The 56257-nt window shown below is 61.2% G+C and carries 51 protein-coding genes, 1 tRNA gene and 1 pseudogene (1 of these 53 running past the window's edge); 26 read left to right on the top strand and 27 right to left on the bottom strand.

The genetic code is table 11. From position 1 onward, the window contains the following. From AC1D1J_RS01375 to AC1D1J_RS01320, 12 genes and pseudogenes are all read right to left on the bottom strand, one after another. On the bottom strand, positions 1 to 59 hold the 5' portion of the coding sequence (locus AC1D1J_RS01375) for an enoyl-CoA hydratase/isomerase family protein (protein WP_477693682.1). It extends 1057 nt beyond the left edge of the window; 59 of the gene's 1116 nt are visible here — the first part of the coding sequence; it begins with the start codon at positions 57 to 59; its stop codon lies off the left edge, out of view. Next, the gene (locus AC1D1J_RS01370) at positions 56 to 931 is read right to left on the bottom strand and encodes a DMT family transporter (RefSeq protein ID WP_477667342.1); all 876 of its coding nucleotides are present in this window, start codon (positions 929 to 931) and stop codon (positions 56 to 58) included. Before AC1D1J_RS01370 ends, AC1D1J_RS01375 begins: the two co-directional genes overlap by 4 nt. Before the next feature lie 221 nt (positions 932 to 1152). Next, positions 1153 to 2979 carry a translational GTPase TypA gene (gene typA / locus AC1D1J_RS01365; protein WP_457282768.1) on the bottom strand — a complete coding sequence of 609 codons (1827 nt, stop codon included), beginning with the start codon at positions 2977 to 2979 and terminating at the stop codon, positions 1153 to 1155. A 34-nt stretch (positions 2980 to 3013) separates the two neighbouring features. Continuing rightward, a complete protein-coding gene (gene truB / locus AC1D1J_RS01360) occupies positions 3014 to 4069 on the bottom strand; it encodes a tRNA pseudouridine(55) synthase TruB (RefSeq protein WP_477693681.1) in 1056 nt (351 codons plus the stop codon). A gap of 90 nt (positions 4070 to 4159) precedes the next feature. Further along, positions 4160 to 4465: pseudogene (rbfA, locus tag AC1D1J_RS01355) on the bottom strand (30S ribosome-binding factor RbfA); the annotation flags it as partial. A gap of 30 nt (positions 4466 to 4495) precedes the next feature. Continuing rightward, positions 4496 to 7393 (bottom strand): translation initiation factor IF-2, encoded by a 2898-nt coding sequence (gene infB, locus AC1D1J_RS01350; RefSeq protein WP_477693680.1) that lies wholly within the window; start codon positions 7391 to 7393, stop codon positions 4496 to 4498. Positions 7394 to 7420: 27 nt separating this feature from the next. Continuing rightward, positions 7421 to 8947: a transcription termination factor NusA gene (nusA, locus tag AC1D1J_RS01345; RefSeq protein ID WP_457282764.1), complete on the bottom strand. Its 1527-nt coding sequence runs from the start codon at positions 8945 to 8947 to the stop codon at positions 7421 to 7423. A gap of 32 nt (positions 8948 to 8979) precedes the next feature. Then, positions 8980 to 9582 (bottom strand): ribosome maturation factor RimP, encoded by a 603-nt coding sequence (gene rimP, locus AC1D1J_RS01340; protein WP_477693679.1) that lies wholly within the window; start codon positions 9580 to 9582, stop codon positions 8980 to 8982. A 459-nt stretch (positions 9583 to 10041) separates the two neighbouring features. Beyond that, positions 10042 to 11685, bottom strand: a complete 1644-nt coding sequence (locus AC1D1J_RS01335; RefSeq protein WP_477693678.1) for an ABC transporter ATP-binding protein — start codon at positions 11683 to 11685, stop codon at positions 10042 to 10044. Next, the gene (locus AC1D1J_RS01330) at positions 11682 to 12749 is read right to left on the bottom strand and encodes an ABC transporter permease (RefSeq protein ID WP_477686376.1); all 1068 of its coding nucleotides are present in this window, start codon (positions 12747 to 12749) and stop codon (positions 11682 to 11684) included. The genes AC1D1J_RS01335 and AC1D1J_RS01330 overlap by 4 nt, the downstream gene beginning before the upstream one ends. Positions 12750 to 12751: 2 nt before the next feature. Beyond that, complete coding sequence (locus AC1D1J_RS01325) at positions 12752 to 13786, bottom strand: microcin C ABC transporter permease YejB (RefSeq protein WP_477686377.1); 1035 nt, start codon at positions 13784 to 13786, stop codon at positions 12752 to 12754. A gap of 7 nt (positions 13787 to 13793) precedes the next feature. After that, the gene (locus AC1D1J_RS01320) at positions 13794 to 15620 is read right to left on the bottom strand and encodes an extracellular solute-binding protein (RefSeq protein ID WP_477686378.1); all 1827 of its coding nucleotides are present in this window, start codon (positions 15618 to 15620) and stop codon (positions 13794 to 13796) included. Between the two features lie 96 nt (positions 15621 to 15716). Between AC1D1J_RS01320 and fabI the strand changes: the two genes are divergently transcribed. Beyond that, positions 15717 to 16526: an enoyl-ACP reductase FabI gene (gene fabI / locus AC1D1J_RS01315; protein ID WP_477686379.1), complete on the top strand. Its 810-nt coding sequence runs from the start codon at positions 15717 to 15719 to the stop codon at positions 16524 to 16526. Positions 16527 to 16827: 301 nt separating this feature from the next. Here fabI and AC1D1J_RS01310 read toward each other — a convergent pair whose 3' ends face one another. Then, entirely contained in the window at positions 16828 to 17568 is a 741-nt protein-coding gene (locus AC1D1J_RS01310; RefSeq protein ID WP_477686380.1) for a GNAT family N-acetyltransferase, read from the bottom strand. A 144-nt stretch (positions 17569 to 17712) separates the two neighbouring features. Then, a complete protein-coding gene (locus tag AC1D1J_RS01305) occupies positions 17713 to 18060 on the bottom strand; it encodes a GFA family protein (RefSeq protein ID WP_477686617.1) in 348 nt (115 codons plus the stop codon). 162 nt (positions 18061 to 18222) lie between these two features. Here AC1D1J_RS01305 and AC1D1J_RS01300 point away from each other — a divergent pair, with 162 nt between their 5' ends. Beyond that, positions 18223 to 19152: a DNA ligase gene (locus AC1D1J_RS01300; RefSeq protein ID WP_477686381.1), complete on the top strand. Its 930-nt coding sequence runs from the start codon at positions 18223 to 18225 to the stop codon at positions 19150 to 19152. 148 nt (positions 19153 to 19300) lie between these two features. Here the strand turns inward: AC1D1J_RS01300 and AC1D1J_RS01295 are convergent, their stop codons facing one another. Together AC1D1J_RS01295 and AC1D1J_RS01290 are read right to left on the bottom strand one after the other, a co-directional pair. Continuing rightward, positions 19301 to 19726, bottom strand: coding sequence for a DUF3592 domain-containing protein (locus AC1D1J_RS01295; RefSeq protein WP_477686382.1), 426 nt, complete (start codon positions 19724 to 19726; stop codon positions 19301 to 19303). Between the two features lie 60 nt (positions 19727 to 19786). Next, the gene (locus AC1D1J_RS01290; protein WP_457282753.1) at positions 19787 to 22075 is read right to left on the bottom strand and encodes an Orn/Lys/Arg family decarboxylase; all 2289 of its coding nucleotides are present in this window, start codon (positions 22073 to 22075) and stop codon (positions 19787 to 19789) included. A gap of 199 nt (positions 22076 to 22274) precedes the next feature. On the opposite strand from AC1D1J_RS01290, the gene AC1D1J_RS01285 reads away from it, so the two are divergent. The 4 genes from AC1D1J_RS01285 (at position 22275) to AC1D1J_RS01270 (ending at position 24186) form a co-directional block, all read left to right on the top strand. Then, complete coding sequence (locus AC1D1J_RS01285; protein WP_477693677.1) at positions 22275 to 22700, top strand: NfeD family protein; 426 nt, start codon at positions 22275 to 22277, stop codon at positions 22698 to 22700. A gap of 10 nt (positions 22701 to 22710) precedes the next feature. Beyond that, the gene (locus tag AC1D1J_RS01280; protein ID WP_477686385.1) at positions 22711 to 23628 is read left to right on the top strand and encodes an SPFH domain-containing protein; all 918 of its coding nucleotides are present in this window, start codon (positions 22711 to 22713) and stop codon (positions 23626 to 23628) included. A gap of 24 nt (positions 23629 to 23652) precedes the next feature. Continuing rightward, a complete protein-coding gene (locus AC1D1J_RS01275; RefSeq protein ID WP_477693676.1) occupies positions 23653 to 24027 on the top strand; it encodes a DUF2237 family protein in 375 nt (124 codons plus the stop codon). 69 nt (positions 24028 to 24096) lie between these two features. After that, positions 24097 to 24186 (top strand) — tRNA-Ser (locus AC1D1J_RS01270). Between the two features lie 170 nt (positions 24187 to 24356). Here the strand turns inward: AC1D1J_RS01270 and AC1D1J_RS01265 are convergent. From AC1D1J_RS01265 to AC1D1J_RS01250, 4 genes are all read right to left on the bottom strand, one after another. Then, entirely contained in the window at positions 24357 to 25487 is a 1131-nt protein-coding gene (locus AC1D1J_RS01265; protein WP_457282750.1) for a branched-chain amino acid ABC transporter substrate-binding protein, read from the bottom strand. 222 nt (positions 25488 to 25709) lie between these two features. After that, on the bottom strand, positions 25710 to 26060 hold the full coding sequence (locus AC1D1J_RS01260; protein ID WP_477693675.1) for a hypothetical protein: 351 nt from the start codon (positions 26058 to 26060) through the stop codon (positions 25710 to 25712). Beyond that, entirely contained in the window at positions 26057 to 26494 is a 438-nt protein-coding gene (locus tag AC1D1J_RS01255; RefSeq protein WP_477686388.1) for a DNA polymerase III subunit chi, read from the bottom strand. The genes AC1D1J_RS01260 and AC1D1J_RS01255 overlap by 4 nt, the downstream gene beginning before the upstream one ends. Then, positions 26491 to 28050 (bottom strand): leucyl aminopeptidase, encoded by a 1560-nt coding sequence (locus AC1D1J_RS01250; protein ID WP_477693674.1) that lies wholly within the window; start codon positions 28048 to 28050, stop codon positions 26491 to 26493. The genes AC1D1J_RS01255 and AC1D1J_RS01250 overlap by 4 nt, the downstream gene beginning before the upstream one ends. Positions 28051 to 28119: 69 nt before the next feature. Here AC1D1J_RS01250 and lptF point away from each other — a divergent pair, with 69 nt between their 5' ends. The 6 genes from lptF to AC1D1J_RS01220 all read left to right on the top strand — a co-directional run bounded on the left by lptF (position 28120) and on the right by AC1D1J_RS01220 (position 33382). After that, the gene (gene lptF, locus AC1D1J_RS01245; protein WP_477686390.1) at positions 28120 to 29244 is read left to right on the top strand and encodes an LPS export ABC transporter permease LptF; all 1125 of its coding nucleotides are present in this window, start codon (positions 28120 to 28122) and stop codon (positions 29242 to 29244) included. Next, the gene (lptG, locus tag AC1D1J_RS01240; RefSeq protein WP_477693673.1) at positions 29241 to 30383 is read left to right on the top strand and encodes an LPS export ABC transporter permease LptG; all 1143 of its coding nucleotides are present in this window, start codon (positions 29241 to 29243) and stop codon (positions 30381 to 30383) included. Before lptF ends, lptG begins: the two co-directional genes overlap by 4 nt. A 15-nt stretch (positions 30384 to 30398) precedes the next feature. Continuing rightward, positions 30399 to 30776: a sirohydrochlorin chelatase gene (locus AC1D1J_RS01235; protein WP_477686392.1), complete on the top strand. Its 378-nt coding sequence runs from the start codon at positions 30399 to 30401 to the stop codon at positions 30774 to 30776. A 90-nt stretch (positions 30777 to 30866) separates the two neighbouring features. Continuing rightward, a complete protein-coding gene (locus AC1D1J_RS01230) occupies positions 30867 to 31811 on the top strand; it encodes a CysB family HTH-type transcriptional regulator (protein WP_457282743.1) in 945 nt (314 codons plus the stop codon). Positions 31812 to 31922: 111 nt separating this feature from the next. Beyond that, on the top strand, positions 31923 to 33098 hold the full coding sequence (locus tag AC1D1J_RS01225) for a pyridoxal phosphate-dependent aminotransferase (protein WP_477693672.1): 1176 nt from the start codon (positions 31923 to 31925) through the stop codon (positions 33096 to 33098). Between the two features lie 125 nt (positions 33099 to 33223). Beyond that, the gene (locus tag AC1D1J_RS01220) at positions 33224 to 33382 is read left to right on the top strand and encodes a DUF3309 family protein (protein ID WP_457282741.1); all 159 of its coding nucleotides are present in this window, start codon (positions 33224 to 33226) and stop codon (positions 33380 to 33382) included. 86 nt (positions 33383 to 33468) lie between these two features. Here the strand turns inward: AC1D1J_RS01220 and hrpA are convergent, their stop codons facing one another. Together hrpA and AC1D1J_RS01210 are read right to left on the bottom strand one after the other, a co-directional pair. Beyond that, positions 33469 to 37368, bottom strand: coding sequence for an ATP-dependent RNA helicase HrpA (gene hrpA / locus AC1D1J_RS01215; protein ID WP_477693671.1), 3900 nt, complete (start codon positions 37366 to 37368; stop codon positions 33469 to 33471). A 119-nt stretch (positions 37369 to 37487) separates the two neighbouring features. Further along, positions 37488 to 38708: a GGDEF domain-containing protein gene (locus tag AC1D1J_RS01210; RefSeq protein WP_477693670.1), complete on the bottom strand. Its 1221-nt coding sequence runs from the start codon at positions 38706 to 38708 to the stop codon at positions 37488 to 37490. Positions 38709 to 38945: 237 nt separating this feature from the next. Here AC1D1J_RS01210 and argA point away from each other — a divergent pair, with 237 nt between their 5' ends. From argA to AC1D1J_RS01185, 5 genes are all read left to right on the top strand, one after another. Further along, positions 38946 to 40295, top strand: a complete 1350-nt coding sequence (argA, locus tag AC1D1J_RS01205) for an amino-acid N-acetyltransferase (RefSeq protein WP_477693669.1) — start codon at positions 38946 to 38948, stop codon at positions 40293 to 40295. 71 nt (positions 40296 to 40366) lie between these two features. Further along, on the top strand, positions 40367 to 40615 hold the full coding sequence (locus AC1D1J_RS01200) for a DUF1272 domain-containing protein (RefSeq protein ID WP_477671673.1): 249 nt from the start codon (positions 40367 to 40369) through the stop codon (positions 40613 to 40615). Further along, positions 40612 to 41244, top strand: a complete 633-nt coding sequence (locus tag AC1D1J_RS01195) for a LysE family translocator (protein ID WP_477686397.1) — start codon at positions 40612 to 40614, stop codon at positions 41242 to 41244. The genes AC1D1J_RS01200 and AC1D1J_RS01195 overlap by 4 nt, the downstream gene beginning before the upstream one ends. A 179-nt stretch (positions 41245 to 41423) precedes the next feature. Then, positions 41424 to 43130 (top strand): PAS domain-containing hybrid sensor histidine kinase/response regulator, encoded by a 1707-nt coding sequence (locus AC1D1J_RS01190; RefSeq protein WP_477693668.1) that lies wholly within the window; start codon positions 41424 to 41426, stop codon positions 43128 to 43130. After that, positions 43127 to 43606 (top strand): response regulator, encoded by a 480-nt coding sequence (locus AC1D1J_RS01185; RefSeq protein WP_477686399.1) that lies wholly within the window; start codon positions 43127 to 43129, stop codon positions 43604 to 43606. The genes AC1D1J_RS01190 and AC1D1J_RS01185 overlap by 4 nt, the downstream gene beginning before the upstream one ends. Positions 43607 to 43661: 55 nt before the next feature. Here AC1D1J_RS01185 and AC1D1J_RS01180 read toward each other — a convergent pair whose 3' ends face one another. Next, positions 43662 to 44573, bottom strand: coding sequence for a LysR family transcriptional regulator (locus AC1D1J_RS01180; protein ID WP_477693667.1), 912 nt, complete (start codon positions 44571 to 44573; stop codon positions 43662 to 43664). A 125-nt stretch (positions 44574 to 44698) separates the two neighbouring features. On the opposite strand from AC1D1J_RS01180, the gene gstA reads away from it, so the two are divergent. Then, positions 44699 to 45307 carry a glutathione transferase GstA gene (gstA, locus tag AC1D1J_RS01175; RefSeq protein ID WP_477693666.1) on the top strand — a complete coding sequence of 203 codons (609 nt, stop codon included), beginning with the start codon at positions 44699 to 44701 and terminating at the stop codon, positions 45305 to 45307. Beyond that, positions 45304 to 46401 carry an NAD(P)H-dependent flavin oxidoreductase gene (locus AC1D1J_RS01170; protein WP_477693665.1) on the top strand — a complete coding sequence of 366 codons (1098 nt, stop codon included), beginning with the start codon at positions 45304 to 45306 and terminating at the stop codon, positions 46399 to 46401. Before gstA ends, AC1D1J_RS01170 begins: the two co-directional genes overlap by 4 nt. Before the next feature lie 76 nt (positions 46402 to 46477). On the opposite strand, the gene AC1D1J_RS01165 is transcribed toward AC1D1J_RS01170, so the two are convergent. From AC1D1J_RS01165 to imuA, 3 genes are read right to left on the bottom strand one after another with little or no spacing between them, the layout of a single operon-like run. Further along, the gene (locus AC1D1J_RS01165; RefSeq protein WP_477693664.1) at positions 46478 to 49666 is read right to left on the bottom strand and encodes an error-prone DNA polymerase; all 3189 of its coding nucleotides are present in this window, start codon (positions 49664 to 49666) and stop codon (positions 46478 to 46480) included. A 7-nt stretch (positions 49667 to 49673) separates the two neighbouring features. Then, positions 49674 to 51122 carry a Y-family DNA polymerase gene (locus AC1D1J_RS01160; protein WP_477693663.1) on the bottom strand — a complete coding sequence of 483 codons (1449 nt, stop codon included), beginning with the start codon at positions 51120 to 51122 and terminating at the stop codon, positions 49674 to 49676. Next, positions 51082 to 51900 (bottom strand): translesion DNA synthesis-associated protein ImuA, encoded by an 819-nt coding sequence (gene imuA / locus AC1D1J_RS01155; protein ID WP_477693662.1) that lies wholly within the window; start codon positions 51898 to 51900, stop codon positions 51082 to 51084. The genes AC1D1J_RS01160 and imuA overlap by 41 nt, the downstream gene beginning before the upstream one ends. Positions 51901 to 52132: 232 nt before the next feature. On the opposite strand from imuA, the gene AC1D1J_RS01150 reads away from it, so the two are divergent. Further along, a complete protein-coding gene (locus AC1D1J_RS01150; protein ID WP_477693661.1) occupies positions 52133 to 52891 on the top strand; it encodes an SDR family oxidoreductase in 759 nt (252 codons plus the stop codon). Positions 52892 to 52910: 19 nt separating this feature from the next. Here AC1D1J_RS01150 and AC1D1J_RS01145 read toward each other — a convergent pair whose 3' ends face one another. Beyond that, a complete protein-coding gene (locus tag AC1D1J_RS01145; protein ID WP_477693660.1) occupies positions 52911 to 53417 on the bottom strand; it encodes a disulfide bond formation protein B in 507 nt (168 codons plus the stop codon). Positions 53418 to 53600: 183 nt separating this feature from the next. Here AC1D1J_RS01145 and AC1D1J_RS01140 point away from each other — a divergent pair, with 183 nt between their 5' ends. From AC1D1J_RS01140 to AC1D1J_RS01115, 6 genes are all read left to right on the top strand, one after another. Further along, positions 53601 to 53969, top strand: a complete 369-nt coding sequence (locus tag AC1D1J_RS01140) for a hypothetical protein (protein WP_477693659.1) — start codon at positions 53601 to 53603, stop codon at positions 53967 to 53969. A gap of 46 nt (positions 53970 to 54015) precedes the next feature. Further along, positions 54016 to 54342 carry a hypothetical protein gene (locus AC1D1J_RS01135; protein ID WP_477693658.1) on the top strand — a complete coding sequence of 109 codons (327 nt, stop codon included), beginning with the start codon at positions 54016 to 54018 and terminating at the stop codon, positions 54340 to 54342. A gap of 36 nt (positions 54343 to 54378) precedes the next feature. Beyond that, positions 54379 to 54795: a hypothetical protein gene (locus tag AC1D1J_RS01130; RefSeq protein ID WP_477693657.1), complete on the top strand. Its 417-nt coding sequence runs from the start codon at positions 54379 to 54381 to the stop codon at positions 54793 to 54795. A 238-nt stretch (positions 54796 to 55033) separates the two neighbouring features. Beyond that, the gene (locus tag AC1D1J_RS01125; RefSeq protein ID WP_477693656.1) at positions 55034 to 55387 is read left to right on the top strand and encodes a VOC family protein; all 354 of its coding nucleotides are present in this window, start codon (positions 55034 to 55036) and stop codon (positions 55385 to 55387) included. Between the two features lie 34 nt (positions 55388 to 55421). Continuing rightward, on the top strand, positions 55422 to 55832 hold the full coding sequence (locus AC1D1J_RS01120) for a VOC family protein (protein ID WP_477686410.1): 411 nt from the start codon (positions 55422 to 55424) through the stop codon (positions 55830 to 55832). A gap of 100 nt (positions 55833 to 55932) precedes the next feature. Continuing rightward, positions 55933 to 56163 carry a hypothetical protein gene (locus AC1D1J_RS01115; RefSeq protein ID WP_477686411.1) on the top strand — a complete coding sequence of 77 codons (231 nt, stop codon included), beginning with the start codon at positions 55933 to 55935 and terminating at the stop codon, positions 56161 to 56163. Positions 56164 to 56257 lie beyond the last annotated feature (94 nt).

The raw sequence follows: 56257 nt of genomic DNA, 5'->3' as shown, positions 1-56257 counted from the left end.
ATGAGCCCGGCACTGCCGCGCCGCTCGACCAGCACATCGTTTCTGCTAACGGTATTCATGCCCGCTGCCTCCATCCAACCAGTTCATTGACCACCAGCGCACCTATCACCAGCGCGCCGCCGGTCAGCACACTCGCGCCAGGTACTTCACCCGCGCCAAACCAGGCCAGCAAAATACCAAAAATCACTTCCAGCAGCGCCAGCAGGGCGACTTCCGGCGCCTTGAGAACGCCGGCACACATCACCGACAGCACGCACGGGATGGCCAACTGAACCAGACCCAGCAAGGCCAGCAGGCCGACGTCATGTGGCGTGGCGGAAAACGGGAACGACAAGGGCAAGGTAGCCAACGATGAGATCACCGCCCCCACCAGCACGGCAGGCACCAGGTCGATGTTCTTGCCGTGGGCACGGCTGTGCTGCACCACGGTCCAGTTGCTGGCGCTCGCCAGCGGCACCATCAGGGCGACCAGCGTTCCGCCCAGGTGGCTGGAAAGGTCCATCTGCCCGCCGTACATCCACGCAATACCGGCGCCCGCCATGGCAATGGCCAGCCAGGTGCGACCGGGAATGCGGTGGCCGATAAACGCGCGCGCCAGCAAAGCCGTGATGAAAGGGCTGACCGCCATCGTCACCAGCACATTGGCCACCGTGGTGAGCGTCAGCGCCACCATGAAAGCCGTGAACATCACGCTCCAGCAGAAACCGGAAATCCAGAGCGCCGAGCCACCGTTGCGGATTTTGGTGAACACCGCCCTGCCCTGCCACAGCGGCAAGATCACCAGCAAAGAGACCACTGTGAAAAAGCTGCGCCAGAACGTGACTTCAAAACTGCGCGCCGACTCCAGATGGCGCGTGACCACACCCGCAATCGACCACATCATGGTCACGAAAATCATCAGGAAGACGGCTTTGGAATGCGTGAGTTTCATAGGCTTGTAATCAATTCAGGCGGCTATGCGAACACAAAAAAGTTAAAAAGGCCGCTGGAGCTTGCACACACAGCGGCCTGGTTTCAAGCGATCCACCCCGCTGCCCGGCGAGTCCCTGTCTCATACCAGCAGGGGCCGCGGAACCGGCTTTGCCGGGCCGCAGGCGCAGCGGCCCCCTCGGGGGGCAGCGCATTACACGAAGTGAAAAGCGTGGGGGCTCTTCAAGACCTGCCTGCGCGCTTGCGATCGCTTTCTTTGAGGTGGCGCTTGCGCAGGCGAACCGACTTGGGCGTGATTTCAACCAGCTCATCGTCCTCGATGAACTCAACGCCGTATTCGAGCGTGAGTTCGATAGGCGGCGTGATCTTGATCGCGTCTTCCTTGCCGCTGACGCGGAAATTGGTCAGCTGCTTGGTACGTGTAGCGTTCACCACCAGGTCGTTGTCACGGCTGTGGATGCCGACGATCATGCCTTCATACACCGGGTCATTGGCGCGCACAAACATGCGGCCGCGGTCGTCCAGCTTGCCCAGGGCGTAGGTGAAAATCTCACCGTCGTCCATGGAAATCAGCACACCGTTTTTACGGCCGCCGATTTCGCCCTTGTGCGCTTCGTAGCTGTCGAAGATGTTGGAGATCAGGCCGGAACCACGCGTCAGGTTCAGGAACTCGTTGGTAAAGCCGATCAGGCCACGCGCCGGGATGCGGTACTCAAGGCGCACGCGGCCTCTGCCGTCCGGCTCCATGTTCACCAGCTCGCCCTTGCGCTCGCCCAGTGCCTGCATCACGCCGCCCTGGTGCTGGTCTTCGATGTCGGCCGTGACCAGCTCGATAGGCTCATGCTTTTCACCGTTGACATCCTTCATCACGACGCGCGGCTTGGACACCGCCATTTCGAAGCCTTCGCGGCGCATGTTTTCCAGCAGGATGGTCAGGTGCAGTTCGCCGCGGCCCATGACTTCAAAGATGCCTTCTTCGTCGGTTTCGCTGACGCGCAGGGCCACGTTGTGCTGCAGTTCTTTTTGCAGGCGGTCCCAGATCTGGCGGCTGGTGACGTACTTGCCTTCGCGGCCAGCCAGTGGGCTGGTGTTGACGCAGAAGTTCATGGTCAGGGTCGGTTCATCGACCTTGAGCATGGGCAGCGGTGCCGGGTTGGTCGGATCGGTGATCGTCACGCCGATACCGATGTCGGTCAGGCCGTTGATCAGCACGATCTCGCCCGGGCCGGCTTCCGTGGCCTGCACGCGTTCGAGGCCCTGGAAAGTCAGTACCTGGTTGACACGGCCCTTGACTGCCTTGCCGTCCGGGCCTTCCATGACCACCACATCCATCATGGGCCTGATCGTTCCCTGGCTGATACGGCCGACGCCGATGCGGCCGACGAAGGTCGAGAAGTCGAGAGCGGAAATCTGCAGCTGCAGCGGCGCAGCGGGGTCGCCCTTTTGCGCAGGCACGTGCTTGAGGATGGTGTTGAAGAGCGCCGACATGTCGGGGCCCCACTGCTCGTTCGGCGGGCCTTCTTCGAGTGACGACCAGCCGTTGATGCCGGAGGCATACACCACGGGGAAATCGAGCTGCTCGTCGGTGGCGCCCAGCTTGTCGAACAGGTCGAAAGCGGCGTTGATGACCTTGTCGGGATTGGCACCCGGCTTGTCGACCTTGTTGACCACCACGATGGGCTTGAGACCGAGTGCCAGGGCTTTCTTCGTCACGAAACGCGTCTGGGGCATGGGGCCTTCCTGCGCGTCGATCAGCAGCACCACGCCGTCGACCATGGACAGCGCGCGTTCCACTTCACCGCCGAAGTCAGCGTGGCCCGGGGTGTCGACGATGTTGATGTGCGTGCCTTCCCAGGTCACGGCGCAGTTCTTGGCCAGGATGGTGATGCCGCGTTCTTTTTCGATGGCGTTGTTGTCCATCACGGTGTCGACCACTTTTTCGTGCTCGGCAAAGGTGCCGGACTGACGCAGCAGCTGGTCAACCATGGTGGTTTTGCCATGGTCAACGTGGGCGATGATGGCGATATTGCGGATTTGGTTATGGCTCATGGTTGGCTTTCAGGAAGACTCGAAACAGTACGGGTTAATGTTGGAAAGAAGAAGCCGCAACGCCTGTAGGCGCAGCAGCGAAATCGGGTGTGGAGCGTTCGGCCGGCACGGTGGCCTTGGAGGCGGCTTGCAAAATGTCCTGTATTTCAATCGGGCTCAGCAAACGCTGCGGAATCAATTCGTCGGCCGTGACATGGGCCGAGCCCAGGAACGCCGGCGGCTCGGTGCCATAGACCTGCACCAGCGGCGCATCGGCGCCCCACTGCCCGGGTTCACCCCGGCGGCGCAAACCACTTAAAAACCGCCCTGCATTGTCGGCGTCCAATGTGACAGACGGGTACGCCGACACCAGCGACTGCGCCGGCAGCAGACAGGCTTCGCGCTCGGGCTCGGTCATGGCTTCCAGGGCAGGCAAGGTCACGCACTGCCGCGCCGTGTAGCCGCCGGTCTCCAGCCGCCTGAGCGAACCCAGATGCGCGCCGCAGCCAATGGCTTCGCCAATGTCTTCACCGAGCGTGCGGATGTACGTGCCCTTGCTGCAGGTCACTATGATTTTGATAGCTGCTTGCGCCCGGTTGTCATGGGCTAGAGCCATATTCAGCTTGAAAATGGTGACGTGACGGGCTTCCCGCTCCACCTCTTGCCCCTTGCGGGCGTATTCGTACAACGCCTTGCCGTCTTTTTTGAGCGCCGAGTACATGGGCGGAACCTGTGCTTGCGGGCCGGTGAAACGCTCCGTCAGCGACTCCAACAAGGCCGGTGTGATCTCGGGTACGGGCCGGGTTTCAATGACGTCGCCTTCGGCATCGGCCGTGGTGGTTTTCTGGCCCAGCAGCAGCACCGCTTCATACGTCTTGTCAGCGTCGAGCTGGATCTGGCTGAACTTGGTGGCAGCGCCAAAACACAACGGCAACACGCCGGTAGCCAGCGGGTCCAGCGTGCCGGTGTGGCCGGCCTTGTCGGCGCGCAGCAGCCATTTGGCCTTCTGCAAGGCCTGATTGCTCGACAGGCCCAGCGGCTTGTCGAGCAGCAGCACGCCGTGCACGGGACGTCGCTGGATTTTCTGGCGATGAGAAGAGATTTGCGTCATAAATTCCGACAGGTTCAACGCACGGGCTGGCCCGGGCGCGTCGTTGGCACCGTTGTCCCTGAACCTGTCATCAAGGGGAACGGCGCGAACTCAGTCGTCTTGTGCGCGGGAAGAAACCGCCTTGGCAATCAAGGCGTTCATATCGGCCGCACGTTCGGTCGTGCGGTCAAAGTGAAAGTGCAGCGTCGGCACGGTGTGCGTCATCAGCCGCTTGAACAGGCCGTTGCGCAGGAAACCGGCGGCCTGGTTGAGCGCTTCTTCGCACTCTTTCGGGTCACCGACAAGCACACTGAAAAACACTTTCGCATGCGCATAGTCGGCCGTCACCTCGACGGCCTGCACGGTCACCATCCCGACCCGGGGGTCTTTGAGTTCGCGCGCGATCAGCTCCGTCAGACCCCCCCCCCCCCCCCCCCCCGACCGGGATCAGACTTCCAGTGTCCGCGCCACTTCCCTGATTTCAAAGAACTCCAGGATGTCGCCAACCTGGATGTCGTTGTAGTTCTTGATGTTCAAACCGCACTCGAAGCCTTCCTTGACTTCCTTGGCGTCGTCCTTGAAGCGCTTGAGCGAGTCGAGTTCGCCCGTGAAGACGACCACGTTTTCGCGCAGAAGGCGCAGGCGCGCGGTGCGGCGAACCACCCCGGCGGTGACCATACAGCCGGCGATCGAGCCGATCTTGCTGACCTTGAACACCTGGCGAATCTCGGCATTGCCGATGACTTCTTCCTTCTTGTCCGGCGTCAGCATGCCCGACATCGCGGCGCGAAGTTCGTCCACAGCGTCATAAATGATGTTGTAGTAGCGAATGTCCACGCCGTTGTTTTCGGCCTGCTTGCGGGCCTGGGCATCGGCACGGGTGTTGAACCCGATCACCACGGCCTTGGAGGCGATCGCCAGGTTGACGTCGGATTCGGAAATACCGCCGACACCGGAGTACACGAGCTGGACCTTGACCTCTTCGGTCGAAAGTTTCAGCAGCGACTGGGCCAGCGCTTCCTGCGAGCCTTGCACATCAGCCTTGATGATGATGGGCAGCATCTTGACTTCGCCGGCGCCGATGTCGGAGAACATGTTCTCCAGCTTGGCGGCCTGTTGCTTGGCCAGCTTGGTATTGCGGAACTTGCCGGCGCGGTAGGTAGAGATTTCACGGGCACGACGCTCGTCGAGCATGACCATGAATTCATCACCAGCCTGCGGCACTTCCGTCAAGCCCTGAATTTCCACTGGAATCGACGGGCCTGCCGTTTTGATCGGCTTGCCGTTTTCGTCCAGCATGGCGCGCACGCGGCCATAGGTTGAACCGGCCAGCACCACGTCGCCGGCTTTCAGGGTTCCCGCCTGAATCAGCACGGTCGCCACGGGGCCACGGCCCTTGTCGAGGCGGGCTTCGATCACCAGGCCCTTGGCCAGTGCATCCACCGGCGCCTTGAGTTCAAGCACTTCGGCCTGCAGCAGCACCTGTTCGAGCAAGGCATCGACACCGGCGCCGGTATGGGCAGAGACGCCGACAAAAGGAACGTCGCCGCCGAATTCTTCGGGAATCACTTCTTCGGTGACCAGCTCGCCCTTGACGCGCTCCATGTTGATACCAGGCTTGTCGATCTTGTTGATCGCCACCACGATGGGAACACCGGCCGCCTTGGCATGCTTGATGGCTTCCTTGGTCTGCGGCATCACGCCGTCATCGGCCGCCACCACCAGAATCACGATGTCGGTCGCCTGGGCGCCGCGGGCACGCATGGCGGTAAACGCCTCGTGGCCCGGGGTATCCAGGAAGGACACCATGCCGCGCGGGGTTTCCACATGGTAGGCACCGATGTGCTGGGTGATGCCGCCCGCTTCGCCGGAGGCCACTTTGGCGCGGCGGATGTAATCGAGCAGAGAGGTCTTGCCATGGTCAACGTGACCCATGACCGTCACAACCGGCGCGCGCGGCAACAACTCGGCCTGCTGGCCTTGCACGTCTTCGTCGGCAAAGGCTTCCGGGTCGTCCAGCGAAGCCGTCACAGCCTTGTGGCCCATTTCTTCCACCACAATCATGGCGGTGTCCTGGTCCAGCGGCTGGTTGATGGTGACCATCTGGCCAAGCTTCATCAGGTGCTTGATTACTTCCGATGACTTCACGCTCATCTTGTGCGCGAGTTCGGCCACGGTGATCGTTTCAGGCACGTGCACTTCAATGACCTTGAATTCGGTCGGCGCCACGAAGGTGGATTCCGGACGTGCTTCACGGTCATTGCGGCGGCCACGCGGGCCGCCACGGAAATTGCCACGGCCGGGCACAACGGGTGCGCCACGGCTTGGAATGCCCTTCTTCTTGGCGGCGTCGTCCTTCCATGTCGAAGACAGGTTCTCCGACTTGACTTCCTTCTTGCCAGCGGCACCAGGGGCGCCCGCAGTAGCCGGTGCACCCGGTTTGGCCGCGGCACCCGGCGCGCCGGCCGGCTTGTGCAGCGTGCCCTTGATGGCGGCTTTGGGGTCGACGTGGGGCACCAGAACGCGCTTGGGCGCGGACATCATGGCGCGAATGCCGGCAGCTTCGGCTTCGGCCTTGCGACGGCGGTCCTGGAGCTCTTGCGCCTTGGCGGCGTCGGCCTGGAATTCGGCGGTGGCTTTGGCCTTGGCAGTAGCAGCGGCAGCCGCGGCATCGGCAGCCTTCGTGGCCTGTACGGCCGCGGCGGTTTCAGCGGCCTTGGTGGCTTCAGCTGTTACTGGCGCGGCTTCCTTGGCTTTTCCGGCTGGCTTGGCTTTCTTGACCACAGCCTCGGCGGCTGCAGCAGCCGCCTGGGCGGTTTGCTCGGCGGCCAGGCGCTCCTGCTCGCGCGCAGCATCCTTGGCGTCCTGCTCTTCGCGAAGACGGCGTTTTTCAGCGAGCTCCTGCTCCTGGCGGCGCAGCAGTTCTGCGTGGCGGCTGGCTTCTTCTTCGCGGCGAATCAGTTCGGCATCGTCGATGACGGGAGGTGCCGGAGGGGCGGCCACTTCAGGCTGCACTTCTTCCGCAGGCTGGTCGGAGCCGTCGTCACGCTTGATAAAGGTACGTTTTTTACGCACTTCCACCTGGATGGTGCGTGCCTTGCCGGTGGCATCGGCCTGCTTGATCTCGCTGGTGGATTTTTTCACCAGGGTGATCTTCTTGCGCTCGGCCGTGACGGTGCCATGGCTGGCCTGCAGATAGCCGAGAAGCTTCTGCTTGTCCGCTTCGGACAAGGGGTCGCTGGCTTGCGCCTTGGCGACACCCGCGCTGGTCAATTGCTCGATCAGGGTGGCGGGAGATTTATTGAGTTCAGCTGCGAATTCAGCGACGGTAGTGGTACTGGACATATGTTTTTTTCCTGCTGGCCTCCATGATCATTGCTCTTGGGCCGCTGCAGGTGCAGGGGTGTCAGCGGCAGCGGGTTCATCGGTAAACCAATGGGCGCGTGCGGTCATGATCAGGGCTTTGGCTTCGTCCGAAGACTGGCCGGTGATATCGGTAAGTTCGTCCACGGCCAGATCGGCCAGGTCGTCGCGGGTATGGATGCCCGCTTCTGTCAGTTTGGCGATCAGCTCTGGCGTGAGGCCTTCGACGTCGCGCAGGTTCTGCGACACGCCTTCGGCATTTTCTTCCTTGGCGATTTCCATCGTCAAGAGCGCGTCTTTGGCGCGCGTACGCAGCTCATTGACGGTGTCTTCGTCGAAGGACTCGATCTCCAGCATTTCCTGCAGCGGCACATAAGCCACTTCTTCGAGACTGGTGAAGCCTTCGGAGATCAGGATGTCGGCGATTTCCTCGTCCACGTCGAGCTTTTCCATGAACAGCTTGCGGCTGGAATCGGTCTCGGTGGCCTGCTTTTGCGCAGACTCATCGGCCGTCATGATGTTGATCTTCCAGCCGGTCAGCTCGGCGGCAAGGCGCACGTTCTGGCCGCCGCGGCCGATCGAAATCGCCAGGTTTTCTTCGTCGACGACGACATCCATGGCGTGACGCTCTTCGTCGACCACGATGGACGACACGTTGGCCGGGGCCAGCGCGCCGATCACGAACTGGGCCGGGTCTTCGCTCCACAGCACGATGTCCACGCGCTCGCCGGCGAGCTCGTTGGTCACGCCGTTGACGCGGGTGCCGCGAACGCCGACGCAGGTGCCGATCGGGTCGACACGCTTGTCGTGCGACAGCACGGCGATCTTGGCGCGGGAGCCGGGGTCACGGGCGCAGGATTTGATCTCCAGCAGGCCTTGTTCGATTTCAGGGACTTCCTGGCGGAACAGCTCGATCATGTACTCGGGCGCCGTGCGCGAGAGGATGATGGGCGCGCCGCGCAGGGTCGTGTCAACTTCCATGATCATGGCGCGGACGCGGTCGCCGGAGCGCAGGTTTTCCTTCGGGATCATGTCGGAACGGCGCAGGCGGCCTTCCACACGGCCGGATTCGACAATGATGTCGCCCTTGTCCATGCGCTTGACGGTGCCGACAAAAATCTTGTCGCCGCGCGACATGAAGTCGTTGAGCAGCATTTCGCGCTCGGCGTCGCGGATTTTCTGCAGGATGACCTGCTTGGCCGCTTGCGCGCCAATGCGGCCGATCGGCAGGCTTTCCACCGGCTTTTCGATGTAGTCGCCTTCTTCGATGTCGGCGATTTCGTCGCGTGCGTCGCTGACCAGCTCTTCGGCTTCAGGGTTCTGCAGGCCGGCTTCGTCAGGCACCACCAGCCAGCGGCGGAAGGTTTCGTAATTGCCGCTGTCACGGTCGACGGCTACGCGGATGTCCACTTCGCCTTCGTAGACCTTCTTGGTGGCCGAGGCGAGCGCGAGCTCGACGGCGCCAAAAACGACGTCACGTTCCACATTCTTTTCACGCGAGATGGCATCAACCAACATCAACAGTTCGCGATTCATTTCACAAGCCTGCCTTTCTTCATTTCTTGAAATTAATTCTCTGCGGAGGGCTCGGCACCAGGCGTTATTTTGGGTTTACGCCCCTTGAAATCAACCACGGGCGCGAGGCGCGCCTGTTGAATCTCATCGAGGGTAAAACCCAACGCCTGCAGCGGTGCGGGAACCTTCTTCTTACTGACCTTCTGGCCGGGTTTGACGGCCGGCTCATCGCTCCACACGATCTGCCAGCCGCCAACGCCGTCCGCGGCCACGACACGCTCCAGCGTGCCGCGAAACTTCTTGCGGCTGGCCGCGACGGTTGAACCGGCGCTGGCAGCCACACCAATGGGAGCCTTGAGCGTGATGTCGATCAACTCACCGGCAAAACGCTCAAAATCTTTTTCGTTGCGCAAGGGCCTGTCGATGCCGGGAGAACTGACTTCCAGCCGCGCATATTCGGCGCCTTCGACTTCCAGGACAAACTGGAGCTGGCGGGTGACTTTTTCGCAGTCCTCGGCATTGATGAACTGTTCGGCACCCTTGACGTAAGGCATGTCGATCGTGACGCGCAGCAAACCACCGCCGGTGCGTTCGATCTCGACCAGCTCGTAGCCCAGCCCCGTCACAGTTTGCTCAATCGTCTCTTGCAATGCCATTCAGTCTCTTAAACCCGCTCTAAATCCGTATGTTCAAAAACAAACGCCCAAAAAAAATGGGCGGTGAAAACCCGCCCATTTGGTCGTGAAGCTCTTATTGTAACGTGCTGCGCCCTTTGATGCAAACAATTTCCATGCCTGACACGCTAGAGAACGCCTGAACCGTCGATGTAAATCCTTCTGATTACGACGTCCGCCCTGCTCATTGGAACCAGGCCTGATGAGCAGGCTAGGGCACATTTTTTCGGTTAACCATTCCGGCGTCTCCGCTAGAAAGACGCAGCGTGAAAACGGATGCATCGCTGCGTGAATGTCTAAATGACACCTTCTGCTCACGCTCCCCTGTAAAAGATTTATAAATCCATAAAAATCAATTAAATCATATAGATTTTTAATTTAGTTAAAGTAATTCATGAAGATTTTTTCTTGATCTCCGCGGTCCGTGGAGACGCACAATGTTCAAGCCGCAGTGACCAGAACCCGCGTATAGGGATGCTGAGGTGTATCCAGCACTTCGCTCAGTGAGCCTGACTCCAGCACATCGCCGTCCTTCATCACCATGACTTCATGGGCCATGGCACGGATCACGTCGACGTCGTGCGTGATCAGCAAATAACTCAGGCCACGCTCGCGCTGCAATCTTTGCAGCAGTCCCAGCACCTGTTTCTGGATAGTGACGTCCAGCGCGCTGGTGGGTTCGTCCAGCACCAGCAGGCTGGGGTTGACGATCAGCGCGCGCGCAATGGCCAGCCGCTGGCGCTGCCCGCCTGAAAATTCGTGCGGATAGCGCTGCAGCAAACCCGGAAACTGGGCCTCGGTCATACCGACATCGGCCAGCGCCTGCAGCGCCCGTTCCCGCCGCCCGGCTGGGGCCAGTTTGGACTCGTGCACCGTCAGGCCCTCCTCCACAATGGCTTCAACGGTCATGCGGGGTGACAGGGAAGAAAACGGGTCCTGGAACACGACCTGAACGGCGCGGCGGATGGCCTTGTTGCGTGCCGCATCCCGGCTCCAGGTCTGGCCGGCCGCCTGCAGCTGCCCTGAAAAAGGCAGCAAGCCCAGGCTGGCCAACGCCAGGGTGGATTTTCCGGATCCTGATTCACCGATCACGCCCAGCGTCCTGCCCGGGGGGATATGAAAACTGGCGTCTTTGACCGCCACAAATTCGGCTTTTTTAAACCACCCGCGTATGCCTGGAATGGAGACCGGATACGCCACGCGCAGGCTTTCCGCACGCATGGCTGGCCCCACGCCCGCTTCCGCACCAGCGTCGGCCGCCAGCCCGTCCCGCTGCGGCTTGCTGTCGATCAGCTTGCGCGTGTAAGGGTGCTGTGGCCGGGCAAAAACCTCCGCCACGGCACCCTGCTCCACGATGTGGCCGTTTTCCATCACCGCGACTCGGTCGGCAAACTTGCGCACGAGGTTCAGGTCGTGTGTGATCATCAGCACCGCCATGCCGTTGCGCTGCTGCAGCTCGCCCAGCAGGTCCAGGATCTGGCCGCGCAGGGTGACATCCAGCGCGGTGGTCGGCTCATCGGCCAGCAGCAGCCGGGGCTGGCAAGCCAGCGCCATCGCAATCATGGCCCGCTGCCGCTGGCCACCCGAAAGTTGATGCGGAAAGGAGTTGGCCCGCCTTTCAGGCTCGGTGATACCCGTATCTGCTAGCAATTTGATAGCTGCTTGCGCACATTCAGCGGGGGTCAGGCCCTGTTTTAGCTGAAGAACTTCGGCGATCTGGTTGCCCACACTGAACAGGGGGTTCAGTGCTGTCATGGGCTCCTGGAAGATCATGGCGATGTCACGGCCGCGAATCCCACGCAAGGACTGCTCCGGCAAGGACAGCAAATCCACGGGCGCCCTGGGCGGCGCACCGCTGGCGGCCCGGTCTGCCGCATCGATGCCGGTAAAAACAGCCTTGCCACCGACCACGGCGTTTTGCGCCAGCCGTAGCAGGCTCAGCGCCGTCACAGTCTTGCCCGAACCGGATTCGCCCACCAGCGCAAGCTTTTCGCCGGGTGCGATGGAAAAATCGATGCCGTGGACGACTTCCTTGCCGCCGAATGAGACCGTGAGGCCTTCGACCTTGAGCAAAGGCGCGGTCATGCATCCACCTTCCGGGGGTCCAGCGCATCGCGCAACGCATCGCCCATCAGGGTCAGCAGCAGCAAGGTGATCACCAGCACGGCAAACGTGGAAATGGATATCCACCAGGCGTCGATGTTGGCCTTGCCCTGGTTGAGCAATTCGCCCAGCGAGGGCGTTCCCGGCGGCACACCAAGGCCCAGAAAGTCGAGCGAGGTCAGCGCCAGGATGGCCGCACTCATGCGGAACGGCAAAAACGTCACCACCGGTGTCAGGCTGTTGGGCAGGATGTGGCGCCACATGATCTGCACATTGCCTACGCCCAGCGCCCGGGCCGCGCGCACATAGTCCATCTGCCGGTTGCGCAGGAATTCAGCCCGTACGTAATCCGACAAGCCCATCCAGCCGAAAAGGCTGAGCAGCAACAGCAGCAACGCCACACTGGGCGCAAACACGGCGCTGAAGATGATCAAAAGGTAGAGCTCTGGCATGGAGGCCCATATCTCAATAAGGCGCTGCATCGTCAAATCGGTCTTGCCACCTACATAGCCCTGGATGGCGCCGGTGATGACACCCACCACTACCCCGATCACGGTAAGGGCCAGTCCGAAAAGAACGCTCAACCGAAAACCGTAAATCAGCTGGGCCAGCAGATCGCGCCCACGGTCGTCGGTGCCAAAGAGGTTGTCTCGCGAGGGGGCGGAGGGATTGGGCGCCTTGGCAAAGTAGTTGATGGTGCGTGGGCCATACGGATTAGGCGGGTAGATAGCCCAGTTTCTGCCCTCGTTCAGCTTGTCGCGGATGAAAGGATCCAGGTAGTCGGTCGGGGTTTCAAAATCTCCCCCAAAAGTCTTTTCGGGATAGTCTTTCGCCAGCGGAAAGTAATACTGCCCGTTAAAGCTCACCACCAGCGGCTTGTCGTTGGACAGCACCTCAGCGAACAGGCTCAGAATTACCAGCACGGTAAATACCAGCAAGCTCCAGTAACCGAGCCGGTTGCGGCGAAAACGCCGCCAGGCCCGGCGCGAAGGCGACACCGACTGCGGCGCGACGGAGGGGGCAAGGGACGGTGCTGGACTGCTCATGCTCAATCGAATTTCACTCGGGGGTCAACCCACACATAACAAAGGTCGCTGACCAGCTTGGTCACCAGGCCGATCAGCGTGAAGAAGTAAAGGGTGCCCAGGACGACCGGATAGTCCCGCCGGATCACGCTTTCGTAGCTCAGCAGGCCCAGGCCGTCGAGGGAAAACAGGGTTTCAATGAGCAGGGAGCCGGTAAAAAAGGCGCCGATAAAAGCCGCAGGAAAGCCGGTGATGATGGGAATCAGTGCATTGCGAAACACATGCTTCCATAGCACCTGCCGTTCGCTCAGGCCTTTGGCCCGGGCCGTCAGCACGTATTGCTTGCGTATTTCCTCCAGGAAGGAATTCTTGGTGAGCGCGGCCGTCACCGCAAAGCTGCCCAGCACCATGGCAATCACCGGCAGGGTGATGTGCCAGAGATAGTCGACGATTTTTGCGCCCCAACTCAGGCTTTCCCAGTTGCTCGACGTCAGCCCGCGCAGCGGAAACCACTGCAATTGCCCGCCAAAGACCACCAGCAATGCAACGCCCAGCACAAAACCCGGAATGGCATAGCCCACCAAAACGATCAGCGTCGTGACAAAGTCAAACCGGCTGCCCGCCCTCACCGCCTTGGCCACGCCCAATGGCACGGCGATCAGGTAGCTGATGAAAAACGTCCACAGCCCCAGGCTGATGGAGACCGGCAGCTTCTCTTTCACCAGCTGCCAGACATCTTTGTGCTGGTAAAAGCTTTTGCCCAGGTCAAAGCGGGCAAATTGGCCCAGCATCTGGAAGAAGCGCTCGTGCACCGGTTTGTCAAAGCCGTAAAGCACCTTGATCTCTGCAATGCGCTGGGCGTCCACACCTTGCCGCCCACGGTAGCCAGCGCCAGACGTGGCGGCGCGTTCACCGCCCGAATCACGCCCCTGCAACTGGGCCACCATTTGCTCGACTGGCCCGCCCGGCACAAACTGCACCATCGCAAACGTGACCAGCAGGATACCGAGCAGGGTCGGGATCATCAGCAACAAGCGCTTGAGGATGTAGCTGGCCATCGTTCGCCTATTTGTTGCTTTCCGAGGCCCACCAGGTGCTCATGGCCCAGGTGTCTGCCTCGTAATACGGCGGAATGGTCGCCGGCAGCACAAGCGGACGCGGCCGGTAGCCGATGAGGAAAGCGTCACCGTAGTATTGCGGCACCGAGTAATAACCGTGGGTGAGCACCCTGTCCAGCGCGCGCACGGCTGCGCCCAGTTCGGGCCGGGTTTTGGCGGTGACCACTTTTTGCAGCAGTGCATCGACGGCCGGGTCGGCAATGCCCCAGATGTTGGACGAGCCCGGCGTTTTGGCCGCGGCAGAACCCCAACGGTCCAGCAATTCGCCGCCAGGGGCGGTGCTGCCGGGCAAGCGGGCCGTGGTGATGTCAAAGTCAAAGGCATCCATCTTCTGCTTGGACAGGGAGAAATCCACGACCCGGTAAGTCATGGTGATGCCGAGCTTTTCCAGCGCCTTTTGGAAAGGCCCGACGATGCGGATCAACCCCGGCTGGTCATTGAGAAACTCCATGACGAAGGCCTCGCCCTTGGCATTGCGCAGGGCGCCGTCGCGATAGGTCCAGCCGGCTTCTTTCAGCAGGGCCTGGGCCTGGCGCAGGTTTTCGCGCAGGCTTCCCGGCGGGGCGGTGCTGGGCGACACCGGAACTTCACCAAAAACCTCGGGCCGGAGTTTGCTGCGCAGCGGTTCCAGCAGGGCCAGCTCGTCGGGCTTGGGCGGGCCTTCGGCGTGGAATTCGCTGTTCGGGAAATAGCCGTTCACCCGTTTGTAGATGCCGTAAAACAGCTGGCGGTTCATCCACTCGAAATCCATCGCCAGGCCGATGGCCTTGCGCACCCGGATGTCCTGGAACTGCGGCCTGCGCAGGTTGAAGATGTAGCCCTGGAAATCACCGGGGTTCCTGTTTTCAAAGGCCCGCTTGACCAATTCGCCGGAAGTGAACTGCTTGCCGGTGTACTGCCTTGCCCAGTTGCGCGAGGTGAATTCGCGCAGGAAGTCGAATTCACCCGCCTTCAGGCCTTCAAACCTGGAGGTTTCGTCCAGGTAAATCTTGTAGGTGACACGGTCAAAATTGAAGAATCCCTTGCGTGTAGGCAGATCAACCGCCCAGTATTTCGGGTCGCGCACGTAGGTGATGTCGCGGCCCATGGCCAGCGAAGCCAGCTTGTATGGGCCAGAGCCAATGGGCGGTTCGGACACGATCTGGTCAAAGGGCTTGCGCTTGCCGTCAGCCACGCCCCAGTCGCGGCTGAAGACCGCCATGCCGCCCACCACCAGCGGCAGCTCGGGATTCGGCGTGGCAAAGTCAAAGCGCACCACCCGTTCGGAGACGGCCACGGCGTCCTTGACCTCGGCGTAAATGGTCTTGAACTGCGGCGCGGCTTCCTTGCTGATCAGCGTCTTGAAGGAATGCACCACGTCGGCGGCCAGCACCGGCTTGCCATTGTGGAACCGCGCTTTTTCGTTGAGGCGGAAGGTCGCCGAAAGCTTGTCCACCGCCACCTCGACATCTTCGGCCAGCAAGCCGTAGGCCGTGGTGGGCTCTTCAGAATTGCCCGTCAGCAGGCTTTCCAGCAGCAGGCCGCCGATGTTGTAGGGCGCGGTGCCGCGCAGGGTGAAGGGATTGAACTTGTCGAAGTTGGTCGGCCGCGTGGGCGGCACCATGCGGATTTCGCCGCCCTTGGGCGCATTCGGGTTGACGTAACTGAAGTTGCTGAAGCCCGGCGGGTATTTGATGTCGCCAAACTGGGCGTAAGCATGGGCGGCGTGCGACAGCGGCGCAAGGGCGGCCGCAAGCAACGCCACCAGCAACCGCCAAAAAGGAAAATCCCGCATGCGACAATTCTGCACTACTTAAGCTGGCAAGATTCCGGCGCGCAGACACTGCGCCCCTTGCCCTCTCTCCCGCCAACTACCTACTGGAGCACCTGCATGGCCACGAACACCGGATTCCTCACTGGCAAAAAACTGTTGATCACGGGGGTCCTCTCGAACCGGTCCATCGCCTACGGCATCGCCAAGGCCTGCCATGCCCAGGGCGCCGAGCTGGCTTTCGGCTATGTCGGCGAGCGCTTCAAGGACCGCATCACCGAGTTTGCCGCCGACTTTGACTCCAAGCTGATTTTTGACTGCGACGTGGGCGACGACGCGCAGATCGACAAGATGTTTGCCGACCTCTCCAAAACCTGGCCGACCTTCGACGGCTTTGTGCACAGCATCGGCTTTGCACCGCGCGAGGCGATCGCCGGCGACTTCCTGGAAGGCCTGTCGCGCGAGGGCTTCAGGATCGCCCACGACATCAGCGCCTATAGCTTCCCCGCCATGGCCAAGGCTGCCCTGCCCTACCTGAATAAAAACTCGGCCCTGCTCACGCTGACCTACCTGGGCGCCGTGCGCACCGTGCCCAACTACAACACCATGGGCCTGGCCAAAGCCAGCCTGGAAGCCTCGGTGCGCTACCTGGCCGAATCGCTGGGCCCCAAGGGCATGCGCGTCAACGGCATCAGCGCCGGCCCTATCAAAACCCTGGCTGCCAGCGGCATCAAGGGCTTCGGCAAAATTTTGAGCGTGGTGGCCGAAGCCTCGCCAATCCGCCGCAACGTGACGATTGAAGACGTCGGCAACGTCGCCGCCTTTTTGCTGAGCGACCTGGCCGCAGGCGTGAGCGCCGAGATCACCTACGTGGACGGCGGCTTCAGCCATGTGGTGGGAGGCATCGCCGAGCCGGCAGCTGAAGCCTGACAGCATCCTGCGCCCGGCTCGCATGCCGGGCGTTGCTGCCACGATGACGGCATTCGTTCGCTATAAAATAGATAGCTGCTTGCGCCCGCCCCTATTGGGCTGTAGGTCAAATGCACGCATCAAATAAGGCCTGCAGGCACTCTGCAGGCCCTCGTAAAGCCGGGTCAGGCAGCAAAACAGCCGGATTTGGCTGGGCCGGGCCTCGAAACAGTGCCAAAATAGGCTACAGGCCAATACTGACGAGCGCAAGCAGCTATAAAAATAATAGCGCCTTGCTGCACTTCGCGTCAAAGTTCAGGCGTCAACCCTGCGTCCAGTAGTCATAGCTCCAGACGGTTTGGAAACCCGCCCGCCGGTAAAGCGCCCGCGCAGCGGCATTGCCTTCTTCCACCTGCAGGAACGCGCGCTCAATGCCCCGCTGCATTGCCGCTTCGGCCATGGCGGCCAGTACCCGCCCTGCCAGCCCCTTGCCGCGGTGTGCCGGGTCGGTTCGCATCCCGTGGACGCTGGACCATCCGTGGCTGAAAGCCGCCGCGCCGGCGGCAATGGCCTTGCCGCCCTCGCGCACGCTGGCAAACACAGAGTCGCGCCCGCGGCCGAGCGACCTGACACGGCTGGCGCCGTCCACGGGGTCGAAACCCTCGGCCAGGAACAACGCGGCCCAGGCCTCGTCCGGCGTACCGGCAGTTTCAGCGAGTGCCTGCGCCGACACACCACGCATGGACTTGACCTGCGCCACTTCAACCAGCACCGGCTTGCCCGATGTGTAACCCCGCGCGCCCAGTTCGCGGCGCAAGGCATCAAAACAGGCCTCATTGGCCAGCCGGAAAACTGCCCGCATCCCGCGCGCGCGGTACAGCCCTTCGATGCTATCGATCACGCCGTCGGCGGGAGGCTGATGCAGCAGGGGCACGGCGCTTTTGGCCCGGCTGACCGTTCCGCTGTCAAAGGGCAGCAACCAGCCACCGATTTCGAGCTGGTCCTCGGGTGATACAGCCGCCACAGTGGCGCGCTCGATATGTTCAATGTCGGTGGAAGTCATGGTGTCGATAAAAGAATGCCGGGGCCGGCTGGCCCAAGGGAGTCAAACAGCAATGAGTACAGGCCGAAAATACCGGCCCTACGGGTACGGGCGAAGTGGCAGATTATTGCGTCCGTCCCAGGAGCTGGGGGTATCCAGGACGGGCTAGGAAGAACGCCCATCGAAATGCGTCACCTTGATGGTGTCCAGATCGATCCCCTCGAGGCAGCGGACGTTGATAGCTGCCATGCGATTGCCGGCAGGGTCCGTTCCTTCGCCATAGGGATGGATGCCACAGGTGGGGCAGAAACGGTGGCTGATCACATGCTTGTTGAACTGATAGTTGCTGGCATTTTCATCGGGTGTCAGCAAACGAAGCTGGTCATGCGGCACAAACCACAGCAGCGACCCTTTGCGCTGGCAGATGGAGCAGTTGCAGGCCAGGGCGCTGTTCGGCTGGCCGTCGACCTCAAACGCGACTTTTCCACAATGGCAACTCCCTCTGGAAGTCATTTTTTCTGTCATAAGTTGATTCCTCTCATGGCCATTGCAGCCTTCATGGTTGACGGGGTTGCGCGGGCAACACAGGCGCCATCAGAACGCTTGCGCCACGCAAATTTGAACTATAAACTGTACATTCATACAGTCATAAGTCAAGAAAAACAGGGAGGGCCCATGCGGCAGCACATCACCCGCTCCGGCGAGCGGGCCAACACGGTCTTTTTTCGCCTCAAAACGCTTCACTGGTTGTTGGCGGCCGCAGGCTTGCTGGCGCCAGCACTTCCTGCATTGTCGGCGTCCGCAGTTGCGCAGGCGCCACCGCTGATGCTCGCCAAGGTGTACCAACCCGGCGTCCCCCTTCAGGATTATTGGGTCAGTGAAAAATTCGACGGCGTGCGCGGCTACTGGGACGGAGAACAGCTGCTCACGCGCGGGGGTGAACGCATCGCCGCGCCGGCCTGGTTTACCGCAGGCTGGCCCAAAACACCCCTGGACGGCGAGCTGTGGGCTGGCCGCGGCCAGTTTGCCAGGGCGGTGTCTACCGTGCGCCAGCAAACCCCGGACGACGCTGCCTGGCGGGCCATACGCTTCATGGTGTTTGACCTGCCCGCGCAAGGCGGCCCGTTCAGCGAGCGCATCCCGGCCCTCAATGGCGTGGTGAGCCGCATCGACCAGCCCTGGGTGCAGGCCGTGGCGCAATCGAAGGTGGCAAGCCACGCCGCCTTGCAGGCGTTACTGGCCACCACCGTGAAGCGCGGCGGCGAAGGCCTGATGCTGCACCGCGGTACGTCTTTCTACAAAGGCGCACGCAACGACGACCTGCTCAAGGTCAAGACCCATGAAGACACCGAAGCCCGCGTGGTGGCGCATGTTCCCGGCAAGGGAAAGTACGCCGGCATGCTGGGCGCGCTGCTGGTGGAAATGCCCGGCGCTGACGGCAAGCCGGGGCGGCGCTTCAAGCTGGGAACCGGGCTCAGCGATGAACAGCGCCAGACTCCACCGCCTGTGGGCAGCACCGTCACCTACCGGTTTCGCGGGCTCAACGACAGCGGCCTTCCCCGGTTTGCCAGCTTCATGCGGGTACGGGAAGACCAGCTGCTTTAAAAGGTGGGCCCGCAAATCGGCGCACCGCCGGAGACCAACGTGAGCTGGCCTCGCGCCCGCTGCATGCAACAGGAAAATAGCCTGTAGTGCTTGTCAGTCTTGCGCCACCAGCTGCAAAAAGAATAGCAAACGCCCCGGGGAGGCGGTTTTATTTTTTCTGGCTCGCCAGCAGGCCCAGACCCGTGTAGCCCAGACTGGCAATGACGAAGAACCAGCCAACCCACTTGAGGAAGGACGATCCGCCGGCTTCCTGCGCGAACCCCACCTGGCTCGGGTCGCCGGGCATGTAGTAGATGTTTACCGGCCTGCCCGCCGCGAAATCCTTCAGCACGGCCTCAGGGAACGAGCGCTTGATCGTCATGGCTTGCCCGGTGTCGGTGCGGAATTTGAGTTCCGCCGTGTAGGTGGTGTGTCCCTTTTGGGAAAAGCTCTTGTATTCCTTGATCGGCTCGACCACGGCCGTCTTGCCGCTGGCCATGAGCAGCCGCAACTCGCTGTCCCCGCTGGCCTGCACGCGCAGGAACACTGCGCCGACGATGACGCCGAGCACCCCGAAGAGAATCGTCTTGAACATGCCGCCTCCCAGTAAATATGGGAGGGACTATAGCAAACGAAAGTACCTGTTTATTCCAGCCTAGCGTTTGACGCAGTCCGCGTAGTAGCGCGTCTTGCCCTTGGCATCCACCTGTTCCACAAGACCGTGGATGTCTGTTTCAAAGCCTGGGCACTGGGCGTTGAACTCGCGCGAGAACTTCAGGTAGTCCACGATTTTCCGGTTGAACACCTCACCCGGAATCAAAAGCGGAATGCCTGGCGGATACGGCGTAACCAGGCCCACGGTGATGCGGCCTTCCAGGTGGTCGATTTCAACCCGTTCCGTCGTGCGGTGGGCAATGTGGGCATAGGCGTCGCTGGGTTTCATGGCGGGTGCCAGGTCGCTCAGATAGACCTCTGTGGTCAGGCGAGCGATGTCGTACTTGGCGTACAGCGTGTGGATGTGCTGGCACAAATCGGCCAGGCCCATGCGCTCGTACTTGGGGTACTTTTGGCAGAACTCGGGCAGGATGCGCCACATCGGCTGGTTCTTGTCGTAGTCGTCCTTGAACTGCTGCAGCGCCGTCAGCAGCGTGTTCCAGCGGCCCTTGGTGATGCCGATGGTGAACATGATGAAGAAGCTGTAGAGGCCGGTTTTTTCGACAATCACGCCGTGTTCGGCCAGGAACTTGGTCACGATGCTGGCCGGGATGCCGGTTTTGGCGAACTTGCCGTTCAGGTCGAGGCCGGGCGTGACGATGGTGGACTTGATCGGGTCCAGCATGTTGAAGCCGGTGGCCATCTGGCCGAAGCCGTGCCAGTTGTTGGCGCCGTTTTTGGCCGTCTTGGCGCTGCGGGATTCACCCTTGATGATCCAGTCCTGCGACTCGCCGATGCCCTCTTCGACCAGCTTGTCCGGCCCCCAGACCTTGAACCACCAGTCGGTGCCGTATTCCTCGTCGATCTTGCGCATGGCGCGGCGGAAGTCCAGCGCTTCGGCAATGCTTTCCTCAACCAGTGCCGTGCCGCCGGGAGGCTCCATCATGGCGGCGGCCACGTCGCAGCTGGCGATGATGCTGTATTGCGGCGAGGTTGACGTGTGCATCAGATAGGCCTCGTTGAAGAGGTGCCTGTCGAGTTTGGTGTTCTGCGAATCCTGCACCAGCACGTGACTGGCCTGGCTGATGCCTGCCAACAGCTTATGGATGGACTGCGTGGCGTACACCACCGCATTTTTTGGCCGCACGCGGCTCTTGCCCATGGCGTGGTAGCTGCCGTAGAAGGGGTGGAAGGCGGCGTGCGGCAGCCAGGCCTCGTCAAAGTGCAGGTTGTCGATGTAGCCGTCCAGCATGCCCTTGATGGTTTCGGTGTTGTAGAGCACGCCGTCATAGGTGGACTGCGTCAGCGTCAGCACACGCGGCTTGACCTTGCTGCTGTCCACGCCCTTGAGCAGCGGGTTGGCGTCGATCTTGGCGCGGATGGCTTCCGGTTCAAACTCGCTCTGTGGAATCGGCCCGATGATGCCGAAATGGTTGCGCGTCGGCTTCAGGAACACCGGAATCGCACCCGTCATGATGATGGAATGCAGGATGGACTTGTGGCAGTTGCGGTCAACGACCACCACGTCACCGGGCGCCACTGTGTGGTGCCACACCATCTTGTTGCTGGTCGAGGTGCCGTTGGTCACGAAGAAGCAGTGGTCGGCATTGAAGATGCGCGCGGCGTTGCGCTCGCTGGCGCCAATGGCGCCATCGTGGTCCAGCAACTGGCCGAGCTCTTCCACCGCGTTGCAGACGTCGGCGCGCAGCATGTTCTCGCCAAAAAACTGGTGGAACATCTGGCCCACGGGACTTTTCAGGAAAGCAACACCGCCCGAATGGCCCGGGCAGTGCCATGAATAGGAACCGTCTTCGGCATAGTCGAGCAGTGCCTTGAAAAACGGCGGCTGCACGCCTTCCAGGTAGCTCTTGGCCTCCCGCAGGATGTGGCGCGCCACGAACTCGGGCGTGTCCTCGAACATGTGGATGAATCCGTGCAGTTCGCGCAGGATGTCATTGGGGATGTGGCGCGAGGTCTTGGTTTCGCCATAGACGTAAATCGGCACATCCAGGTTCTTGCGGCGTACTTCCTCAATAAAGGTGCGCAGGTTGAGCACGGCCGGGTCGAGGTCGGGGCCTGGTGAAAACTCTTCGTCATCAATCGACAAAATGAAGGCGCTGGCCCGGCTTTGCTGCTGGGCGAACTGCGAGAGGTCGCCATAACTGGTCACCCCCAGGACTTCGAAGCCCTCGGTTTCAATGGCTTGCGCCAGCGCACGGATACCCAGACCGGAGGTGTTCTCCGAGCGGAAGTCTTCGTCAATGATGACGATGGGAAAGCGGAATTTCATGGCTTGGGCTGGAGTTCATGGTCGCCCTGAACCTGTCGGAGGGCATGGGAAACGCTCAAAGGGCATAGACAGGTTGAGCCCGGGCGGTGAGAGGAAGCTTTTTCCAAGCAGCGAAGTGTAAGGACATATTGTTGCGCTACGCTTGTCTTGGGGTCTAATTGCCCCAAAATGTAGCGGATGACCGACAAAAGGAGGATGCATGAGTGAATCGACTATCTGGTGGCTGCTGGCGGGGGCCGCAGTGGCGGTGGAGCTGGCCACGGGAACGTTTTACCTGCTGATGGTGGCTTTGGGCATTGCAGCGGCGGCCATTGCCGCGCATATGGGCGCCTCGACGTCCATGCAGCTCATTGCAGCGGCCGTCGTGGGCTCGGCCACCGTGAGCATTTGCCACCTTGTTCGCAGCCGCGGGCCCAAGGAGCTGCCGGCAGGCACCAACCCGGACGTCAACATGGATGTCGGCGAAACCGTGCAGGTGGACGCCTGGCAAGCGGACGGCACGGCGCAGGTCCGCTACCGCGGCGCGCAATGGGCTGTGGTTCAGGCGGAAGGCGGAACGCCCTCCGCTGGAACCCACCGCATCCGGGAAGTCATTGGCAGCAAACTAATCGTAGAAAAAACCTGAGGGAGTCAGCATGTCGTCTTATGTAGCACTGATCATTTTTATCGTCGCGATGATCTTCGTCATCCGCGCCATCAAGGTCGTACCCCAGCAGAACGCCTGGGTGAAGGAGCGCCTGGGGAAATATGCGGGAACGTTGACCCCCGGCCTGAACTGGCTGATTCCCTTTGTCGATCGCGTCGCCTACAAGCACAGCCTGAAAGAAATCCCGCTCGACGTCCCCAGCCAGGTTTGTATTACCCGCGACAACACGCAGCTGCAGGTCGACGGCATCCTGTACTTCCAGGTGACCGACCCGATGCGGGCCAGCTACGGCTCATCCAACTACATCGTGGCTGTCACGCAGCTGGCGCAGACCTCCCTGCGTTCCGTGATCGGCAAGCTCGAACTCGACAAGACCTTTGAAGAACGCGACATCATCAATGCGCAGGTGGTTGCCGCCATTGACGAGGCCGCCCTAAACTGGGGTGTGAAGGTGCTGCGCTATGAGATCAAGGACTTGACGCCGCCCAAGGAAATCCTGCACGCCATGCAGTCGCAAATCACTGCCGAGCGGGAAAAACGCGCGCTGATCGCCGCCTCTGAAGGCCGCCGCCAGGAGCAGATCAATATTGCCACCGGTGAGCGCGAGGCATTCATTGCCCGCTCCGAAGGGGAAAAGCTGGCCGCCATCAACAACGCCCAGGGCGAAGCCGCCGCCATCATGGCTGTGGCCGATGCCAACGCCAAAGCCATTGAACTGGTGGCTGCCGCCATCCGCCAACCTGGCGGTGAACAAGCCGTGCAGCTCAAGGTCGCGCAACAGGCGGTAGAGGCCTACTCGAAGGTGGCGAAGGACGCCAAAACGACATTGGTCGTGCCCAGCAACATGACTGAAGTCGGTGCGCTCATCAGCTCGGCCATGAAAATGGTGCAGGCCAACAAGGCGTAACGACAGGTTTTCGCAGGCAAGACCATGAGCGCAAAAAACGTACTGGGCACGGATTTGGTGCCCTGCTCCTATGACCCGCTGACCGGCTACTTTCGCGACGGTTGCTGCAACACGGATGAGTCGGATGCAGGGTCCCACCTGATATGCGTTCGCGTCACGCGTGAATTTCTGGCTTTTTCCGCCAGCCGCGGCAACGATCTTTCCACGCCGCAGCCTGCGTACCGCTTTGCGGGCCTTCAGCCGAATGACCGCTGGTGCCTGTGTGCCAACCGGTGGCGTGAAGCGCTGGAGGCCGGCTTTGCGCCGCCTGTCGTGCTGGAGTCGACGCACAGCAAGGCGCTGGAATTCGTCTCCCTGGTCCAGCTGGAAAAGCACCGGTTCCAGGGCGCACTCCACTGAGCCTGTTGCGCGTCGGGTGCAATTTCTGACTCCGTCTGTTCGCAGCACTGCTATAATCGAAGGCTTCGCGGAAGGGTGGATGAGCGGTTTAAGTCACACGCCTGGAAAGCGTGCGTAGGGTTAAACCTACCGCGGGTTCGAATCCCGCCTCTTCCGCCAAACAGTCTCGTCGCCGTGAGTTTCCACACGGTGGCAAAAACTCCTAAAAGCCCAGCTTGCTGGGCTTTTTTGTGCCCACTCCACTTTTCGGCGCCTCACTTCCGGTCTTCCCGGGTTTTTCCGGGCAAAAAAAAGCCACCTTACGGTGGCTTTTTTCTTGCGGTGAACGATTAGTTCAGGGCAGACTTCTTGCCGTCTTTGTAGACGTACAGGGTGATGGCGGGGTTCTTCAGTTCGCCATTGGGTTCAAAAGCGATCGTGGTGGTCACGCCCTTGAAGTTGGTTTTAATCAGCTCAGGGGTGTAAACCTTTGGATCCCAGGATCCAGCGCGTTTCATGGCGTCGACCAGAACGAAGGTAGCGTCGTAGGTGTACGGGCTGTAGACCTGGAACTGCTTCGGATACTTGGCTTCGTAGCGCTTCATCCAGGCTTCGCCGCCTGGCATTTTGGCCAGCGATGCGCCGCCTTCAGCACAAACCACGTTGCCGATGGTCTTGGCGCCTGCGGTCAGCTTGGCAAGTTCTGCGGTGCAGATGCCGTCGCCGCCGAAGTACTTGACGTTACCCATGCCGAGTTGTTCCATCTGGCGCAGCATTGGGCCGCCTTGTGGGTCCATGCCTCCGAAGAAGATCGCGTCAGGTGCTTTGGCCTTGATGGCGGTCAGGATGGCCATGAAGTCGGTGGCCTTGTCGGTGGTGAACTGCTCGTCAACCACGGTCATGCCTTTTGCCAGGGCCGTTTTCTTGAACACTTCAGCAACGCCTTGGCCGTAAGCGGTACGGTCGTCAATGATGGCGACTTTCTTCAGCTTCAGCGTATCGGCAGCATAGAAAGCCAGGCCAGCGCCCAGGGCGTTGTCATTGGCAATGATGCGGTAGGTGGTTTTGTAGCCTGGCTTGGTCAGGTTGGGGTTGGTTGCAGCGCCCGTGACGTGGGGGATACCGCAATCGTTGTAGACCTTGGAGGCAGGAATGGTGGTTCCGGAATTCAGGTGGCCGACCACGCCGGCGACTTTGGAGTCGCACAGCTTTTGTGCAGCGGCCGTGCCCTGTTTTGGATCAGCGGCGTCATCTTCAGCAACAATTTCAAACTTGACCTTCTTGCCGCCGATGACCACGTTTTGTGCGTTCAGGTCTTCGATGGCCATGCGCACGCCGTTTTCATTGTCTTTGCCGTAATGGGCTTGCGAGCCGGACAGCGGCGCCACGTGACCGATCTTGATCACTGCGTCTTGGGCAGAGGCAAAACCCGCTACTGCAGCGAGAGCAGCCACTACTGTCAGTTTTAATTTCATTTGCATAAAAAACACTCCGATTAGGAAATTACCGTTAAAGGTTGAGAACAATTTTTTTACTCAACGGGGCCGAACATAACGCAATTTCCGGGCCCGCACCATAGCAACGTCCCTAGGTTAAATTCCGATAAGGGGGTTTACCCGGGGAGCAGATTGCCTTATGTGAACTTGTGTTTCAAGGGTTGGGCACAGCGAGAAAGCATCTGTGCAGACAGCCGCTCACGCGTCCTATGCGTCCGTGTTTGGCGGTGCCGCTTCGTGCTTCAAAGCCTGGCTCACAGATTGACGGACAACATCCTCAATTTCTTCGCGCAGACGTGGGACCAAGGTTTGCGTGTGCTCCAGGATGAGTTGCCCTACGACCTCCCGCAAACGCCGCTCAAGGACCAGGTTCACCCGCTGCAGCACGCGTTGCACCATCTGCTCCTGAAGCTCTGCAGAAGCGATGGGTGGGGCCACAGGCAAACCAGTCCTGGCCGTTTCTGGCGGCGCAGCCGGCATCGGCATTGGCGCAGGCATGGGCCGCACGACTTCCGTCAGCGTCGGCACAAACCGCGGCGGTGCGGGCGGACGGCTCATGCGCCCTCCCCGGCCGTCGCAAGGTCATGGCGTTTCATGGCATAGCCCCTGTCGGTGTAGTGCTTCCACCGGCTTCGCGCTGCAAGACGGTCATCGTCGGCCTGCGCCACGACTTCGATAAAACGTTCGAAGCGTTCAAAGTCGGCGGGGATGCCATGTCCCAGATTGACCAGCACGCCGTAATGCGGGCAAGCCTTGAGCGACTCGGCCAGCACCACCGGCGTTGCCGCCAATGTACTTTCGGGGGCGCCTGCACGGCAATGCGGCACAAATTCCGCAGGCGAAAAACTCCAGATCAACTGGTCCAGTTCCGCCAGCACCGCCGCGTCCCCCGTCACCACAACGCTGGCGCCGCTCAGGTAGGCCTTGCGAAGTAACCGGCAGCTATAGGCCAGCTTGTCCGGCACATTGAAGTGAAAGGCGATTTCGGTCATGCCCGGGTTTTGGATGCGGGTTTGCGCCTGGAGACTGTTTTGGCTTTTTTGCCCGATGCTTGAGCCGAAGTCCCTGCCCTGGCAGGCACCACCTGGTCCAGCAGGTAGTCCAGCAGCAGCGGCACCGGCCTGCCGGTCGCACCTTTGGCGGCTCCGCCTTTCCAGGCCGTACCGGCAATGTCCAGGTGCGCCCAGGGGAAACTGGCCGTAAACCGCTGCAGGAACTTGGCCGCGGTCACCGCACCTGCGGCACGTCCCGCCACATTGGCGACATCTGCAAAATTGGTCTTGAGCCCTTCCGCATACTCGTCATCCAGCGGCATCCTCCAGCACAGGTCCAGGGATGATTCGCCTGCCGCCGACAAGGCCCCTGCCAAGGTGTCATCGCTGGAGAAAAGCCCGCTGCGCACGCCGCCCAGGGCAATCACGCAGGCACCAGTCAGCGTCGCGATATCCACCACAGCCCGGGGTTTGAAGCGCTCAGCGTAGGTCAATGCGTCGCAGAGCACCAGCCGCCCTTCGGCGTCGGTGTTCAGAATCTCAATGGTCTGCCCGCTCATGCTGGTCACCACATCGCCGGGCTTGATGGCGCGGCTGCCCGGCATGTTTTCGCAGGCCGGAATCAGGCCTACCACATTGAGCGCCGGCCGCAGCTCTGCCAGCGCCCGGAAGGTGCCCAGAACGCTGGCGGCACCGCACATGTCGAACTTCATCTCGTCCATTTCGGCCGCGGGCTTGATGGAGATACCGCCCGTGTCAAAGGTGATGCCTTTGCCAACGAGCACGACAGGCGCCTCGGCCTTGGCCGCCCCCTCATAGCGCAGCACGATAAAGCGCAACGGCTCGGCCGAACCCTGCGCCACGGCCATGAAGGAGCCCATGCCGAGTTTGGCGACCTCTTTGGGCCCCAGCACTTCTACCTTGATGCCGCGCAGCTTGCCCAGTTCCCTGGCAGCGCCGGCAAGAAGCGTCGGTGTCGCGTGGTTGGCCGGGCGGTTCGCCCACTCCTTGGCAAATTCAATGCCCTTGATCAGCGCTGCGCCCTTGTCAATGCCGGGGCGCGCTATCTGGGCACTTGCGGCGTCATTCACGGCAACCACCACCCGCTGCAACCTGCCGGGGCCGGCTTTTGCGGTCTTGGCGGCTTTGGACTTGGTGGTAGCGTAGGTATAGGTGGCATCACCGCAAGCGACCACGGCCGCGCGCACGGCTTCAGCTCGCAGATGGCCCACGGCACCGAAGCAAATGGTCAGGTGCTGCACGTTCGCAGCCTTCAGGGCGCCCAGGCCGGCACTGACGGCGGTACGAACATTTTTGGCACTGGCATCCCCGACGCCCGCCAGTACGACCCGCCTGGCAGTGATGCCGGGAGCGCGGTACGTACTCAGGAGCTTGCCCGGCTTGGCCTCAAAGTCCCCCGACTTGATCGCCAGCGATGCGAGCACCGAAAGCGGGTCATTGCCGGAGCCCGGATTCTGGGGTACGAGAATCAGCAGCGCATCGGTTTTTTCGCTGCAAATACGGATGGGTGTCAGTGTTTTGAGTTCAAAGTCCATAATTCAGGGTCTGGTAAATAAACCAAAGTAAAACAAAAATAAAACGAAGCCAAGGCAGATATTCAGTCAATGTTATTCCAATCCACGATTCGCAAAGAGCTGGCGCGCAGTTTTGGGGCCACGCTGGTGGTCCTGGTCACCATCGTGATGACCATTGTTCTGATCCGCACCCTGGGCCAGGCATCGCGCGGTTTCATCAATCCGCAGGACGTCATGTTGTTCATGGCCTACTCGGCGCTGGGACGCCTGCCGACAATCCTCACACTGTCGCTGTTTATTGCGATGGTCAGTACCTTGTCGCGCATGTACCGCGACAGCGAAATGGTGGTGTGGTTCACCAGCGGTCAGGGCCTGGCGGGTTTTCTGCGGCCGCTTTTCCGTTTTGCATGGCCCGTCCTGCTGGTCATCACGCTGATGGCTCTTTTTGTCTGGCCCTGGACCAACCAGCAAACCAAAGACATGCAAAGCCGGTATGAGCAGCGCGGCGACCTCGACCGCATTGCCCCTGGCCAGTTCCAGGAATCCTCCAGCGGCAACCGGGTTTTCTTCATCGACCGCGACCTGGCGGGCGAGCGCTCCAGTAACAACGTCTTTATCGCTGCGACCGAAAAAGGCAAGAGTTCCATCACCACGGCCCGCTCGGGCCGCATCGAGGCCAGAGGTGACGCGCAGTTCCTCATGCTCGAAAACGGCCAGCGCCTGGAAAACGTGATCGGGCAATCAGCGCTCAAAATCAGCGACTTCGAAGAATACGGTACCAAAACCGGTGATAACAACCCCCTGACCGAAAACGCACCGGAAGCCAAACTGCTTTCCACCCGCTCCTTGGTCAAGGCACCGACCCGCGGCAATCTCAGCGAGCTGGCATGGCGGCTGGGGCTGGCGCTGGCATCCATCAACTTTGTTGTGCTGGCGGTGGCCCTGGCCAGCGTGAACCCGCGCGGCGGGCGCAGCGGCAACATGATTTTTGTGCTGCTGACGTTTGTGGTCTACAACAACCTGGTCAACCTCGGGCAAAGCTGGATTTTTGTGGGCCTCATCAGTTTCAGCAACTTCCTGCTGGCGCTGCATGGCGGCGTCCTGCTGCTGGCCCTGGCCTGGCTGTCCAAGCGCCAGTTCAACTGGACGCTGCGGCCCGCCCGGCGCATCAACCGTACGCCGCTGGCTGTACGCGACAGCGAAAGCCACGCATGAAAACCATACGCCGCCTGATCTACGGTGAAGTACTCGCAGCCATCGCCCTGGTGGCGCTCGGCTTTCTGGCCCTGTTCTTCTTTTTTGACCTGGTCGATGAACTGCAATATCTCGGCAAGAGCAGCGGCATCAACGCAGCCGATGTCTACCAGATCAGGCATGCATTGCTATATGTAGGTCTGCTGATTCCCAATCATTTGTACGAGCTGCTGCCGATCTCCGTACTGATAGGCACCATCTTTGTGATGGCCCGGCTGGCACAGAGCTCCGAATACACCATCCTGCGCACCAGCGGACTCGGCCCCTGGCGCGCTCTGAAGTTGCTGCTGGTCCTGGGGGCGCTGTTCGTGGTGTTCAGTTTCGCCGTGGGCGACTATGTGGCGCCTGCCAGCGAACGGGCCGCACAGCTGCTCAAGGCGCGCTACCAGAACAAGATCACCATCGGCCAGACCGGTGCATGGTTGAAGGAAAAGCAGGCCTACAACACCTTTGTGGTCAATGTGAGGGCGCTCACCCCCGACAACGAAATGCAGAACGTGCAGATTTTCGAGTTCAACAACAAGGGATTGATCGTCTCCACCACACAGGCGCCGCTGGCAGCGTTCACCGCCGGCGATGCCTGGGAATTGAACCAGGCCACGCGCGCAGAGTTTGATGTTCCTGCCGGCGCCAGCAGCGCCGCCAAACCCGCGGGCAGCGCCAAGGTCAGCCGCGCGGTGCTAAAGAGCTTTCGCTGGCCTACCGAAATCAGCGCGGAAATGGTGTCGGTGGCGCTGCTCAAGCCTGAGCGCATGGGCACCATCGACCTGTTCAATTACGTCCGTCACCTGGACGCCAATGGGCAGACCGCGCAACGCTATGAAATAGAGTTCTGGAAAAAAGTCTTTTACCCGCTCAGCTGCCTGGTGATGGTGATTCTGGCGCTGCCTTTTGCCTACCTTCACTTTCGCTCCGGCGGCATTGCCGGCTACGTGTTCGCCGGTGTGATGATCGGCATCAGCTTCTTCCTGCTCAACAACGTGTTCGGCTATATCGGCAACCTGCGAAACTGGCAGCCCTGGCTTGCGGCTGCCACGCCAGGCCTGCTTTATATGGCCGTCTCGCTGGGCGCGTTTGGCTGGCTGGTGCTCAGGCGTTAACGGACGCTACCGTTCATGACGCCCCTGGCCCATACGCCGCGCGGCATTATCCTGCTTGCCCATGGCTCGCGCGACCCGCAGTGGCGCGACCCCATTGAGGCGGTTGCCGCGCAAGTCCGTCTCCGCGAGCCCGGCACCCCTGTCAGTTGCGCCTACCTGGAGCTTTGCCCTCCTTCGTTGCCTGAATCTGCTACAAATTTAATAGCTGCTGGCGCACGCCATATAAGGGTGTTTCCGCTTTTCTTTGGTATAGGCAAGCACGCCCGGGAAGACTTGCCGCTGCTGGTCGAACGCGTCAGATTGGCGCATCCGGGCGTAGAAGTCGAGCTTTTGCCTGCAGCCGGGGAATACCGCGAATTGACCGCACTTATGGCCAGCATTGCCTTGTCATAGCCGTGGAGGCATGGCGCATCGGTACGGCAGCTGGGCTCCTCTTTAGCATAAAACAGGCATAATAAAATCAATAATTAGCCTCAATTCGATATGAACCTTCACCAATTCCGCTTCGTCCAGGAGGCCATCCGGCGCAACCTGAACCTGACAGAGACCGCCAAGGCCCTGCACACCTCGCAGCCCGGCGTATCCAAGGCCATCATCGAGCTTGAAGAGGAACTGGGCGTCGAAATCTTTGCACGGCACGGCAAACGCCTCAAGCGTGTGACGGAACCCGGGGAACACGTCCTCAAAAGCATTGAACTCATCATGCGCGAGGTCGGTAACCTGCGCCGCATTGGCGAGCAGTTTTCTGCCCAGGACAGCGGCACCCTCTCCATTGCCACCACCCATACGCAAGCCCGTTATGTGCTCCCGCAGCCCGTCGCCAAGCTGCGTGAAGCCTTTCCCAAAGTCAATGTCAGCCTGCACCAGGGCTCGCCCGACCAGGTGGCGCGCATGGTGCTTGATGAGGTGGCCGAAATCGGCATTGCGACCGAATCATTGACGCAGTACGAAGACCTGGTGACCCTGCCCTGCTACGAATGGCAGCACATGCTGGTCATTCCTGTCGACCATCCGTTGGCCAAAAAAGACAACATCACGCTGGAAGACCTGGCGCAAGAACCGCTGATCACTTACCACCCGTCTTTCACCGGCCGTACCAAGATCGACCTGGCGTTTGCCGCCAAGCGCCTGCAGCCGCGCATCGCGCTGGAAGCCATCGACTCCGACGTCATCAAGACTTATGTGCGCCTGGGACTGGGCGTGGGCATCGTCGCAGAAATGGCTATCAAGGAAGACGGCACCAACAGCGACCTGATCGCCATCGCGGCCGGCCCGCTGTTCGGTATCAACGTCGCCCGCGTGGCCTTCAAGCGCAGCGCCTACCTGCGCAATTTCGTCTATAAATTCGCCGAACTGCTCAGCGACAAGCTGGACCGCGCCCTGATCACCAAGGCCATGGCCGGCCGTGTCAACGACTATGAGGTTTAGCTCCCCTCCGAAGCGGCCTTTGGCCACCTCCCCCTCAGGGGGCGCCGCAAGCGGCCCGGCAAAGCCGGTTCCGCCGCGGCCGCTTGCGAAAGAAACACATCCAGCCCAATCATGACCATGATCCTCGAACGCACCCCCAAGCTCAAAACCAAGCTGCCCGCTGTCGGCACCACGATCTTCACGGTGATGTCCACGCTGGCCGCTGAAAAAGGCGCTGTCAACCTGGGCCAGGGCTTTCCTGATTTTGAGTGTGACCCGCAGCTGGTCAATGCCGTCACCGACGCGATGACAAAAGGCCTGAACCAGTACCCGCCCATGACGGGCGTTCCGGCGCTGCGCGAAGCCATCTCGGCCAAGGTGGCCAAACTTTACGGCCACCGCTACGACGCCAACAGCGAGATCACCATCACCGCCGGCGCCACGCAGGCCATCATCACGGCCATCCTGGCCGTCGTTCACCCCGGCGACGAGGTCATCGTGCTGGAGCCCTGCTACGACAGCTACGTGCCCAACATCGAGCTGGCCGGTGGCGTCGTGGTGCGCGTTCCCCTCACGCCCGGTACCTTCCGGCCCGACTTCGACAAAATTTCCGCGGCCATCACATCCAGGACACGGGCGATCATCGTCAACTCGCCGCACAACCCGAGCGCCACGGTATGGACCGAGGCCGACATGCTCATGCTGCAGGACATCCTGGCACCCACTGACGTCCTGCTGATCAGCGACGAGGTCTATGAGCACATGGTGTTCGATGCGGCCCAGGGACGCATCCATCAAAGCGCCGCACGTTTTCCGGGCCTTGCCGCGCGTGCGTTCATCGTCAGCAGCTTCGGCAAGACTTACCACGTCACCGGCTGGAAGGTCGGCTACGTGGCCGCACCCGCAGCACTGACCACCGAGTTCCGCAAGGTGCACCAGTTCAACGTGTTCACCGTGAATACCCCTGTGCAATACGGGCTTGCCGCGTACATGGCCGATGCGCAGCCTTACCTGGACCTGCCGGCCTTCTACCAGCGCAAGCGCGACCTGTTTCGCGAAGGCCTTGCCAAAACCCGCTTCAAACTGTTGCCCAGCGAAGGCAGCTACTTCCAGTGCGTGGACATCTCCGGCGTGAGCGACCTGGACGAAGCCGGGTTCTGCAAGTGGCTGACCACCGAAATCGGCGTGGCGGCGATTCCCCTGTCGGCGTTTTACGGCAATGGCTTTGACCAGCGTGTGGTGCGGTTCTGTTTTGCCAAAAAAGACGAAACATTGAACACGGCGCTGCAGCGCCTGGCCAAGTTGTAAGCGCGGCAGGTCTCGCGTGTAAGCCAAGGCTGTCAGTATTTGCCGACGGCTTGACAGGCGTTCATCCTGCTTGTTTGCGCCCCGCATCGGGAAAGAATCACTTCACATAACAAGGAGTGCTTCAAATGTCCCTATCCCTCATTCTGCTGATCGTTCTTATTCTTATCCTGGTCGGCGCTTTGCCTACCTGGGGCCACAGCCGCAGCTGGGGTTACGGGCCCAGCGGAGGTGTCGGCCTGGTGGTGCTGATCCTGGTGATCCTGCTGCTGATGGGACGCATCTAGTCCGCACCTTCCGTTGGTGATTCACCAGGAAAAATGGCCTTGCGTTGCAAGGCCATTTTTTTGCACTCTCATCTCACAAGCCTGAGTCAACTATTTAGTTGCTGCCAAGCCTTGTCTAGTCGCTTAACGCTGACCGGCTGCGGTGTGCGCAGCTCCTGCGCAAAAAAGCTCACACGAAGCTCTTCCAGCAGCCAGCGGAATTCCTGCATGCGCGCATCCACCGCGCCTTTTCGCTCAGCCACGAGCCGCCAGTAACGCTGCTCCTGCGGCCGCAATTCGGCCATCCGCGCGGCATCACGTGCCGGGTCGGCGCGCCATTTTTCCAGCCGCAACGTGATGGCCTTGAGGTAGCGTGAGAAGTGCTGCAGTTGCCCATAAGGTGTGGCCGTCAGAAAGCGTTTGGGTACCAGACGCTGCAGTTGCTGGGCGGCATCTGCCGCGGCTTCAGCGGCATTTTTGGTGTCCTTGATCTTGCGTTGGGCCACGGCGAATTCGGTCAGGATGCCGGCTGCAAGCCGGGCCACCTCGCTGGCAATCAGCGTCAGGCGCCCTCGCCCATCGTCGATGCGTTTTTTGAACTCGGCTTCGTGCGTCGGCAATGGGTCCAGCAAAAACGCGCGGTCCAGCGCCACTTCGATGATCTGCTCGCGCAATTCCTCCAGCGTACCGCCGCCGGAGTTGTCGGCGGCGCGGCCCACCAGCATGTAGCTGGTGGCCATCTTCTGCAGCTCCGGCAGGTTCTTTTCCAGGTACTTCAGCGCATCCTTGATTTGCAGGGAGAACAGCCGGCGCAAGCCGGCGCGGTGCTTCGCGGCCGCCACGTCGGGTTCGTCAAAAACCTCGATCGTCACTGCGTCGCCCAAATCAATGAGCGCCGGAAACCCGATCAGCGTCTGGGCGCCCTTGCGGATTTCCATCAGCTCCGGCAACTCGCCAAAGCTCCAGCTGGTGTAGCGCTCCGGCGCTTTCGCCGCTATCTTTTCAGGAGCTGCTTGCGCTCGTCCTGATTGGGCTGCAGGCCGATTTGATGCTGAATTTTCGGAAAAAACGGGCTTTTCGGAACCAGATTCGGGTGCTTTTGCCAGGTTTTTGAGTCCCGCCAGCGCCTGGAAGGCACCCCGTGCCTGCGAGCCCAATTCGCCCTTGAGTGCGCCCAGGTTGCGGCCCGCGCCCAGCTGGCGGCCATGTTCGTCGACCACACGGAAGTTCATGAACAGGTGCGGCGGCAGCATATCCAGCTTCATGTCATTGCGCTTGACGTCCAGCGAAGTCGCGTCGCGCACCAGCTTGAGCACCGCGTCGGTCAGCGAGCCGCTGCCGAACACCTCGGGTTGCAGCAACTGCTCCGTCATGCGGGCAGCGGTGTCGGGCAACGGCACCAGCCGCGAGCGCGGGCGCTGATGCAGTGTCTTGATCAGCGCCTGCACCTTGTCCTTGAGCATGCCGGGCACCAGCCACTCGCAGCGCTCTTCGTTGACCTGGTTCAGTGCGAACAGCGGCACGTCCACCGTCACACCATCGCGCGCGTCGCCGGGTTCGTGCAGGTAAGTGACCAAACAATCCACGCCACCCATTCGCAGTGTCTTGGGAAATGACTGCGTGGTAATGCCCGCAGCCTCATGCCGCATCAGTTCTTCGCGCGTCAAGAGCAGGAGCTGCGGCTGCTTTTTGACTTCCTCCTTGTACCAATGTTCGCAACTTGCGCCACTGTGTACGCCAGCCGGAAGTTGCTGGTCATAAAAAGCGTAGATCAGTTCCTCGTCCACCAGCACGTCCTGGCGTCTGGCTTTGTGCTCAAGGTCCTGCACCTGCTGGATCAGCTTCAGATTCGCCGCAAGGAAAGGCAGCTTGGTCTCCCAGTTGCCGGCCACCAGCGCCTCGCGGATGAAAATTTCGCGCGCCGTGACCGGGTCGACACGGCCGAAGTTGACGCGCCGCCCGTTGTAGACCACCAGGCCGTAGAGCGTGGCACGCTCCAGCGCCGTCACCTGTGCAGCCTTTTTCTCCCAGTGCGGGTCCAGCAACTGCTTGGCTAAAAGATGTCCGGCCACCTGCTCTATCCAGGCCGGGTCAATGTTGGCAATGCCACGGCCAAAAAGGCGTGTGGTTTCCACCAGCTCGGCCACCACAATCCAGCGGCCCGGCTTTTTGCTCAGGCGTGCGCCCGGGTGGCGGTAGAACTTGATCCCGCGCGCACCCAGGTACCAGTCTTCCTCGTCGCTCTTGCAGCCGATGTTGCCCAACAGACCGCAAAGCATGGACAAGTGCAACTGCTCATAGCTGGCAGGCTTGTCATTCAGCACCCATTTTTGCTCGCCCACAACCGTATGGAGCTGGGAATGGATGTCGCGCCACTCGCGCACGCGGCGGATATTGACGTAGTTCTCGCGCAGCAGGTTCTCGTACTGGCGATTGGAGAGTTTGTGGTCGGTGCCGTGGCCGCCCCGCGCATCGCCCAGCCATTTCCACAGCTTCAGGTAACCACTGAACTCGCTCTTCTCGTCATCGAACTTGGCGTGCTGCTGGTCGGCCTGGGCCTGCTTGTCCATGGGGCGGTCGCGCACGTCCTGCACGCTGAGCGCGCTGGCGATCACCAGCACCTCGTCGAGCGCGTTACGGTCCTTGGCTTCCAGAATCATGCGGCCCACGCGCGGGTCCAGCGGCAGCTTGGCCAGCGTGCGCCCCACGGGCGTGAGCTCGTTGTCCTCGTCCACCGCGCCCAATTCGGCCAGCAACTGGTAGCCATCGGCAATCGCGCGGCGCTGCGGTGGCTCGATGAAGGCAAACTCTTCCACATTGCCCAGGTGCAGCGCCTTCATGCGCAAAATCACCGAAGCCAGCGAACTGCGCAGGATTTCAGGGTCGGTAAAAGGCTGGCGGCCCTGGAAGTCCTTCTCGTCATACAGTCGTATGCAGATACCGTCGGCCACGCGGCCGCAGCGGCCGGCACGCTGGTTGGCGGCAGCCTGCGACACCGGCTCCACCATCAGCTGCTCAACTTTGTTGCGAAAGCTGTAACGCTTGACGCGCGCCGTGCCCGCATCAACTACGTAGCGAATGCCCGGAACAGTCAGCGAGGTTTCGGCCACGTTGGTGGCCAGCACGATGCGCCGGCCGCTGTGGCCGTCAAAAATGCGGTCCTGTTCGGCCTGGCTCAGGCGGGCAAACAGCGGCAGCACCTCGGCGTTGCGCGTCAGCGGCTGGTGCGCCAGGTGCTTGCGCAGGTGGTCGGCCGCCTCGCGGATCTCGCGCTCGCCGGGCAAAAACACCAGGATGTCGCCCGCGCTGTGCGGGCTCAGCCAGAGTTCGTCGACGGCGTCGGCAATCGCGTCGTTCAGGTCATGCTCACGCGACTCCTCAAACGGCCGGTAGCGCTGTTCGACGGGAAACATGCGGCCCGACACCATGATCACCGGCGCAGGGCCTTTGCTGGACGCGAAATAATCCGCGAAGCGCTGCGCATCAATCGTCGCCGAGGTGATAACCACTTTCAGGTCGGGCCGGCGCGGCAGCAGCTGGCGGAGGTAGCCCAGCAAAAAATCGATGTTCAGGCTGCGCTCATGGGCCTCGTCGATGATGATCGTGTCGTAGGCTTTGAGCAGCGGGTCGGTTTGCGTCTCTGCCAGCAAAATGCCGTCGGTCATCAGCTTGACGGAGGCGTCGCGGCTCAGCCGGTCCTGGAAGCGCACCTTGTAGCCCACCACGTCGCCCAGCGGCGTCTTCAGCTCCTCCGCGATGCGCTTTGCCACGCTGGACGCGGCAATACGGCGCGGCTGGGTATGGCCGATGAGCCGGCCCTGTCCGGCGGGGTAATTGAGCTTGCCGCGCCCCATGGCCAGCGCGATCTTGGGCAGCTGGGTGGTTTTACCCGAGCCGGTTTCGCCACAGACGATGATGACCTGATGGGCCGCCATGGCGGCGGTGATTTCGTCGCGTTTGCCCGAAACGGGCAGCGACTCTGGAAAGGTAATGGCGAGGGGAGACAAGGATGGAAGCGAAGAAAAAGGCAAGCAGAGCAGGATAAAAGCGGCAGCAGCGCTGCCAGAGCGCTCAATTATCGGGTGTTCCAGCCCGCAGCGGACCGGCTATGGTTATGGCATCGCGATCAGGCCGCCAGCACGGGCAGGTCGACGGCTTCCCCGCTGGTCTCGTCAAACCACGCAATGCGGCTTGGGTAGCTGAGCGCTATGCGCGACATGCCCCGCCCTGTGCTCACCGCCGAAGAGGCGCGTGCGTCGGACTTGGAGACCCTGAGCACGCCAAGGCCGACTTCAGCGACCCAGCGCGTCTGCTGGTTCCCTACCAGATCGCCTTCGAGCGTGGTGTTGAGCACTACCGACCTGGCCAGGGCCGACTGAACCCTGCGCGCCAGGTGGATCAGCTGGCCGCTGTCATGGCAATTGCGCATCAGCAGCAAAAACCCGTTCTCTTCGAGGCGTCCCATTTCCACACCAGCGGGCACGGTGCGCCGCAGCCGGCCGGCGCACACAAACAGCGCGTGGTTCACAGCCGCGTGGCCGTAAAGCTTTTCCAGCACATAAAGATTGGCGACCGACACCACAATCACGCCCAACGGCACCGGCTCATCGCGGTATCGCCTGAAGGTTGCCTCCAGCATGTTGCCGGTTTCGCTGTGGGAGCGCATGCGCGTGACCGGGTCGTAGCTGGGGCCATGTGCCATGGCCCGGTTCAGCTCGATCAGGTAGGAATAACGGATCCACAGCACAGCTGCCATGGTGGCCAGGTAACACGTGCCGGCGACAGCGGTCACCGCGTGCACCTGCCACGGCACATGGGCACGGTCCATCGCCACCCAACTCAACCCGGCAATGGCCACGAGCATGAAGGAGACGCCCGAGACAGCCACCCAGGCAAGCAGGTCCCCCCGAACGGCACTGCGAAGACTGAGCGCCATTGCCACCAGCCCCAGAAAACAGGCCACCGCCAGGCTCAGTGCCAGGGCGTCGCGCGGGCTCAATGCCCAGCCAACCGCGATATTCAGAAGAGCCAGGCTCGCCAGCCAGGTCAAGGCGCGCCTGGCCGAGTCCGGATTGCGCAGGATGCCAAGGATGGAAAACAGCAGGTAAGCCAGCAGCGCAGACACCACGCTGGCCACATGGGCCAGGAAACGGTCCAGAACATCGGCGTTCTCGATGGGCAATCCGCCCAGGAAGGCCACCACAAAAAAAGTCGAGGCGATTGCCGAGACAGCCGCATTGACGGCAATACGCCGCAAGGACCGGATATAGGCAAATGCCGAACCGGCCAGCATCAGGCTGGCTGACCCGAAATAGCAGCCCCAAAACCCGATCGCGTATTTGTCCATGAACCCTAACCATACCCCGCCGCCCCTCATTAAGCAAACCCCCAAATGAAGTACGCCGGCAAAAAGCGCACCCTCGCCAAAGCCGGCATTTGCATCCCTCAGGCCGGGCGGTGTCTCCCTTACACTCACTGGACTTTTTCCGTTTACCGGGGAAACAGCGCCCAGGGAGACCGCTTGCCTCTTTCGCGCCGTCCCGGCTGCCCTTGACCCGCCACAACCGATCCCGAAAGCGCGCCCATGTCTGCCGTCTTCAATTTCACTTTTGTGCCCTGGTTCCGCTCGGTCGCACCCTACATACATACCCACCGCGGTAAAACGTTCGTCGTAGGCATTGCCGGCGAAGCGATTGCGGCCGGCAAGCTCCAGCACATCGCCCAGGACCTGGCACTGATCCAGAGCATGGGCGTGAAGATCGTGCTGGTGCACGGCTTTCGCCCGCAGGTCAACGAGCAGCTCAAGGCCAAGGGGCACGCCGCCAGATATTCGCACGGCATGCGTATCACGGACGAAGTCGCGCTCGACTGTGCCCAGGAAGCCGCCGGCCAGCTGCGCTACGAGATTGAGGCCGCCTTCAGCCAGGGCCTGCCCAACACCCCCATGGCCGGCTCCACGGTACGGGTGATTTCGGGCAATTTCATCACCGCGCGGCCGGTCGGCATCCTCGACGGTGTGGACTTCAAGCACTCGGGCCTGGTGCGCAAGGTGGACACCGCCGCCATCGGCCGTGTGCTGGATTTCGGCGCCATGGTGCTGCTCTCGCCCTTTGGCTTCTCACCCACCGGCGAAGCCTTTAACCTGACCATGGAAGAAGTCGCCACTTCGGTGGCCATCGCCATGCAGGCCGACAAGCTGATTTTCCTGAGCGAAATTCCCGGCATACGCATCCACCACGACCAGCCCGAAAGCGAAGACAACCCCATCGACACCGAGCTGCCGCTGGCCGCCGCCGAAAAACTGCTGGCCACCCTGCCCAACGGGGAACGCCCCACCGACACCGCGTTTTACCTGCAGCACTGCGTCAAGGCCTGCAAGGCCGGCGTGGAACGCAGCCACATCCTGCCCTTTGCGGTGGACGGTGCGCTGCTGCTGGAAATCTATGTGCACGACGGCATCGGCACCATGGTGATCGATGAAAAGCTCGAAGAGCTTCGCGAAGCCACGGAAGACGACGTGGGCGGCATCCTGCAGCTGATCGAGCCTTTTGAAAACGACGGCACGCTGGTCAAACGCAGCCGCACCGAAATCGAGCGCGACGCCGCCAACTACAGCATCATCGAACACGACGGCGTGATCTTTGCCTGCGCGGCGCTCTACCCCTACCCCGAAGCCAAAACGGCAGAAATGGCGGCGCTCACCGTCTCGCCGCAAAGCCAGGGCCAGGGCGACGGTGAGAAAATCCTCAAACGCATCGAGCAGCGCGCCCGCGCGGCCGGCCTGCAAAGCATCTTTGTGCTGACCACCCGCACCATGCACTGGTTCATCAAGCGCGGCTTTGTGCAGGTAGACCCGGACTGGTTGCCCGAAGGCCGCAAGCGCAAATACAACTGGGACCGCAAGAGCCAGGTGCTGGTCAAGAAGTTGTCATAGGGGCTTTCCCCTTGAACGGTTTTTCTTTAGCATCCGGTGACTCCCGTTCCATCTACACAGGAAACCCCAGCATGCTCCAGCTCCGCCCCAACTGCGAATGCTGCAACCGCGACCTGCCCGCCGAGTCGCCCGATGCCCGCATCTGCACCTTTGAATGCACGTTTTGTGTTGACTGCGTCACCACCAAGCTCAAAGGCGTCTGCCCCAACTGCGGCGGTGAATTTAGCGCACGGCCGCGCCGCCCGCCCGACATGCTGGCCAAATACCCACCTTCGAAAGAGCGTGTTTTTAAACCTCAGGGTTGCGGAGCCGCACCATGAACACCACCACCCTGCTGCTCTTTTCGATCGTGGCGCTGGTAGCCATCGCCACGCCCGGCCCCACCGTCCTGCTCGCGCTGGCCAATGGTTCACGCTACGGCGTGCGCCGCTCCGTGCCCGGCATGCTGGGTGCCGTGGTGTCAGACTTTGTACTGGTCGGCGCGGTCGCATTGGGTCTGGGTGCGCTGCTGGCGGCCTCCGAGTTCTGGTTCTCGGTGCTCAAGTGGGCCGGCGCGGTCTACCTGGCCTGGCTTGGCATTCGCCTGCTGCGCTCGCGCGGCGGATTTGAGATTCCCGCCGAAGGCAATGCCGGCACGCAGCACGGCGGCCGCGCAATTTTCATGAAGTCCTTCCTGGTGGCCGTGACCAACCCCAAGGGTTACCTCTTTTGCTCGGCCCTGCTCCCGCAGTTCATTGACCCGGCTGCTGCCCAGGCACCGCAATACCTCGCCATTTCGCTGGTATTCGCCGGCATCGATTTTTCCGTCATGTTCGGCTATGCCTTCATAGGTGCACGCGCCATACGCCTGCTCAAGGCCTCGGCCACACGCTGGATAGACCGCGCCTGCGGCGGCGCGCTGCTGGCGCTGGCGGGCTCGCTGGCGTTCTACCGGCGCGCGAACAGCTAGGGGCGCGCCCGGGCTGCACGGCCCCGCTATGTGCGCTGGCGAACAGACTTTTCACAGCCTCCCTGCAAAACTCCCGGAGTCTTCCCAAAGACTTCACACATTCCCGGCCAGGATCCTGGAAGTGCCGCCCATAGCCGGCGCTTCGCAGGGTCGTCGTTACTTTTACAGAAACATGGCCCATGTCACCTATTACCAGCCTGAGCGTTCTTGACGCCATTGCCAAAGCCGATGGCATAGAGGTCAAGCGCCAGGAAGCACTGCTCAAGACAGGCGCATTGCAGACGGCCATCCTGACGAGCGAAAATTTCTCGATCATCGCAACCGACGAAAAAGGCATCATCCAGCTCTTCAACGTCGGTGCCGAACGCATGCTGGGTTATATGGCGGCTGAAGTCGTCAACAAGATCAACCCCAGCGACATCCATGATCCGCAGGAAGTGATGGCCCGGGCCCAGGCGCTGAGCCTGGAGCTCGCCACCACCATCACGCCCGGCTTCGAGGCACTTGCATTCAAGGCCTCGCGCGGCATCGAAGACATTTACGAGCTGACCTATATCTGTAAAGACGGCAGCCGCTTTCCGGCCATCGTGTCCATCACCGCATTGCGCGACGATTTCGGCACCATCATCGGCTACCTGCTGATCGGCACCGACAACTCGGTACGCAAGCAGGTCGAAGTGGCCCTGAAGGAAGCGATGGCCGTGGCCGAGAAGGCCAATCTCGCCAAATCGGACTTCCTGTCCAGCATGAGCCACGAGCTGCGCACACCGCTCAGCGCCATCCTCGGATTTGCGCAGCTGATCGAATCCGGCACGCCCCAGCCAACGCCCTCGCAAAAACGCAGTGTGGACCAGATCCTCCAGGCCGGCTGGTACCTGCTGGAACTCATCAACGAAATCCTGGATCTGGCATTGATCGAGTCCGGCAAGCTGTCGCTGTCGCTGGAACCTGTGTCGCTGGCCGAGGTCATGCTTGAATGCGAGACCCTGATCGAGTCACAGGCCGGCAAACGCGGCATTACCGTGACCTTTCCGAAATTCCCTGTGCCCTGCTTCGTGAGTGCCGATCGCACGCGGCTTAAACAGGTTCTGATCAACCTGCTGTCGAACGCGATCAAGTACAACACCAGCAGTGGAACGGTCTTGATCAACTGCGTGGATCTGCCTCAAAAGCGCATCCGCATCTGCATTGAAGACACGGGCGAAGGCCTGAGCCCTGCCAAGATCGAGCAGCTCTTCCAGCCCTTCAACCGCCTGGGCCAGCAAGCCACCACCGAACAAGGTACGGGCATTGGGCTGGTGATGACCAAACGCCTGATCGAGCTGATGGGTGGCGTCATCGGCGTCGAGAGCGTTGTCGGAAAAGGCAGTGTGTTCTGGATTGAAATGGACGTGACCGACGAAATTGCATTGCGAACAGAGCTGGCAGCCCTGGCGCCGATCCTGCAAAGCCAGGTGGCTACCGATCCACGTGCCCATACACTTCTGTACGTAGAAGACAACCCTGCCAATCTGATGCTGGTGGAAGACCTCATCGCGCGCCGCTCCGACATCCGGCTGCTGTCGGCCCGTGACGGCATCAGCGGCATCGCGATGGCGAAAGCCTCGCAGCCGGACATCATCCTGATGGACATCAACCTGCCGGGCATCAGCGGCATCAAGGCGGTACAGATTCTGTGTGCCGATCCGTTGACTGCACACATTCCGGTGGTGGCGCTCAGCGCCAATGCCATACCCCGTGACATTGAAAAAGGCATGGAAGCCGGCTTCTTTCGCTACCTCACCAAGCCCATCAGGATCAATGAGTTCATGGACACCCTGGACCTGGCGCTGGCATTTTCCAAAACAAAGTCCATGCAGGCCCCCGTGCCGGAAAAAACCGCATGAACACCGAATTCGACATCCTGAACGGCAGCATCCTGGTGGTGGACGACCAGCCCGTCAATGTGCAGTTACTCGAGCAGCTGCTGGCAGGCGCCGGCTATACCCAGGTCAGGTCCACCATGAATTCGCCGGAGGTAGCCGCGCTGCACGCAGAGCACCGCTACGACCTGATCCTGCTCGACCTGAAAATGCCCGGCATGGACGGCTTCCAGGTGATGGAGGCGCTCAAGGAAGACAGGCATGACAAATACCTCTCTGTCATCGTGCTGACAGCGGAGCCGGCCCACAAGCTGCGCGCCTTGCAGGCCGGCGCCAAGGATTTCATCAGCAAACCGTTTGACCTGGTCGAAGTCAAGACGCGCATCCACAATGCGCTGGAAGTGCGCCTGCTGTATAAAAAGCTGGAGAACTACAGCAAGCTGCTGGAGCTGGCCATGCAACAGAGCACCGCAGAAACCGACGAAGCGCGAAGCCGCTAATAGCGTCTGGCTGGACCAGGCGGCCAGGCCCATCCCTCTAGTCTGCGGCCCGCATTTACTGCTTGAGCTTTTCAAGCAGGAAGTCGATGAACAAGCGCACCCGCAAGGGCACGTGCCGCCCGTGCGGGTATAGCAATGAAAACGGCCGTGACCGCCCCGCAAAGGGCTGCAACACCTCTTGCAGCCGGTCTTGGCGCAAGTCTTCTTCGACGATAAAACGGTAAGTCTGCAGCAGGCCCGCGCCATGCCGGGCCAGCGTCACCCCGCCCAGCAAGTCTTCCGAGCAGCAGTACCCACCGCTGGTAGCCACCTCCAGTTCCTTACCCGCCTGGCTGAACAGCCACGGAATTTTCTGACCACTGCTGGGCAACAAAAACTGGATGCAGTCATGCTGCTGCAAGGCCTCCAGCGAGGTTGGGGTTCCCGCCTGCTGCAGGTACGAGGGCGCAGCCACCACCACCAACGCGGCATCTTCGAGCTTGCGCGCGACTAGGCCTGAGTCGGGCTGTGCGCGCCCGCGTATGGCCAGGTCGTAGCCCTCGTCGGCAAAGTTGACATTGCGGTTGCTCAGGTTGACCTCAACCTGCACCGCTGGATGAAGAGCCCGAAAAGCCGGCAGCAGAGGCAGCACACGGTAGTGCCCGTAAGGCGTGGGCAGGCTGATGCGCAGCACGCCGGCAGGCACCAATTGCTGGCCCGTGGCTTCGCGCTCGGCCTCCACCAGCTGCCCCAGGGCCTGCCGCGCCTGCTCAAAATAAGCGCGACCGGCCTCGGTCAGCCGTATCTGCCGCGTCGTGCGTGTGAAGAGCCGCACGCCCAGCCTTTCCTCCAGACGCGACACCGAGCGGCTCACAGCGGCAGGCGTGAGACCGGCACTGGTTGCCGCCGCCGTGAAGCTGCTGAGCTCTGCCGCAAGGCAAAAAAGCTCAATGCTTCCCAGCTGAAGATCATCAAATTGACGGTTCATGGTTTTTGATTTTCTGTGGATTATCTATTACTCCATGTAACTTATGAAGTTAACCAACATCCATTTATCTCTCCAAACATCATCAATAGCATGAGGCCTTCCCAACTAATTTGATCAAGGAACCCATGAAACTGTTTTTCTCTCCTGGCGCCTGCTCACTGGCTCCCCACATTGTTCTGAAGGAAACCCGGCAGGCCTTCAAGCTTGAAAAAGTTGATACAGGCACCCACACCACCGCAGACGGGGCCGACTACTACGCCATTAACCCCAAGGGTGCCGTGCCGCTGCTGGAGCTCGAGAGCGGCGAGCGCCTGACCGAAGGCCCCGTCATCGCCCAATACATTGCCGACAAGGCAGGCCGCGCCGACCTGCTTCCGGCCGCCGGCAGCATGGACCGCTACCGCGTGATGGAGTGGCAGAACTACATCACCTCGGAGCTCCACAAAACCTTCACGCCATTGTTCAACCCGGACCTGGACAGCAGCGCCAAAAAAACCCTGGCCAGCGTTCTGCGCAAAAAATACGAATGGGTCAACACCCAGCTGCAGTCCAAAGACTATTTGCTCGGCCAGTCCTTCACCGTGGCCGATGCCTACTTGTTTGCAGTCACAGGCTGGGCCAAGTACGTGTCGTTGGACCTGGCAGACCTGAAGCATCTGCAGGATTTCCTGGCACGCGTGGCCGGCCGGCCCGCCGTGCGCGAGGCCCTGAAGGCCGAAGGACTGCTGGTATGAGCCGCTGGAAAACCACGGCGCTGACCCAAAGACTGGGCCTGGCGGCGCCGATTGTGCAGGGTCCCTTCGGAGGCGGCCTTTCCTCGGTGGCGCTGACCACGGCGGTCTGCGAGAGCGGTGGGCTGGGCTCGTTTGGCGTGCATCACCTGACAGGCGCGCAAATTGAAGAGACGGCGCAGGCCATACGCCTGAAAACAAAACGGCCTTTCGCATTGAACCTGTGGGTGCCGCACGAGAACAGCGAGGACCCGCCAGTCACAGACCCGCAATTCGAGCAGCACCTGTCGCTGCTCGCCCCCTACTTCAAGGAACTCGGTGAACCCTTGCCGACCCGGCCCGAGCGCTTCAGCCCGCGCTACGAGGACCAGGTACAGGGCCTGCTGGCAGCCCGACCCGCGGTTTTCAGTTTTGTATTCGGCATTCCGTCGCCGGAGATCCTTCGCCAATGCAAGGCGCTGGATATCGTGACCGTGGGCGCCGCTACAACGCCTGAAGAGGCGATGGCACTCGACAGCGCCGGCGTCGATATGGTGGTGGCAACCGGCTTTGAGGCGGGCGGGCATCGCGTGTCCTTCCTACGTCCACCCGAAAACTCTCTCACCGGTACGCTGGCGCTGATTCCCCAGGTGGTCGATGCGATCAAGGCCCCGGTCATTGCCGCAGGCGGTATTGCCGACGGGCGCGGCATTGCAGCAGCCTTGGCGCTGGGTGCTCAAGGCGTGCAGATCGGCACGGCCTTCCTGGCCTGCGTCGAGTCATCTGCCAGCGACATTCATCGCCAAAAATTGTTCAGCACTGATACCCGATACACCGCCCTCACCCGCGCCTTCAGCGGGCGCCTGGCGCGCGGTATTGAAAACCGCTTCATGAACGAGTTGAAGGCGCACGAGGGAGGTATTGCGCCCTACCCGGTCCAGAACTGGCTGACCGGCCAGTTGAAACCGGCTGCTATTGCCCAAGGCAGAACAGACTTGATGTCGCTCTGGTCCGGCCAGGCCGCACCGCTGCTCAAGCACCGGGATGCCGGCTCGCTGATGGTGGCGCTGCAGCAGCAAACCGACGACGCGCTAAAGCGGGTTGCCGGGTCAGTCTGACCTTCAAGCAGGATTTGTCTGATGACCGCGCATGACGATGGATTGACTGAAGGTGCCTGATTGAGGTGCCGTCGCCTCAATGAAAATCGCGGCTCGATGTGCCCAGCCGCCCCAGCAACGGCGTGAGGTCTTCCAGCCGGTGCGCCACCAGGTTGCGCACCGCGCCATAACCTTTGGCGCTGCCGCGTTCTTCACTACGCTGCCACGTGCCATACACCGCCAGCAGCCGGGCATGCAGCACCTCGCCGCGTTGCGCCTCGCGCAGCGATTTCCAGATGATCACATTGACCGGCCCGGTCTCGTCTTCGAGCGTGACGAAGATGGTGCCCTTGGCGGTTTGCGGCTGCTGGCGCACAGTGACGATGCCACAACCGGCCACCTCTTCGCCGTCGGGCAAGGCATTGAGCTCGCTGGCGCTCAGCAGGCCCCTGCGTGACAGCCGTTCCCGCAGCAAGGCCACCGGGTGGCGCCGCAGCGTGAGGCCCGTGGCCTGGTAGTCGAACAAAATATTTTCGCCCTCGGGCGTGTCGGGCAAGGCCAGCGGCGTTTCGTGCGTGGGTACCGATTTGAGCAGGCGCGGCGCCAGTTTGATGGCTGAAGCTTCCCAGACCTGCTGGCGCCGGTGGCCCGCCAGCGGCAGCAGGGCATCGGCGGCGGCCAGCGCGTTGATTTCGAGCGTACCCAGCTGGGCGCGCGACACCAGGTCTTCCGTCGAAATGAAAGGCGCTTGTGCCCGTGCCTCCACCAGGCGCAGGGCGGCTTCTTCGCGCAAGCCGGCCACCAGGCGCAGGCCCAGGCGCACCGCCGGCTGCGTCCCCGCAGCCAGCACACCCAGTGGCTCCAGCGTGCAGTCCCATTCACTGTGCATGACGTCCACCGCGCGCACCTCCACCTGGTGGCGGACAGCGTCTTGCACCAGCTGGGACGGCGTGTAAAAACCCATAGGCTGCGAATTGACCATGGCCGCCAGAAAGCAGGCCGGCTCGTGGCGCTTGAGCCAACAGCTCACATAAACCAGCTTGGCAAAGCTGGCGGCGTGGCTTTCCGGAAAGCCGTAGTCGCCGAAGCCCAATATCTGACTGAAGATGCGCTCTGAAAATTCGGCGCTGTAGCCGTTTTTGACCATGGCATTGACCAGGCGGCCATGAAAGCGGTCAACCCCGCCCTTGCGCTTCCAGGCCGCCATGGAGCGGCGTAAATCGTCGGCCTCCCCGGGCGTGAAGTCAGCGGCGATCATCGCGATCTGCATCACCTGCTCCTGGAAAATCGGGATGCCCAGCGTGCGTTCCAGGGCCGGGTTCAGCGCCGGGTATTCCGGCACGACGTCTTCGCCCCGCCGCTTTTTATCGCGTGCCTTCAGGTACGGGTGCACCATGCCGCCCTGGATGGGCCCCGGCCGCACGATGGCGACTTCCACCACCAGGTCGTAGTAATTGCGCGGCTGCAGTCGCGGCAGCATGGACATCTGGGCCCGGCTTTCAATCTGGAAAACCCCCACCGTGTCGGCTTCGCAAATCATGTCGTAGGTGGGTGTGTCGTCCGGCTCGATTTGATGCATCTCCAGCTGGCTGCCCCGCGCCTGGTTCACCAAATCCAGGCAGCGCCGGATGGCCGACAGCATGCCCAGCGCCAGCACATCCACTTTCAGCAGGCCCATGGCCTCCAGGTCATCCTTGTCCCACTGGATGATGCGGCGGTCTTCCATCGAAGCCGGCTGCACCGGCACCAGCCGCGTGAGCTTGCCCTGGGTCAGGACAAAGCCGCCGACGTGCTGGCTCAGGTGACGCGGAAAGCCAATAAGCTGCGCCGACAGGTCAAACCATTGCAGCACCGGCCCTTCTCGGCCCTCCAGCCCGGCTTCCTTGAGTTTTTCCTGCAGCACCTCGCTGCCGTCAAACCAGAAATGCTCTTTGGCGAACAGGTCTATCAGTTCAGGCGCCATTGCCAGCGCCTTGCCCACATCGCGGATCGCGCTGCGCGGCCGGTAGCTGATGACGGTGGCGGCAATGGCGGCGCGGTCGTGGCCGTATTTGCCGTAGATGTACTGGATGACTTCTTCACGCCGCTCATGTTCGAAGTCCACGTCGATGTCGGGCGGTTCACTGCGCTCGCGGCTGATAAAACGCTCAAACAGCAGCTTGCTTTCCGCCGGGTTGACGGCCGTGACGCCCAGGCAAAAACACACCACCGAATTGGCCGCCGAGCCACGCCCCTGGCAAAGGATTTCCTTCTCTCTCGCAAACCGCACGATGTCGTGCACGGTGATGAAGAACATCTCGTATTCAAGCTCTTCGATCAGCGCCAGCTCAAAGCCCAGCTGCCGCCTGATCTTGTGCGGTATGTGATGCGGGTAGCGGGTATGGGCGCCCTGCCAGGTCAGCCGCCGCAGCCACCGCGAAGGCGTTTCGGCGGCCGGCACCATGTCTTCCTGCGGGTAGCGGTACAGGTTGCGAATCTCATCGAGAGTGAAATTGCACCGCGCAGCCACTTCCAGCGTGGCACGCAACAGACTGGCGGGGTAAATCTCGGCCAGGCGCATGCGCGGCCGCAAATGCGCTTCGGCATTCGGCTGCAGCGCAAAGCCGCATTCATGCACCGGTTTGCCCAGCTTGATGGCGGTCATCACATCGTGCAGCGGCTTGCGTGAGCGCTTGTGCATCAGCACATGGCCGGCCGCCACCAGCCGTATGCCGGTGCGCCGGGCTACTTCCTGCAGCTGCTGCAGGCGCAGCGCGTCGTCCAGGCCCTGCAGCAGCTCCACCGCCAGCCAGGCATTGATGCCAAAAAGGCCTGCAGCCCAGGCGCAATGGGCGCAAAGCGCTTCTGTATTGATAGCACCCGCGCCCACTTCATGCAAAGGCGCCAGCAAAATTTCGCAATCCCCCAGCCGGGAGAAATCCGTCTCGCCCAACGCGACGCGGTAGCTGCCTTTTTCCACCACGTCGCCCGCTTTGCGGGCTTCGGTGATGAACTCGCACAGGTTGCCCCAGCCCACGGCGTTGTGGGGCAACACCACCAGCCTGAAGGCATCGGGCGCCTGCACCAAAAATTCCGCGCCCGGCAGCAGCTTGAGGCCCATCTCCTTTGCCACCTCATGCGCCCTGACCACCCCCGCCACCGAACACTCGTCGGTGATGGCCAGCGCCTTGTAGCCCAGCTCGGAAGCGCGTTCGGCCAGCTCCTGCGCGTGCGAGGCGCCGCGCTGGAAGCTGAAGTTGCTCAGCGCGTGCAGCTCGGCGTAATCGGGAAGCGCGTAGGCAGGCATGCGGGCCTCAGGCAAAAAAACCGTGCAAATACCAGGTGCGCTGCCGGCCGGCCTGGGCGGCGGAGCCCAGCCTTTCGCTGTAAACCCACAGCAAGCCGCCCTGCTGGCTGCGGTAGATGTAGTAGTCGCGAAACGCCCACGGCTTTTCGCTCAGGCCCGGCTCAGCGCTGCGGTTGTCGCGGTCAGCCAGCAACCATTCGGCAGCCTCCAGCCGCTGCGGCCCGGCCAGGCGCGTCAGCTTGCCCTGGTACACCGGGCTGTTGCCTGCAGCTTGCAGCCTCAAAGGCTCGGGCAGCAGCCAGGCCGGGTACAAGGCTTCAGCCCGGGCCTTCGGAAAAACCGGGGAAGCGTCTTTTTGCAAGTGTTTTATGCCTCTGGCGCCCGGTGGCTGTGCGCAAGCAGCTATTGATTTAATAGCACTTCGGGCGCTCACCCAGCGCTGCATCAGCTCGGGCCGGTGGTCAGTGCAAGGTTGCCAGGCTTGCACATGGGCATCGCCCAGGCGGGCGCTGAGCCGCTCGACCAGTTCCACCACGCTGTCGCCCTGCCGGCGCGCTTCCATCAGCAGGCTGCCGGTGGCGGCTGCCGAGTCGGCCAGCAGCTCGGTGGCCAGCGACTGCAGCGTCAGGCTGTGCACCGGCGCCGGCAGCTTTTGCTGCGCCAGGTGTTCTGAGATAAGGCGCGCCACGTGACGCAAATCTTGTGCAGGCTGGGCGGTGCGAATCTCGAGCTCGCCAGTCGGCGCCACATCACGGCGTTTGTCCAGGTGCCAGATGATTTTCAGGGCGCAGAGCCCGCTCTGCCGCCCCAGCAGCCAGGCGTGCAGGTGAACCAGCAAACGATCAACGCCCGCCATCAGCGCGGGGCCATGCGTCACCAATGCATTGAGCTCCAGTTTTTCCTCAAAGTGTTCGGGCAGCACTTGCCACGCATAGTCGTCGGCTACAGTGCCGCGGGCGCGGTCCAGCGCCTCCAGCAGTTCCGCGCCAAAACGCCGGGCCACGCCGTCACGCGGCAGGCGCAGCAGGTCGTCCCAGCTGCGGCAGCCAATGCGCTCCAGCACACCAAGGTGCGGGCGTGCCGCCGTCAACGTGTGCATGGGCAGGTCGGCCACGCGTTTTTTCAACGCACCAGCCTGATCCTGCTGCAGCCGAAGCCGCCCGATCGCTATCAAAGATGTAGCACCTTGCGCCCGTTCCATAAGGGCTACAACCTGGTTTGATTCAAAAAACAGCTCAATTTTCTGCGCCAGCAGCTGCATCAGCCGCGCCAGCCCGCCAAACAGGCGCAGGCTGCCCGTCACGTCCATCAGCACCGCTTCATCCACCAGCGCCACGCGCGGCGTGAAGCCCAGCGCCAGGCTGGCCACCGCGCGCTGCAGGGCAGCGGCGTCCTGGGTCCATGGCTGCACCGCATCAGTGGTGGTCGAGATGCGCAATGCGATCCAGCAACGCATGGATGGGGCTCCGGGGTGAGGTGACAGGCAGCGAAACCAGTGACGGCAGCAGGATGGGCGCAAGCTCTTCCCGCTTTTGCCGGGCCCTGTCGCGGCTGGCTGCCAGCAGCGCTGACAGCCGGGCGGGCCGGGTGTCGAGCAGCACCGGCGCAGCCAGTGGCGGGCCGCGGCGCTTGAGCACGTGGACCAGCAGGTTGCCGCCCTCCTGCACGGCGCCTTCCAGCAGCAGGCGCAGCGGCGCAGGTGACGATTCATGTTGAGCCCGCGGCGGCCGAAACACAAACAGCAACTTGTTGTGCGCATGCGCGGCAATCTGCAGGCGGCGCAGATGGGCGCTGCGTGCATCCGGCAGCCAGGCCAGCACGCTGTGCACGTCGGCGCATTGCAGGGCTTCACGCGTGGCCCACAGCAGCGAAGGTGCATCACCCGGCTTGCCGTGCACGCTGAGCAAGCGCTGCATGTTGAGCCGGCGCGCGCCCAGCGCCGGGCCAAAAGGCAACCAGGGCGTGCCCACCAACACGGTGAGCCCGCCGGGCGTCTCTGCCTGCAGGGCTGCCAGCGCCGGTGCCATCAGGCCCCATTCGTGCAGCCCGGCCTGCGGCTGCATTACCTCAACCAGCGCCCCTTGCGGCCAGCCGCCGCCGGGCAAGACAGCATCCAGCGCCACATAGCCCGTGGGGAGGGTCCGCAGGCTTGCGCTGCCCAGTTCGCCGGCGCGCCATACATTGGCGTTGGCGAAGTCCGGCAAGGCGCGGTCCACGAGTGTTGGCGAAAGCATGGCGAGGGATTCAAATCTGGATAAATACTGTATTTATGTACAGTATATTGCTGATTCAGATCCTGGCAAATAAGGGGTATTCACCCCACCCAACACGCCAGGCAAGCCGAAGTAAAAAGCAGACCCCCAGATTCATCAGCCTGAAACACATGTCCGGAACCAGCCAGCGCCGGGCATCGGCCCCTCCTACGCTTGGACCACCGGTACTTGCTACCTCATTCCAGGAAATTTGATGAACAGACTGCAGAACAAACGTGCGCTGATTACAGGCGGCACTTCGGGCATCGGCCTTGAAACGGCCAAACAGTTTTTGGCCGAAGGAGCCAGGGTCATGGTGACCGGATCCAGCGACGAATCACTGGACGAAGCGCGCCGGCAGCTCGGCAGCGACGCCCACTTCTTAAGCTTCTCAAAGACCGACGCGGGCAATCTGGCAGAGCAGAAAAAACTGGCTCAACGGGTGAAAGACTCTTTTGGGCAACTTGATGTGGCCTTCATCAATGCGGGCATCGGCGTCTTCATGCCGCTTGATGCGTGGGACGAGGCTGCCTTCGACCGCTCCATGGCCGTCAACCTGAAGGGGCCCTTCTTTTTGCTGCAGGCTTTGCTGGGCACATTGGCCAACCCGGCCTCCGTCATCCTGAACGCCTCGGTGAATGCGCACCTGGGCATGCCCGCCTCCAGCGTCTATTCGGCCACCAAGGCCGGGATGATTTCGCTGGCCAAAACGCTGTCGGGGGAATTGATCGGCAGGGGCATCCGGGTCAACGTCGTCAGCCCTGGCACCGTGACCACGCCTATTTATGAAAAGCTGGGCCTGCCTGCCGAGGCCTTGCAGCAAATGAAGGACGGGCTGGTTGCGCTGACGCCGGCGCACCGGTTTGGCTTGCCCATCGAGATCGCCAAGGCCGTGGTGTTTCTGGCCTCGGACGAATCCACTTATGCCGTTGGCAGTGAATTCATCCTCGACGGCGGGCTGACGATCGCCTGATCCGCAAAGGCGCGCGGTCTTACCGCTTGCGCGCCTGGCGTGCGATCAGCAGCAAGCCCACGACCGCAATAGCCACAAAACACAGGAAAGACCAGTTGGCAATCGAGCCGCCCAGAAAAGTCCAGTCGATCTTGGTGCAGTCGCCGCTGCCCTTGAAGATCATGGGAATGGCGCGTTTGAGCGGAAAGGTTTCGATCATTCCGTAGAAGTCGCGGCCGCAAGAGGCAATTTCAGGCGGGTACCACTGCAGGAAACTTTGGCGCGCCGCCACAAAAGCACCAAAACCCGAGAGCAGCACCATCAGGCCTGAACCGGCGATCAGCATGCCCCGGCTTTTGGCGATGGCCGTCACGCCCGCCACCACCGCCACCAGCACCAGCGCATACCGCTGCACGATGCACATCGGGCAAGGCTCCAGGCCCACCACGTGCTGCAGGTACAGGCCAAAAGCCAGCATGGCCACGCAGGCCACGGCGATCAGCGCCAGCATGCGGCGCGGCATGGCGTCGAAATATGTCAAAAACATCAGGGAGCCCTCTTTTTTCTGGATGAATTATGAATTGTCCAGGGGTTCGGGCGTTTAGGAAGGGATAAGTTCCCTGATCAGGAAAATCCCGTCATTTTTCTCCTCGGAGAATACTGATATAAACCACACGAAAGGCCGCTTCGCGGTGCGTGTCTCGGTTCAACCTGCTTCCACCATAAATACATGAGTCTTGACATAGCTATCTGGCGAACCGAGAGGCCTATTGGTGATGCGGCTGCCGGTAAGTTGTATGCACGTTTGGTGGAAGGTGATCTTTCCGGACTTACACCCCATCCATCCATCGATGCTTTTTATGAAGAACTCGTTGCGAGACATCCAGAGATTGACGACGTTCCATTAGACAAGATAGATGACGCGACATTTAGTCCATGGAGTTGCAGGATAGATCGCTCCCCTTGCCACCTTGTCCTTGCGTGTGTTTTTTCTGCCGGTGAGATGGTTGGTGATCTTGTGGGTGAATTGCAGCGCAAACATGGTGTGACTGCTTATGTTCCTGGCGATGGAACGGAATACCACCCCCATGATGAATAACCTGACAATTTATTCCATCCTCCTTGAGCGCCGCTGAATTTAGACCTTGACCGTCATGCTCATTCATCCCCACCTCTTACTCGCCAGCAAGATCGCGGCAACAGCGATTGCTGGCGTAGCGGCGCTGGTTGCGTCTTTGCTTGCTGCGGGCTACGCGGTGGCGTTATGCGGCAGTTCGCTTCAGGGTGCCGCCGTTGGCATTGTGTTTGGGGGCATGGCTCTGGCCATGTTGATCACTCTCGGTTTTGTTTTGATGAAGTTGTCGTGGTCACTCCGGGCATTGGTTGGGGCAACGCTGCTTGCTGCCAGTTTTTTACTTCTGCCGCAGCCTGTGTGCGCAGCTGAGTCTCATGCCACTGCAGAATGCGGATGATTGCAGGCATCACCCTTCGCAGGTCAAGCTAGACCCATGTTTTCCATCGAGACCACCTGGCAAGGCAAAAGGAATTCGCACTCCTGGATCACTTGCCTCTCGTCGTCCAAAGAAGTGGCCGAAGCTTATGCCATTGCACAGGTTGACCCCAAGGCAACGCATCGCCTCTTCGAGATTTCGCAGAATGAATTTCCGGTCTTTTTTGTTGGCATTCAAGGTGGTTATCGCCATGTAGCTCTTCATGAAATCAGGGAGCTTCTTGCGACAACCTTGATGGGTGAGCCGGAGGAAATCCTCTTCAATATTTACCGTTTCAGCGGCGAATACAGGTGGTCTACCCAAGGCTACGATCAGACTGCAAATCACATTCATGTCTTCAATGAGTCATTGCAGCAATATCGTGAGCGTGAAGGCGAATTGGCAGAGGTCGTGGGTTACGCGGCGTCAACCTGACCAGTTGCGCTGTTACCAAATTAGCGACTGCACCGACTATCGTTTCTGAGCAGAAATCCTGGTCTCAAGAAGCCGCTGCGCGCCGCAACATCAAGACCTTGCGCAACTTCAAGCCACTTGCAATAGGCCTTTGATGGCCCTCTATCCCCGTCATACCCGCATTTGCCAGCATTTGTCCTACAACTGGGAGGCGCCGGCGGGCGTAGATTTTCAGGAATAGATCTTTTTGGAGACCCCCATGATTGTGCAAAACGCCCTTGCCAGTGTCGCCGTCCGCAACCTGGACACATCCATCCCCTGGTACGAAAAACTGCTGGACGCCAAAGCCAGCCGCCCCATGCCTGAAGTCGGCGAATGGCAGTTCAAGCGCGGCGGCGGCCTGCAGGTGTATGAGCTGGCCGAGCGCGCCGGGGAAGGCTCGGTAACCCTGGCCGTGAATGACCTTGAACCGGAAATCGAACACCTGCACACGCTGGGCATAGACACCAGCCACACAACCTCCAGCGACAAGGTCAGGACGGTGATGATCACCGACCCCGACGGCAACCACATTGCCATTGCCGAAGCCCTGATGCCCGGCGTGATCCGCTGAACAGATCAACCACTCCCGAACAAGGAAGCCCACCATGGAAATACACCGCGGACGACTCATCGACCATGTTCACCTGCGCGCCCATGACCTCGCGGCGAGCAAGCGCTTTTACCGTGCCGTGCTCAAGTCACTGAACAAGGAAAGTGCCATCCAGGAGGCCGACGACCATTTTTCGGCCGACGAGTTGTGGATGGACCAGGCAGACGGACCTACCTCGCATGTCCATCTGGCTTTCCGGGCCAAGGACCACTCAGAGGTCAAAGCCTTTTACGAAGCCGCCCTGGCCGCAGGCGGCACCGACAACGGCGCGCCGGGCGAGCGCAAATACCACCCCGGCTACTACGCCGCCTTTGTGCTGGACCCGGACGGCAACAACATTGAGGCGGTGTACCACGGGCCTTTTGTGGCTTCGGCGGAATCGGTGGTGATCAGGCCTGCCAGCTGAAAACCGAAAGCCGTCAACTCCGAAGTATTCGGGGTAAGCGGTGATTCCTTTTTTGAGCCCATAGGGTTTTGATCGCCAATTTGCGATTAAATAAGGCGGCATGAATCACCCGCTATTTCAGCTGCTTTCTACACTTGAAGCCGCGAATATCCATTTCACGCTCGGAAGACATCGGCCGGACACGATACTGGTCACCTTGACCCTTGTGGGTGAGCGAGTTGAGATTGACGTGTTCGAAGATGGCCGCATGGAAGTCTCGCGCTTCGCCGGAAATGAGGACATTGTTGGAGGCTCTGAGGTAATCGAGTCGATCCTGCAAAATAACCCATGAACAGCGCATCGATGCGCATGCAAGACACATGGCTCTAGCTGACATCCCTCTACCTGCCCTGATTACTCTCGGAGCCTCTGCCGTGGGCTCATGC

This window comes from Polaromonas sp. P1_F8, from assembly GCF_056405635.1.
Note: the sequence above shows the minus strand (reverse complement) of the source record. Positions and strands in the feature narration are given on the sequence as shown.

Excerpts from the sequence above, each read along its gene's own strand:
- AC1D1J_RS01370 (WP_477667342.1), bottom strand. The coding sequence starts at position 931 with ATGAAACTCACGCATTCCAAAGCCGTCTTCCTGATGATTTTCGTGACC.
- typA (WP_457282768.1), bottom strand. The coding sequence starts at position 2,979 with ATGAGCCATAACCAAATCCGCAATATCGCCATCATCGCCCACGTTGAC.
- truB (WP_477693681.1), bottom strand. The coding sequence starts at position 4,069 with ATGACGCAAATCTCTTCTCATCGCCAGAAAATCCAGCGACGTCCCGTG.
- infB (WP_477693680.1), bottom strand. The coding sequence starts at position 7,393 with ATGTCCAGTACCACTACCGTCGCTGAATTCGCAGCTGAACTCAATAAA.
- nusA (WP_457282764.1), bottom strand. The coding sequence starts at position 8,947 with ATGAATCGCGAACTGTTGATGTTGGTTGATGCCATCTCGCGTGAAAAG.
- rimP (WP_477693679.1), bottom strand. The coding sequence starts at position 9,582 with ATGGCATTGCAAGAGACGATTGAGCAAACTGTGACGGGGCTGGGCTAC.
- AC1D1J_RS01335 (WP_477693678.1), bottom strand. The coding sequence starts at position 11,685 with ATGACCGCGCCTTTGCTCAAGGTCGAAGGCCTCACGGTCTCATTCGGC.
- AC1D1J_RS01330 (WP_477686376.1), bottom strand. The coding sequence starts at position 12,749 with ATGAGCAGTCCAGCACCGTCCCTTGCCCCCTCCGTCGCGCCGCAGTCG.
- AC1D1J_RS01325 (WP_477686377.1), bottom strand. The coding sequence starts at position 13,786 with ATGGCCAGCTACATCCTCAAGCGCTTGTTGCTGATGATCCCGACCCTG.
- AC1D1J_RS01320 (WP_477686378.1), bottom strand. The coding sequence starts at position 15,620 with ATGCGGGATTTTCCTTTTTGGCGGTTGCTGGTGGCGTTGCTTGCGGCC.
- fabI (WP_477686379.1), top strand. The coding sequence starts at position 15,717 with ATGGCCACGAACACCGGATTCCTCACTGGCAAAAAACTGTTGATCACG.
- AC1D1J_RS01310 (WP_477686380.1), bottom strand. The coding sequence starts at position 17,568 with ATGACTTCCACCGACATTGAACATATCGAGCGCGCCACTGTGGCGGCT.
- AC1D1J_RS01305 (WP_477686617.1), bottom strand. The coding sequence starts at position 18,060 with ATGACTTCCAGAGGGAGTTGCCATTGTGGAAAAGTCGCGTTTGAGGTC.
- AC1D1J_RS01300 (WP_477686381.1), top strand. The coding sequence starts at position 18,223 with ATGCGGCAGCACATCACCCGCTCCGGCGAGCGGGCCAACACGGTCTTT.
- AC1D1J_RS01295 (WP_477686382.1), bottom strand. The coding sequence starts at position 19,726 with ATGTTCAAGACGATTCTCTTCGGGGTGCTCGGCGTCATCGTCGGCGCA.
- AC1D1J_RS01290 (WP_457282753.1), bottom strand. The coding sequence starts at position 22,075 with ATGAAATTCCGCTTTCCCATCGTCATCATTGACGAAGACTTCCGCTCG.
- AC1D1J_RS01285 (WP_477693677.1), top strand. The coding sequence starts at position 22,275 with ATGAGTGAATCGACTATCTGGTGGCTGCTGGCGGGGGCCGCAGTGGCG.
- AC1D1J_RS01280 (WP_477686385.1), top strand. The coding sequence starts at position 22,711 with ATGTCGTCTTATGTAGCACTGATCATTTTTATCGTCGCGATGATCTTC.
- AC1D1J_RS01275 (WP_477693676.1), top strand. The coding sequence starts at position 23,653 with ATGAGCGCAAAAAACGTACTGGGCACGGATTTGGTGCCCTGCTCCTAT.
- AC1D1J_RS01265 (WP_457282750.1), bottom strand. The coding sequence starts at position 25,487 with ATGCAAATGAAATTAAAACTGACAGTAGTGGCTGCTCTCGCTGCAGTA.
- AC1D1J_RS01260 (WP_477693675.1), bottom strand. The coding sequence starts at position 26,060 with ATGAGCCGTCCGCCCGCACCGCCGCGGTTTGTGCCGACGCTGACGGAA.
- AC1D1J_RS01255 (WP_477686388.1), bottom strand. The coding sequence starts at position 26,494 with ATGACCGAAATCGCCTTTCACTTCAATGTGCCGGACAAGCTGGCCTAT.
- AC1D1J_RS01250 (WP_477693674.1), bottom strand. The coding sequence starts at position 28,050 with ATGGACTTTGAACTCAAAACACTGACACCCATCCGTATTTGCAGCGAA.
- lptF (WP_477686390.1), top strand. The coding sequence starts at position 28,120 with ATGTTATTCCAATCCACGATTCGCAAAGAGCTGGCGCGCAGTTTTGGG.
- lptG (WP_477693673.1), top strand. The coding sequence starts at position 29,241 with ATGAAAACCATACGCCGCCTGATCTACGGTGAAGTACTCGCAGCCATC.
- AC1D1J_RS01235 (WP_477686392.1), top strand. The coding sequence starts at position 30,399 with ATGACGCCCCTGGCCCATACGCCGCGCGGCATTATCCTGCTTGCCCAT.
- AC1D1J_RS01230 (WP_457282743.1), top strand. The coding sequence starts at position 30,867 with ATGAACCTTCACCAATTCCGCTTCGTCCAGGAGGCCATCCGGCGCAAC.
- AC1D1J_RS01225 (WP_477693672.1), top strand. The coding sequence starts at position 31,923 with ATGACCATGATCCTCGAACGCACCCCCAAGCTCAAAACCAAGCTGCCC.
- AC1D1J_RS01220 (WP_457282741.1), top strand. The coding sequence starts at position 33,224 with ATGTCCCTATCCCTCATTCTGCTGATCGTTCTTATTCTTATCCTGGTC.
- AC1D1J_RS01210 (WP_477693670.1), bottom strand. The coding sequence starts at position 38,708 with ATGGACAAATACGCGATCGGGTTTTGGGGCTGCTATTTCGGGTCAGCC.
- argA (WP_477693669.1), top strand. The coding sequence starts at position 38,946 with ATGTCTGCCGTCTTCAATTTCACTTTTGTGCCCTGGTTCCGCTCGGTC.
- AC1D1J_RS01200 (WP_477671673.1), top strand. The coding sequence starts at position 40,367 with ATGCTCCAGCTCCGCCCCAACTGCGAATGCTGCAACCGCGACCTGCCC.
- AC1D1J_RS01195 (WP_477686397.1), top strand. The coding sequence starts at position 40,612 with ATGAACACCACCACCCTGCTGCTCTTTTCGATCGTGGCGCTGGTAGCC.
- AC1D1J_RS01190 (WP_477693668.1), top strand. The coding sequence starts at position 41,424 with ATGTCACCTATTACCAGCCTGAGCGTTCTTGACGCCATTGCCAAAGCC.
- AC1D1J_RS01185 (WP_477686399.1), top strand. The coding sequence starts at position 43,127 with ATGAACACCGAATTCGACATCCTGAACGGCAGCATCCTGGTGGTGGAC.
- AC1D1J_RS01180 (WP_477693667.1), bottom strand. The coding sequence starts at position 44,573 with ATGAACCGTCAATTTGATGATCTTCAGCTGGGAAGCATTGAGCTTTTT.
- gstA (WP_477693666.1), top strand. The coding sequence starts at position 44,699 with ATGAAACTGTTTTTCTCTCCTGGCGCCTGCTCACTGGCTCCCCACATT.
- AC1D1J_RS01170 (WP_477693665.1), top strand. The coding sequence starts at position 45,304 with ATGAGCCGCTGGAAAACCACGGCGCTGACCCAAAGACTGGGCCTGGCG.
- AC1D1J_RS01165 (WP_477693664.1), bottom strand. The coding sequence starts at position 49,666 with ATGCCTGCCTACGCGCTTCCCGATTACGCCGAGCTGCACGCGCTGAGC.
- AC1D1J_RS01160 (WP_477693663.1), bottom strand. The coding sequence starts at position 51,122 with ATGCGTTGCTGGATCGCATTGCGCATCTCGACCACCACTGATGCGGTG.
- imuA (WP_477693662.1), bottom strand. The coding sequence starts at position 51,900 with ATGCTTTCGCCAACACTCGTGGACCGCGCCTTGCCGGACTTCGCCAAC.
- AC1D1J_RS01150 (WP_477693661.1), top strand. The coding sequence starts at position 52,133 with ATGAACAGACTGCAGAACAAACGTGCGCTGATTACAGGCGGCACTTCG.
- AC1D1J_RS01145 (WP_477693660.1), bottom strand. The coding sequence starts at position 53,417 with ATGTTTTTGACATATTTCGACGCCATGCCGCGCCGCATGCTGGCGCTG.
- AC1D1J_RS01140 (WP_477693659.1), top strand. The coding sequence starts at position 53,601 with ATGAGTCTTGACATAGCTATCTGGCGAACCGAGAGGCCTATTGGTGAT.
- AC1D1J_RS01130 (WP_477693657.1), top strand. The coding sequence starts at position 54,379 with ATGTTTTCCATCGAGACCACCTGGCAAGGCAAAAGGAATTCGCACTCC.
- AC1D1J_RS01125 (WP_477693656.1), top strand. The coding sequence starts at position 55,034 with ATGATTGTGCAAAACGCCCTTGCCAGTGTCGCCGTCCGCAACCTGGAC.
- AC1D1J_RS01120 (WP_477686410.1), top strand. The coding sequence starts at position 55,422 with ATGGAAATACACCGCGGACGACTCATCGACCATGTTCACCTGCGCGCC.
- AC1D1J_RS01115 (WP_477686411.1), top strand. The coding sequence starts at position 55,933 with ATGAATCACCCGCTATTTCAGCTGCTTTCTACACTTGAAGCCGCGAAT.